Source organism: Polaromonas sp. OV174 (genome assembly GCF_900112285.1).
Lineage (GTDB): Bacteria > Pseudomonadota > Gammaproteobacteria > Burkholderiales > Burkholderiaceae_C > Polaromonas.
In genome coordinates this window covers 55,703-111,565 of the sequence record NZ_FOKZ01000016.1, presented here as the reverse complement: position 1 = coordinate 111,565, position 55,863 = coordinate 55,703, and the positions used below count along the sequence as shown (strand labels likewise).

General features: G+C 60.4%; 55 protein-coding genes (1 of these 55 running past the window's edge). 8 read left to right on the top strand and 47 right to left on the bottom strand.

Annotated features, from left to right (window positions below; genetic code table 11):
• Positions 1-186: 186 nt before the first annotated feature.
• The 8 genes from fahA to BM160_RS15025 form a co-directional block, all read right to left on the bottom strand.
• Positions 187-1,515, bottom strand: coding sequence for a fumarylacetoacetase (gene fahA, locus BM160_RS15065; RefSeq protein ID WP_092007005.1), 1,329 nt, complete (start codon positions 1,513-1,515; stop codon positions 187-189).
• The gene (gene hmgA, locus BM160_RS15060) at positions 1,515-2,816 is read right to left on the bottom strand and encodes a homogentisate 1,2-dioxygenase (RefSeq protein ID WP_092007004.1); all 1,302 of its coding nucleotides are present in this window, start codon (positions 2,814-2,816) and stop codon (positions 1,515-1,517) included. The genes fahA and hmgA overlap by 1 nt, the downstream gene beginning before the upstream one ends.
• Positions 2,817-2,838: 22 nt before the next feature.
• A complete protein-coding gene (locus tag BM160_RS15055; protein WP_092006991.1) occupies positions 2,839-3,297 on the bottom strand; it encodes a MarR family winged helix-turn-helix transcriptional regulator in 459 nt (152 codons plus the stop codon).
• A gap of 2 nt (positions 3,298-3,299) precedes the next feature.
• A complete protein-coding gene (locus tag BM160_RS15050; RefSeq protein ID WP_092006990.1) occupies positions 3,300-4,274 on the bottom strand; it encodes a Bug family tripartite tricarboxylate transporter substrate binding protein in 975 nt (324 codons plus the stop codon).
• A 55-nt stretch (positions 4,275-4,329) separates the two neighbouring features.
• Positions 4,330-4,509: a hypothetical protein gene (locus BM160_RS15045; protein WP_092007003.1), complete on the bottom strand. Its 180-nt coding sequence runs from the start codon at positions 4,507-4,509 to the stop codon at positions 4,330-4,332.
• A gap of 17 nt (positions 4,510-4,526) precedes the next feature.
• Positions 4,527-6,158 carry an FAD-dependent oxidoreductase gene (locus BM160_RS15040; RefSeq protein ID WP_092006989.1) on the bottom strand — a complete coding sequence of 544 codons (1,632 nt, stop codon included), beginning with the start codon at positions 6,156-6,158 and terminating at the stop codon, positions 4,527-4,529.
• 159 nt (positions 6,159-6,317) lie between these two features.
• Positions 6,318-6,779, bottom strand: a complete 462-nt coding sequence (locus BM160_RS15035) for a CHRD domain-containing protein (RefSeq protein ID WP_092006988.1) — start codon at positions 6,777-6,779, stop codon at positions 6,318-6,320.
• A 475-nt stretch (positions 6,780-7,254) separates the two neighbouring features.
• On the bottom strand, positions 7,255-7,923 hold the full coding sequence (locus BM160_RS15025; RefSeq protein WP_092006986.1) for a DsbA family oxidoreductase: 669 nt from the start codon (positions 7,921-7,923) through the stop codon (positions 7,255-7,257).
• Positions 7,924-8,185: 262 nt separating this feature from the next.
• On the opposite strand from BM160_RS15025, the gene BM160_RS15020 reads away from it, so the two are divergent.
• From BM160_RS15020 to BM160_RS15005, 4 genes are all read left to right on the top strand, one after another.
• Positions 8,186-10,132, top strand: a complete 1,947-nt coding sequence (locus tag BM160_RS15020) for a PhoX family protein (protein WP_092006985.1) — start codon at positions 8,186-8,188, stop codon at positions 10,130-10,132.
• A gap of 349 nt (positions 10,133-10,481) precedes the next feature.
• A complete protein-coding gene (fabG, locus tag BM160_RS15015) occupies positions 10,482-11,225 on the top strand; it encodes a 3-oxoacyl-ACP reductase FabG (RefSeq protein WP_092006984.1) in 744 nt (247 codons plus the stop codon).
• A gap of 153 nt (positions 11,226-11,378) precedes the next feature.
• Positions 11,379-11,954, top strand: coding sequence for a chromate transporter (locus BM160_RS15010; protein WP_092006983.1), 576 nt, complete (start codon positions 11,379-11,381; stop codon positions 11,952-11,954).
• Positions 11,951-12,535 carry a chromate transporter gene (locus BM160_RS15005; protein ID WP_092006982.1) on the top strand — a complete coding sequence of 195 codons (585 nt, stop codon included), beginning with the start codon at positions 11,951-11,953 and terminating at the stop codon, positions 12,533-12,535. The genes BM160_RS15010 and BM160_RS15005 overlap by 4 nt, the downstream gene beginning before the upstream one ends.
• Here BM160_RS15005 and BM160_RS15000 read toward each other — a convergent pair.
• From BM160_RS15000 to BM160_RS14985, 4 genes are all read right to left on the bottom strand, one after another.
• A complete protein-coding gene (locus tag BM160_RS15000) occupies positions 12,528-13,343 on the bottom strand; it encodes a TlpA family protein disulfide reductase (protein WP_092007002.1) in 816 nt (271 codons plus the stop codon). The two genes, BM160_RS15005 and BM160_RS15000, sit on opposite strands and share 8 nt — an antisense overlap.
• A gap of 150 nt (positions 13,344-13,493) precedes the next feature.
• Positions 13,494-14,243, bottom strand: coding sequence for a 23S rRNA (guanosine(2251)-2'-O)-methyltransferase RlmB (rlmB, locus tag BM160_RS14995; protein ID WP_092006981.1), 750 nt, complete (start codon positions 14,241-14,243; stop codon positions 13,494-13,496).
• 98 nt (positions 14,244-14,341) lie between these two features.
• On the bottom strand, positions 14,342-15,229 hold the full coding sequence (locus tag BM160_RS14990) for an EamA family transporter (RefSeq protein WP_092006980.1): 888 nt from the start codon (positions 15,227-15,229) through the stop codon (positions 14,342-14,344).
• Positions 15,230-15,385: 156 nt separating this feature from the next.
• The gene (locus tag BM160_RS14985; RefSeq protein ID WP_092006979.1) at positions 15,386-16,126 is read right to left on the bottom strand and encodes an ABC transporter ATP-binding protein; all 741 of its coding nucleotides are present in this window, start codon (positions 16,124-16,126) and stop codon (positions 15,386-15,388) included.
• Positions 16,127-16,214: 88 nt separating this feature from the next.
• Between BM160_RS14985 and BM160_RS14980 the strand changes: the two genes are divergently transcribed.
• Entirely contained in the window at positions 16,215-16,871 is a 657-nt protein-coding gene (locus BM160_RS14980; RefSeq protein WP_092007001.1) for an arylesterase, read from the top strand.
• Positions 16,868-17,926, top strand: coding sequence for a tRNA 2-selenouridine(34) synthase MnmH (mnmH, locus tag BM160_RS14975; protein WP_092006978.1), 1,059 nt, complete (start codon positions 16,868-16,870; stop codon positions 17,924-17,926). The genes BM160_RS14980 and mnmH overlap by 4 nt, the downstream gene beginning before the upstream one ends.
• A 135-nt stretch (positions 17,927-18,061) precedes the next feature.
• Here the strand turns inward: mnmH and BM160_RS22645 are convergent, their stop codons facing one another.
• The 22 genes from BM160_RS22645 to BM160_RS14870 all read right to left on the bottom strand — a co-directional run bounded on the left by BM160_RS22645 (position 18,062) and on the right by BM160_RS14870 (position 39,772).
• On the bottom strand, positions 18,062-18,235 hold the full coding sequence (locus BM160_RS22645; RefSeq protein ID WP_177219035.1) for a hypothetical protein: 174 nt from the start codon (positions 18,233-18,235) through the stop codon (positions 18,062-18,064).
• Positions 18,236-18,260: 25 nt separating this feature from the next.
• Entirely contained in the window at positions 18,261-19,460 is a 1,200-nt protein-coding gene (locus tag BM160_RS14970) for a PLP-dependent transferase (RefSeq protein ID WP_092006977.1), read from the bottom strand.
• 56 nt (positions 19,461-19,516) lie between these two features.
• Entirely contained in the window at positions 19,517-20,041 is a 525-nt protein-coding gene (locus tag BM160_RS14965) for a phosphoribosyltransferase (protein WP_092006976.1), read from the bottom strand.
• Positions 20,042-20,117: 76 nt separating this feature from the next.
• Positions 20,118-21,458 carry an adenylosuccinate synthase gene (locus BM160_RS14960; protein WP_092006975.1) on the bottom strand — a complete coding sequence of 447 codons (1,341 nt, stop codon included), beginning with the start codon at positions 21,456-21,458 and terminating at the stop codon, positions 20,118-20,120.
• 77 nt (positions 21,459-21,535) lie between these two features.
• Complete coding sequence (locus BM160_RS14955; RefSeq protein WP_092006974.1) at positions 21,536-22,723, bottom strand: ATP phosphoribosyltransferase regulatory subunit; 1,188 nt, start codon at positions 22,721-22,723, stop codon at positions 21,536-21,538.
• A 142-nt stretch (positions 22,724-22,865) separates the two neighbouring features.
• Positions 22,866-23,054: a DUF2065 domain-containing protein gene (locus tag BM160_RS14950; protein WP_092006973.1), complete on the bottom strand. Its 189-nt coding sequence runs from the start codon at positions 23,052-23,054 to the stop codon at positions 22,866-22,868.
• Positions 23,055-23,060: 6 nt separating this feature from the next.
• Positions 23,061-23,960 carry a protease modulator HflC gene (gene hflC, locus BM160_RS14945; RefSeq protein ID WP_092006972.1) on the bottom strand — a complete coding sequence of 300 codons (900 nt, stop codon included), beginning with the start codon at positions 23,958-23,960 and terminating at the stop codon, positions 23,061-23,063.
• 11 nt (positions 23,961-23,971) lie between these two features.
• Positions 23,972-25,381: an FtsH protease activity modulator HflK gene (gene hflK / locus BM160_RS14940; protein ID WP_092006971.1), complete on the bottom strand. Its 1,410-nt coding sequence runs from the start codon at positions 25,379-25,381 to the stop codon at positions 23,972-23,974.
• A gap of 68 nt (positions 25,382-25,449) precedes the next feature.
• Positions 25,450-26,598 carry a GTPase HflX gene (gene hflX, locus BM160_RS14935; RefSeq protein WP_092006970.1) on the bottom strand — a complete coding sequence of 383 codons (1,149 nt, stop codon included), beginning with the start codon at positions 26,596-26,598 and terminating at the stop codon, positions 25,450-25,452.
• A 17-nt stretch (positions 26,599-26,615) separates the two neighbouring features.
• On the bottom strand, positions 26,616-26,885 hold the full coding sequence (hfq, locus tag BM160_RS14930; protein WP_092006969.1) for an RNA chaperone Hfq: 270 nt from the start codon (positions 26,883-26,885) through the stop codon (positions 26,616-26,618).
• Positions 26,886-26,934: 49 nt separating this feature from the next.
• On the bottom strand, positions 26,935-28,278 hold the full coding sequence (gene der / locus BM160_RS14925) for a ribosome biogenesis GTPase Der (protein ID WP_092006968.1): 1,344 nt from the start codon (positions 28,276-28,278) through the stop codon (positions 26,935-26,937).
• Positions 28,279-28,303: 25 nt separating this feature from the next.
• Positions 28,304-29,449, bottom strand: a complete 1,146-nt coding sequence (bamB, locus tag BM160_RS14920) for an outer membrane protein assembly factor BamB (RefSeq protein ID WP_092006967.1) — start codon at positions 29,447-29,449, stop codon at positions 28,304-28,306.
• Positions 29,446-30,138 carry a YfgM family protein gene (locus BM160_RS14915; protein WP_092006966.1) on the bottom strand — a complete coding sequence of 231 codons (693 nt, stop codon included), beginning with the start codon at positions 30,136-30,138 and terminating at the stop codon, positions 29,446-29,448. Before BM160_RS14915 ends, bamB begins: the two co-directional genes overlap by 4 nt.
• Before the next feature lie 72 nt (positions 30,139-30,210).
• Positions 30,211-31,575 (bottom strand): histidine--tRNA ligase, encoded by a 1,365-nt coding sequence (gene hisS, locus BM160_RS14910; protein WP_177219034.1) that lies wholly within the window; start codon positions 31,573-31,575, stop codon positions 30,211-30,213.
• Positions 31,576-31,580: 5 nt separating this feature from the next.
• A complete protein-coding gene (gene ispG, locus BM160_RS14905) occupies positions 31,581-32,855 on the bottom strand; it encodes a flavodoxin-dependent (E)-4-hydroxy-3-methylbut-2-enyl-diphosphate synthase (protein WP_092006965.1) in 1,275 nt (424 codons plus the stop codon).
• Positions 32,855-33,880, bottom strand: coding sequence for a helix-turn-helix domain-containing protein (locus BM160_RS14900; protein WP_092006964.1), 1,026 nt, complete (start codon positions 33,878-33,880; stop codon positions 32,855-32,857). The genes ispG and BM160_RS14900 overlap by 1 nt, the downstream gene beginning before the upstream one ends.
• A complete protein-coding gene (pilW, locus tag BM160_RS14895; RefSeq protein ID WP_092006963.1) occupies positions 33,855-34,664 on the bottom strand; it encodes a type IV pilus biogenesis/stability protein PilW in 810 nt (269 codons plus the stop codon). The genes BM160_RS14900 and pilW overlap by 26 nt, the downstream gene beginning before the upstream one ends.
• Complete coding sequence (rlmN, locus tag BM160_RS14890; RefSeq protein WP_092006962.1) at positions 34,661-35,797, bottom strand: dual-specificity RNA methyltransferase RlmN; 1,137 nt, start codon at positions 35,795-35,797, stop codon at positions 34,661-34,663. The genes pilW and rlmN overlap by 4 nt, the downstream gene beginning before the upstream one ends.
• Positions 35,798-35,876: 79 nt before the next feature.
• Positions 35,877-36,302: a nucleoside-diphosphate kinase gene (ndk, locus tag BM160_RS14885; RefSeq protein WP_092006961.1), complete on the bottom strand. Its 426-nt coding sequence runs from the start codon at positions 36,300-36,302 to the stop codon at positions 35,877-35,879.
• 127 nt (positions 36,303-36,429) lie between these two features.
• The gene (locus tag BM160_RS14880; RefSeq protein ID WP_092006960.1) at positions 36,430-37,902 is read right to left on the bottom strand and encodes a pseudouridine synthase; all 1,473 of its coding nucleotides are present in this window, start codon (positions 37,900-37,902) and stop codon (positions 36,430-36,432) included.
• A 10-nt stretch (positions 37,903-37,912) separates the two neighbouring features.
• Positions 37,913-38,620: an SMC-Scp complex subunit ScpB gene (scpB, locus tag BM160_RS14875; RefSeq protein WP_255368920.1), complete on the bottom strand. Its 708-nt coding sequence runs from the start codon at positions 38,618-38,620 to the stop codon at positions 37,913-37,915.
• A 117-nt stretch (positions 38,621-38,737) separates the two neighbouring features.
• On the bottom strand, positions 38,738-39,772 hold the full coding sequence (locus BM160_RS14870) for an RluA family pseudouridine synthase (protein WP_092006999.1): 1,035 nt from the start codon (positions 39,770-39,772) through the stop codon (positions 38,738-38,740).
• Between the two features lie 17 nt (positions 39,773-39,789).
• Here BM160_RS14870 and BM160_RS14865 point away from each other — a divergent pair, with 17 nt between their 5' ends.
• Positions 39,790-40,614: an outer membrane protein assembly factor BamD gene (locus BM160_RS14865; RefSeq protein ID WP_092006959.1), complete on the top strand. Its 825-nt coding sequence runs from the start codon at positions 39,790-39,792 to the stop codon at positions 40,612-40,614.
• Here the strand turns inward: BM160_RS14865 and BM160_RS14860 are convergent.
• Positions 40,577-42,583 carry an ATP-dependent DNA helicase gene (locus tag BM160_RS14860; protein WP_092006958.1) on the bottom strand — a complete coding sequence of 669 codons (2,007 nt, stop codon included), beginning with the start codon at positions 42,581-42,583 and terminating at the stop codon, positions 40,577-40,579. The two genes, BM160_RS14865 and BM160_RS14860, sit on opposite strands and share 38 nt — an antisense overlap.
• Positions 42,583-42,786, bottom strand: coding sequence for a DUF465 domain-containing protein (locus BM160_RS14855; protein ID WP_092006998.1), 204 nt, complete (start codon positions 42,784-42,786; stop codon positions 42,583-42,585). Before BM160_RS14855 ends, BM160_RS14860 begins: the two co-directional genes overlap by 1 nt.
• A gap of 84 nt (positions 42,787-42,870) precedes the next feature.
• Here BM160_RS14855 and BM160_RS14850 point away from each other — a divergent pair, with 84 nt between their 5' ends.
• The gene (locus tag BM160_RS14850) at positions 42,871-43,632 is read left to right on the top strand and encodes a PP2C family protein-serine/threonine phosphatase (RefSeq protein WP_092006957.1); all 762 of its coding nucleotides are present in this window, start codon (positions 42,871-42,873) and stop codon (positions 43,630-43,632) included.
• A gap of 4 nt (positions 43,633-43,636) precedes the next feature.
• Here the strand turns inward: BM160_RS14850 and BM160_RS14845 are convergent, their stop codons facing one another.
• The 11 genes from BM160_RS14845 to BM160_RS14795 form a co-directional block, all read right to left on the bottom strand.
• Positions 43,637-44,284, bottom strand: a complete 648-nt coding sequence (locus BM160_RS14845; protein ID WP_092006956.1) for a hypothetical protein — start codon at positions 44,282-44,284, stop codon at positions 43,637-43,639.
• The gene (zapE, locus tag BM160_RS14840) at positions 44,281-45,378 is read right to left on the bottom strand and encodes a cell division protein ZapE (protein ID WP_092006955.1); all 1,098 of its coding nucleotides are present in this window, start codon (positions 45,376-45,378) and stop codon (positions 44,281-44,283) included. Before zapE ends, BM160_RS14845 begins: the two co-directional genes overlap by 4 nt.
• Before the next feature lie 79 nt (positions 45,379-45,457).
• Positions 45,458-46,885, bottom strand: a complete 1,428-nt coding sequence (gene lpdA, locus BM160_RS14835; RefSeq protein WP_092006954.1) for a dihydrolipoyl dehydrogenase — start codon at positions 46,883-46,885, stop codon at positions 45,458-45,460.
• Between the two features lie 68 nt (positions 46,886-46,953).
• A complete protein-coding gene (gene odhB / locus BM160_RS14830; RefSeq protein ID WP_092006953.1) occupies positions 46,954-48,219 on the bottom strand; it encodes a 2-oxoglutarate dehydrogenase complex dihydrolipoyllysine-residue succinyltransferase in 1,266 nt (421 codons plus the stop codon).
• A gap of 49 nt (positions 48,220-48,268) precedes the next feature.
• The gene (locus BM160_RS14825; protein WP_092006952.1) at positions 48,269-51,145 is read right to left on the bottom strand and encodes a 2-oxoglutarate dehydrogenase E1 component; all 2,877 of its coding nucleotides are present in this window, start codon (positions 51,143-51,145) and stop codon (positions 48,269-48,271) included.
• 232 nt (positions 51,146-51,377) lie between these two features.
• Positions 51,378-53,093, bottom strand: a complete 1,716-nt coding sequence (gene soxB / locus BM160_RS14820; RefSeq protein WP_092006951.1) for a thiosulfohydrolase SoxB — start codon at positions 53,091-53,093, stop codon at positions 51,378-51,380.
• A 107-nt stretch (positions 53,094-53,200) separates the two neighbouring features.
• The gene (gene soxX / locus BM160_RS14815; RefSeq protein WP_092006950.1) at positions 53,201-53,857 is read right to left on the bottom strand and encodes a sulfur oxidation c-type cytochrome SoxX; all 657 of its coding nucleotides are present in this window, start codon (positions 53,855-53,857) and stop codon (positions 53,201-53,203) included.
• Between the two features lie 21 nt (positions 53,858-53,878).
• Complete coding sequence (soxA, locus tag BM160_RS14810) at positions 53,879-54,676, bottom strand: sulfur oxidation c-type cytochrome SoxA (protein ID WP_092006949.1); 798 nt, start codon at positions 54,674-54,676, stop codon at positions 53,879-53,881.
• A 69-nt stretch (positions 54,677-54,745) separates the two neighbouring features.
• Positions 54,746-55,057, bottom strand: coding sequence for a thiosulfate oxidation carrier complex protein SoxZ (gene soxZ / locus BM160_RS14805; RefSeq protein ID WP_092006948.1), 312 nt, complete (start codon positions 55,055-55,057; stop codon positions 54,746-54,748).
• Between the two features lie 46 nt (positions 55,058-55,103).
• Positions 55,104-55,571 (bottom strand): thiosulfate oxidation carrier protein SoxY, encoded by a 468-nt coding sequence (gene soxY, locus BM160_RS14800; protein ID WP_092006947.1) that lies wholly within the window; start codon positions 55,569-55,571, stop codon positions 55,104-55,106.
• 137 nt (positions 55,572-55,708) lie between these two features.
• Positions 55,709-55,863 carry the end of a c-type cytochrome gene (locus tag BM160_RS14795; protein WP_092006946.1) on the bottom strand. 1,024 nt of this gene lie beyond the right edge of the window, so 155 of the gene's 1,179 nt are visible here — the last part of the coding sequence; the start codon falls outside the window, past its right edge — the gene reads right to left on this strand; it ends in the stop codon at positions 55,709-55,711.

Genomic DNA, 55,863 nt, shown 5'->3' with positions numbered 1-55,863 from the left:
TATCTGGTGATGGAAAAATGGGCTACCTGAGATAAACGTTGGAGCTTGCGTATTGGCGGACTCCGCTCCGAGGTATTTCAGCAGCCTGCTAGCCCAGGTGTAGCTTGCGCAGAAAGCTATTAATTAAATAGCAATCCGATATCCCCAAAGCGGCCGGCCTTTGGTCGCCAAAGGCCGGCCAAGGCTTTAGCCGCGCGCTGCCAGCACCTGGCCCCGGCAGTCGCCAAAGCCTATGCGCCTGAAACCGCTGCGCTCGCAGTGGCCGCGAATGATGATGGCGTCGCCGTCCTGCAAAAAGGTGCGGGTTTCGCCATTGGCCAGCGTCAGCGGAGTTTTGCCGCCCGATGTGAGCTCCAGCAGCGAGCCAGCTTGCTCGGGCTTGGGGCCGGACTGGGTGCCCGAACCCAGCAGGTCGCCCGGCTGCAGGTTGCAGCCGTTGACCGTGTGGTGCGTCAGCATTTGCGCGACCGTCCAGTAGGCATCGCGGTAGCTGGACTGCGACAGGCGCTGCGGCGCCAGACCGGCATCGCGCATGGCCTGCGTCTCGATCAGCACTTCCAGCTCCACATCCAGCCCGCCCTGCTGGCGGTTGCTGGCTGAATCCAGGTAAGGCAGCGGCTGCGGATCGGTCTCTGGGCGTTCAAAAGACGCACGAAATGGCGCTAGTGCTTCCATGGTGACAATCCAGGGCGAGATCGTGCTGGCGAAGTTTTTGGCCAGAAACGGGCCCAGCGGCTGGTATTCCCAGGCCTGCACATCGCGCGCCGACCAGTCGTTGAGCAGCACCAGGCCAAAGGCGTGGTCTTCGGCGCGGTCTATGGCGATGGGCTCGCCAAGCGCATTGCCGCGGCCCACAAAGACGCCCAGCTCCAGCTCGTAGTCCAGCCGGTGACTGGGGCGCAGCTGAGGCACTTCCTCGTTAGGGCCTTTGGTCTGGCCCAGCGGGCGGGGAAAGGTCTGGCCGCTCACGCCTATGGAAGACGCCCGGCCGTGGTAGCCGATGGGCACCCACTTGTAATTGGGCATCAGGGGCTGGTCGGGGCGGAACAGCTTGCCGACGCTGGTGGCATGGTGGATGCCGGTGTAGAAGTCGGTGTAGTCGCCGATGCGGCAAGGCACGGCGTATTCGGCTTGGGCCTGGGCTACCAGGCAGGCTTGCAGGCTGGCCTGCTGGCTGCTGCCCTCGCTCAGGCCCAGGAACAAGGCCTGGCGCAAGGCCACACGGGCGCTGCGCCCCTGGGCCATGAAGGCGTTGAGCTCGCCGCGCTCGCAGCCATCCAGCGTGGCGGCGACATCGGCGGGCAAGGCGCCGGCGGCGCGTGCCGCCAGCAGATCCACGATCTGGTCGCCTATCGCCACGCCGGGACGAAACGCCTCCTGGCTGCCGGCGCGGCGAAACACGCCCAGCGGCAGGTTCTGGAGAGGGAAATCGCTGTCGGGCGCGTTGGCTGACGCAAGCCAGGCCTTGGCTGAGGCGTCGTGGGTGAAATCGAGAGTTGTAGCGGTCGGGCTCATCATGGGTTTCCTTTGAAGTTGTCTTTCAGGCCTTGCCAGCAATTGGCATAGGCCGCATCCAGCGCCCCGCCCTGCATGGCGTAAGCAGTCGGTACAAAGGTATAGCGGCTTTCAAACATGAAGGCCAGCGTGTTGTCCAGCTTGTGCGGTGCCAGTTCGGCGCTGCTGGCTTTTTCAAAGGCTTCGGTGTCGGGGCCGTGCGGCACCATGCAGTTGTGCAGCGAGGCACCGCCGGGTTTGAAGCCTTCGGGCTTGGCGTCATACTGGCCGTAGACCAGGCCCATGAACTCGCTCATGAGGTTGCGGTGGTACCAGGGCGGACGGAAGGTGTTTTCGGCCACCATCCAGCGCGGCGGGAAGATCACGAAGTCGCAGTTGGCCGTGCCGGGGGTGTTCGAGGGCGAGGTCAGCACCGTGAAGATAGACGGGTCCGGATGGTCGTAGCTGATCGAGCCTATCGTCATGAAATGCGCGGTGTTGTACTTGTAAGGCACCAGGTTGCCATGCCAGGCGACCACGTTAAAAGGCGTATTGGCCTGGGTCGTGGTCCAGAAATGGCCGCCAAATTTCTTGACGATTTCATAGTCGCCCGCCGCCGCCTCAAAGGCCGCCGTGGGGGCCAGAAAATCGCGCGCATTGGCCAGGCCGTTGGAGCCAATCGGGCCCAACTCGGGCAGGCGGAAGGCGGCGCCATAGTTCTCGCAAACATAGCCGCGCGACGGGCCATCGGGCAAGGCCACGCTAAAAGCCATGCCGCGCGGAATCACGGCGATCTCGCCCGGAGCGACCTCCAAGATGCCCAGTTCGGTGGTCAGCAGCAGTCGGCCCTGTTGCGGCACCAGCAGCATTTCGCCATCCGCATTGACAAAGGCGCGCTGCGTCATGGAACGATTGGCCAGGTAAACATGAGCGGCGATGCCGGTCTGTGCGTGGGCGTCACCGTTGGCAGCCACCGTTCGCATGCCGTCGACAAAATCCAGCGCCTCGGCGGGCATCTGGAACGGACTCCAGCGCAAGGGATCTGGCGGCACCACGACGCCGCCGGCGGCACCCGTGGTCCACAGGGCTTGCGCATAGGGCTGGTAGCCATTCGTCACCACCGAGGGCTGGCGCCGGTACAGCCAGGTGCGGCGGTTCTCGGCGCGCGGCGCGGTGAAGGCGGTGCCCGACAGCAGCTCGGTATACAGGTCATGGGGGGCGCGCTGCGGACTGTTGCGCCCCTCGGGCAAGGCGCCGGCAATGGCTTCGCTGACAAATTCGTTACCAAAACCAGACTGGTAACGCAAACTGGCTGTACTCATCAAATTACTCCCGGGGTGAAATTCATTCGTCTTGAGCGGCAGCACCATCGCCGCCCGCTTTGCACTGTGCAATCACGCGGTCAAACAAGTGGCTGAGCTGCTCCCGCTCGGCGTTGCTCAGCACGCCAAAAATTTCGTGGTTGCGCCGCTCCACCACCTGCATGGCGCGGCGCCATGCCGTGTCGCCTGCGGCCGTGAGCGTAAGCACCACGCCGCGGCCGTCAGTCGGACTGGCGGCCTTGCGCACCAGGCCCTGATCCACCAGCGACTGGGCGGCCCGGCTGGCCTGGCCCTTGTCCAGGTTGGCCTTTTGCGCCAGGTCATTGACCGACAGCGGCGCAAAAGAGCCCACCGCGGTCAGGCAGCGGGCAACGCTCATGGACAGCCCGGCTCCAGCCACAAAGGCGCGCTGACTTTCAATGTCGCTCAGCTTGTGCAGCAGGTGCAGGCGATAGGTCAGGGTCCGGTCAAGCTCGAACATGCTCAGTCCAGCTTGATGCCGCTGGCGCGAATCACCTGGGCCCACTTTTCACGCTCGGCCTTGGAATAGGCGGCCATCTGTGCCGGCGTGCTGGGGATGGGCTCCAGACCCAGTACCTGGAAGCGCGCCTTCACGGCGGTGGAGTTGAGCGCGTCCACCAGCGTCTTGTTCAGCTTGGCAATGACATCGGCCGGCGTGCCGGTGGGCGCTACCAGGCCTTGCCAGGCATAGGCCTCGAAGCCTTTGAGGCCTTGCTCGTTCAGCGTGGGAATGGTTTCAAAATTTTTCACGCGCTGCGGGCTGGCAATGCCGATGGCACGCAGGCGTCCGGCATTGATGAAGCCCATGCCGCTGGCCGTATCGACAAACATGAAGGGCAACTGGCCGCCGGCCACATCCTGCACCGCAGGTGCGGCGCCCCGGTAAGGCACATGGACCAGGTTCAGGCCGGTTGTGCCGCGAAACAGCTCGGTGGCCAGGTGGTGCGGGCTGCCCGCGCCCGGCGTGGCATAGCTGACGCCACTCTTCTGGGTCTTGGCCCAGGCCATGAATTCGGCCAGGTTCTTCACCGGAATGGCCGGGTTGACCACCAGAATCATGGGGAAACGGGCCAGCAGACCGATGGGCGCGAAGTCTTTTTCGGCGCTGTAATTCAACTTGGCGTACAGCGCCGGGTTGGCCGCCAGCGTGGCGGTGTCGCCCGTCAGAAGCGTGTAGCCGTCGGCTTTGGCGTGGGCCACATAGTCGGCACCGATGTTGGTGGCGGCCCCCGGTTTGTTGTTGATGATGATGGGCTGGCCCAGGGCCTGACCCATGGTTTCGGTCAGCGAACGCGCCACCACGTCGGAGCCACCGCCGGCGGGGTAAGGCACGACCCATTCAATCGGCTTGACCGGGTAGTTTTGGGCCGAGGCCGCGGTGGCGGCGAAAGCCAGCAGTGCCAGGGAGCGGCGGATGGTGGTGGGAAGGGCTTTCATGGAGTCTCCGGTGATGGTTTTAAGTGTCAAAACAGCGAACTTGAAACAGGTCAAATCAGGTCAGGGCCAGCCGTTCGGCCTGGGAAATCAAGGCCAAAGCCTCGGCGGCATCGGCCTGTCGGGTTATCAGCGCCAGCGACAGCGTCGCCAGAAACAAGGGCGCCTTGGCTTCGCCGACGCGGGCCGTGGCTTGCGCCAGCGCGGTGTAGCTTTGGTCGAGTTGGTGTTCGGTCATGGTGATCTCCAGGGGCATCAAAGGGCTGCGGCAGTCAGTGGTTTGAGCGCGGCCTGCACCGCCGCTGCGCTGCCCTCACGCCAGCGTCCCATCACATAGCCGTCGGGTCGTATCAGGTACATGGTGCCCTTTTGCGCGTCATAGCGCTCATGGGCCTGGCCGAGTTCATCCACCAGCGTCGTCACATCGGGCTCACCCTGGCGGGCGATGACGATCACCTTGAGCGCGGCGGGGCCGGCCAGATCTGGCCTGGCCAGGGCCTGCAGCGCCGCTGGCAAGCCAGGCTGATCGGCGAAATAAAGCAGCACAAATCCGGCGCCAAAGTGGGACGTCAGATGGGAATGCGCTCCTGAGGCGCGCAGCCTGGCCTCGGGCGCAGGCATGCCGGCGCAGGCACCGGCCTGGAAGGCTTGCTCTTGCGCTTCCAGGTTTAGCGGCGAGTTCAGATACTCCACCGGTGTGGATTGACGCGGGTTGATCAACGAGCTGACGGCCGGGTTTTCGGTGGTCAGGCGCAGCGCAGCCTCGCGCAGCAGCCTGAAGCCGTAGTCGGGCGGCGCCATGAATTCGGTGCTCTTGGCGCCGTAGGCGATGTTTTCGCGCGTGGCCTGCACGCGTTCGCTGGAATAGCTGTCCAGCAGCGAATCGGCCGCCAAACCCTGATGCACCAGCGCCAGCTTCCAGGCCAGGTTGCCGGCGTCGTCCAGGCCTGAGTTGAGTCCGCGCACGCCAAAAATCGGCACCAGATGGCCAGCATCACCGGCAAACAGCACGCGGCCGTGACGGTAGCTGGGCAAGGTCAGGCACTTGGCGTTGTAGATGGAAATCCACAGCGGCTCCCAAGGCTCGTTTTCGCCAATCATGGAGAGGTGACTTTGCACGCGCGGCAGCACGTTTTCGGGTTTCACCGCCTCCACCGGGTCTTCGTCATCACGAATCTGGTAGTCGATACGCCAGACATCATCGGGCTGGCGATGCATCAATATGGTCGAGCCGGGGTTGGACGGCGGGTCAAACCAGGCCAGGCGCTCCACCTCGCGCTGGGTTTTCTGCACCACGTCCACGATCACGTACTTGCCTTCGTATTGCGTGCCTTCCAGCTGCAGGCCGAGTTGCTCGCGCACGGTGCTGCGGCCGCCGTCACAGGCGACGACCCAGTCGGCCTGCACGGTGTGCATGCCGTCTTCGGCCTGAATCTCCACCTCGGCGCCGTCGGCCCGAGGACGCACAGCCGTCACCTTGCTGGACCAGCGCACATCGACCAGCTCGCCCTGCGCCAGCGCCGCCTTGTGGGCGTACTCCTCGGCGTAGTACTGCTGGATGTTGACCATGGGCGCGTAGCGCTGGGTTGGTTCGCTGGGCATCTGGAAATGCAGCACTTCGCGATCGCGAAAATAGCTACGCCCACCGACCCAGGACAGGCCTTTGTCGACCAGCGCTTGGTCGGCGCCCACCCAGCCGAGGATTTCCTGCGAGCGGCGCGACATGCAGATGGCGCGGCTGCCGGCGCAATAGCCTTCGTCGGCTTCGATCACCAGGCTGGCAATGCCGTAGCGCGCCAGCAAGGCCGCCAGCGTCATGCCGACGGGGCCGCCGCCGGCGATCAGGACGGGCACCTTGTTGGGCCAAGGCTTAGAGGATGGGTTCATGGGGATGTACCTGCATTCAAGAGAATCATATTGTTGCGAACGCAACTATACGAGCACTTGGTTGCGCCCACAACCACTTAAGACTAAGTGGTTTCCCTAGGATTTACCAGCCATATCGCGGCGCTTGCCGTCTGGAAACCGATCAAGCGCCATGCGCCATCAATAGCGCGCCGTCATCTGGCCGCGCACCTCACCACCGGGATTGGCCGCCGTATGAATATTGGCGTACCAGCGCCCGGCAATCAGGTCAGCGGCTTGTGCCGGTGTCAGCGTGGCGCTGCCTTCCATAGGGCTTTTAATAGGGCCAGCCCAGGGCAGGACCACGCCGGCATTGCTGCCTATGGCGGCGGGGCCATGGAAGTGGGCTGCCGTGGCGGGGCCGCTCAGCCCGGTGAAATTGACCTTCCAGCGCAGCAGATTGGTGTCCTTGTTAAGCACGGCATCTACCGAGCCTGAGCCCATGCTGGCATTGGGCGGAACCTCATTGGCAGCGCGCAGCTGCGTGGTGAAGGCCACCAGATTGGATTGCGGTTTCATCATGCCGCAGCCCGTCATGGCGGCCACAGCTGCCAGCGCGATGGCGGCAAGGGAAATACGGGTTACTTGGCGACGAGTCGGCATGGTCAGCTCCTGTTGGTTTTTGAATGATTTTCGGCGCCAGCTCTGGCCGACGGCTGTAGGACAACACCGATAACCGCCACGGCTCGGCATTCACTGACAGGCGCAAGGTCTACTGGCCGGCAGACAGCAACGCCCTGCCCTCGTTATATTGTTGAGAATTGTTTTGCAGAAGCAATGACGGGTGGACGCCATCAGCTCAAGCGCCATGGCTGCCCAGCCAATATGTACACACCGATGAGTGGCCACAGGAGTGATGTCCTATGAAACCAATCTTGCCCATGGTCTTGGCTATGGTCTTGTTAAGTGGGTGCCCCGATTCCCAGGTGCCCAAGATACCGCCTCATGTGCCGCAGCCCAAGGCAGTGACGAATGCGCCCCACGCGAAACAATTTGAGCCAAGCGAATACTCGAGTGCTGCGCCCGCTGTGGAGCGGCTCATGCCCAGGCCGTCAATAACCCTGAAAGCAAAGTACTCCTAGGCGGCCGCGGCGATCTGGCGCAAGGCCTGCTCAAACACCTCGGCAGGCTGGCCGCCGGAAATCAGATGCTTGTCATTGATGATGACGGCCGGCACCGAGCGAATGCCCTGCGACTGGTAGAACTGCTCACGTTCGCGCACTTCGTCGGCATAGGCGTTGGAGGCCAGCACTTCGCGGGCACGCTCCACGTCCAGGCCAACCTCACCGGCCACGCGCAACAGCACCTCGTGCGAAGCCGGGCTCTGGCCATCGGTGAAATAGGCCTTGAACAAAGCCTCTTTCAGCGCTTTTTGTCGCTCGCCCCCTTCAAGCTCGGCCCAGTGCAGCAAACGATGGGCGTCAAAGGTGTTGTAAATGCGGCTGCGCCCGCCGCCTGGCTCATCGGCCATGCTGAACTTGAAGCCCACTTGCTCGCCACGGGCGCGAATATTTTCGCGGTTGGCCTGGGCCTGCTCTGCCGTGATGCCGTATTTTTCGGTGATGTGCTCGGTGATCTCCTGGCCTTCGGGCGCCATCTGGGGGTTGAGCTCAAAGGGCTGGAAATGCAGCTCGGCGCTGATGTCCCCGGCCACGCGCTCCAGCGCTTGCTCCAGCGATTTAAGGCCTATCGCACACCAGGGGCAGGAAACATCGGAAACAAAGTCGATCTTGATTGAGGTGGTCATGCAAAGCAGTCCTGAAATAGTCCGTACAAAAGTGATTTTGTACATGAAGCGACTCAGGTGGTGATGGCGTCCCGACTATTCAAGGCCTCCACTGACGGGTAGCAGCGCCTGGTTTGGCCCGGGTGACTTTCATGAAACCGTCACATTGGTTTTCTAACATCCAGCAGCACAGGCCGGCAGGCACATCACTGGCACGCCCAGCCGCAGCGCCGCTCAGCCTGTTTGCACACGATCACCGCATTCAACAAGGACTCCCAGAATAATGAGCACACCCACTCTCCCCACACGCCGCAGCGCCCTGAAGTTCCTGGCCTCTGCTCCCATGCTGCCGCTGGGCGCGCTGGCATCCGGCTCGCTGCTGTCGGCCTGTGCCACCAGCTCGGGCACGGCGGCTGCGGGCAACTATCTGTCGTCCAGCTTCACCTCCATGGCCGCGCCTTCGCTGGCCAATGCCGCCGCCATGGCCACCACCACCGTGGCCTCCAGCCTCAAGGTCCAACTCAAGGACCAGGGCACGCGCGACTACCAGCTGGCCTACGAAACCTTCTTCGTCACCGGTGACATGGTGCCCAACGGCAAAGGCGGCCAGACCCTGGCCGGCGGCTACTACAACATCCTGAACCAGCCCATCATGGACAACTCCGTGCCGGCCAAGGCGCGGCACTTCTTCTCGGACAGCCCGGATGGCACGTCGCTGCTCAAGCTGCCCAAGACCAGCGTCAAGGGTGTCAAGGGCAATGCGGTGTTTGCCGTGGTGCAGTTTGAATACGCCACGCGCGATAACGCCGGCAAAGATGCCTACGGCATGCTGCCCTCGCCCATCGCCGTGCTGACGCTTGACCAGGACAAGGCCACCGGCAAGCTCAGCCTGGTGTCGTACCACAACGTGGACACCTCTTCCGTCAATGGCCTGTGGATCACCTGCGGCTCCAGCCTGTCGCCATGGAATACCCACCTCTCCAGCGAAGAATACGAGCCCGACGCCCACTTTGCGGCCGAGGACAAGATGTTCCAGGCCTATAGCAAGAACCTGTTCGGCGCCGCCGGCGTTGCCAACCCTTATCACTATGGCCACATGCCGGAAGTCACCGTCAACCCTGACGGCAGCGGCAGCATCACCAAGCACTTCAATATGGGCCGCATCTCGCACGAGCTGGTGCAGGTCATGCCGGACAACCGCACCGTGCTGATGGGCGACGACGCCACCAACAGCGGCCTCTTTGTGTTTGTGGCCGACAAGGAAAAAGACCTGTCCGCCGGCACGCTGTACGTGGCCAAGCTGGGCAGCGGCTTCTCGGTAGACCCGGCAGCGGCAGGCGCTTCCATCAGCTGGATCAAGCTCGGTCACGCCAAGAGCGCGGAGATCGAAAAAATGGCCGACACGCTCAAGCCCTCGGACATCATGACGGTCAGCAAGACCGACCCCAATGACGCCAGCTTCACCAAAATCTTCTACAACGGCGCGGCCAACTGGATCAAGGTCAAGCCCGGCATGGAAAAGGCCGCAGCCTTCCTGGAAACCCATCGCTACGCCTACCTGATGGGCGGCAGCATGGGCTTTTCCAAAATGGAAGGCACGACCGTCAACATCAAGGACAAGATCGCCTACTCGGCGCTGCAGAACATCCAGGACTCCATGGTCAAGACCGGCAAGGGCTGGAATGCGGCCAGCGGCATCGCCCTGGACAAACCCCTGGTCGCCGGTGGCGTGATGGCCCACAAACTGGCGGGCGGGCAAAAAGACCTGGGCGGCAGCGCCATCAACAGCGAATGGATGCCGGTGCACACCAAGGCCCTGCTGATCGGCGAGGACATCGCCCCCGACGCGCTGGGCAACAAGGCCAACCCGAACAAGGTGGCCAATCCCGACAATCTGAAGTTCTCGGAAAAAATGCGCACGCTCTTCATCGGTGAAGACAGCGGCTCGCATGTCAACAACTTCCTCTGGGCCTACAACGTCGATACCCGCCAGCTGTCGCGCCTGATGTCCATGCCGGCGGGCGGCGAAGCCACAGGCCTGCATGTGGCGGACGACCTCAATGGCTGGACCTACATCATGAGCAACTTCCAGCATGCCGGCGACTGGAACGCCCTGCACAGCAAAGTGCAGGCCACGCTGGACCCACTGGTGCGCGCCAATTACAAGGACCGCTTCGGCGCCGCCGTCGGCTACCTGACGGCCAGCCCAAGCAGCATCAAGCTGGCGTAAAGATCAAGCCGGCCATGCCGGCTGACAGCGGCATCTTGCGCTGAAGCAGACAAACAAGCGGGCCCATGGCCCGCTTTCTGCTTTTTAAGTAGAAAAGGGTTGTAACCCTTTAGTGGTCAGCGTATGAAGCTATTAAATTAATAGCATTTAACACCCAGGCGCTGCACGCAAGCCTTTACAAGCAGTCGCGGCCCCGGGCCATTTACACAAAGCAGCTGCTTTGCAAAATGCATATACTGCAGCAGCTTTTTCCATCCAAGCATGACCGTGGCCCTTCTCCGGGATGGCTCCAGGCTACCCGCCCGTCTGCTGATGTGCGCCCTCTTAAACCCAAGGACATTTACTTCCCATGCCAAGACTTCAGAACAAGGTCAGCCTGATCACCGGCGCCGCGCAAGGCATAGGCCTGGCCACCGCGCGCAAATTCGCCCAGGAAGGCGCCATCGTCATCGTTTGCGATGTGAAGCCGGACGCGGTCAATGCGGCGGTCGAGCAGTGCCAGGCGCTGGGCGCCCAGGCCGTCGGCTACCTGATGGACGTGACGCAGCGCGCCATGGTCGATGCCGTGGTGGACAAGGTCAAGGAGCGCTTTGGCCGCATCGACGTGCTGGTCAACAACGCCGGCATCACGCAGGATGCGCGGCTGCAAAAGATGACGCTGGAGCAATTCGACCGCGTCATCGACGTCAACCTGCGCGGCGTCTTTCATTGCGCGCAGGCGGTGAGCGACATCATGGTGGCGCAAGGCCAGGGCGTGATTCTCAATGCCAGCTCGGTGGTCGGCATTTACGGCAATTTCGGCCAGACCAATTACGCCGCCAGCAAATTCGGCGTGATCGGCTTCACCAAGACCTGGAGCCGCGAGCTCGGCCCCAAGGGCGTGCGCGTCAATGCCGTGGCGCCCGGCTTTATTGCCACGCCCATACTGAGCACCGTCCCCGACCAGGTCATGAAGGAAATGGAGGCCCGCGTGCCGCTCAAGCGCCTGGGCCAGCCGGAAGAAATCGCCAATGTCTACGCCTTTTTGGCGAGCGACGAGGCCAGCTATGTGAACGGCGCGGTGATCGAGGTGTCGGGCGGCATGTCGGTCTGAGCCGTTGCCGCCCCGTTTCATGATATTTAAGCAATTTAGGCCGTTTGTGCATACTGGTTGGGCGGCAGCAGCTACTATTTGTATAGCAAACTTCTGGCAGGAATTTCTCTTGTTCAAGCTTTTGCCCGTCAGCCCAAACGAGATAATTGCCGCATGAATTCCCTGCCCACGCCAGACCATCCACAACCCCAGTCGCTCAGCGATCTGTTTATTTCATTCACCCTGTTGGCCCTGCAGGGCTTCGGTGGCGTGCTGGCGGTGGTGCAGCGCGAACTGGTGGAAAAGAAACGCTGGATGACGCGCGAGGAATTCATTGACGACTGGGCCGTGGCGCAAATCATGCCCGGCCCCAATGTGATCAATCTCTCCATGATGGTAGGCTCGCGCTACTTTGGCCTGAAGGGCGCGCTGGCGGCACTGGCTGGCATGCTGACCGTGCCGCTGATGCTGGTACTGCTGCTGGCGCTGGTGTATGCCGAGTTCGCCGGCCACCCCGGCGTGGCCGGCGCGCTGCGCGGCATGAGCGCCGTCGCCGCCGGGCTGATTGCGGCGACTGGCCTGAAGCTGTTTGGCGCCTTGCTGAAAAACGCGCTGGGTTTGCGTCTTTGCGTGGCCTTTGGCGCGCTGTGTTTTGTGGCCATCGCGCTGCTGCGCTGGCCGCTGTTTTACGTGCTCTTCGGCCTGGGCAGCCTGGCTTGCGTGCTGGCCTTCCGAAAGCTCGCACCATGAACGAGCCGCTGCAACTGGCTTTTGGCCTACAGCAGTGGTTTGAGCTGTTCACGCATTACCTGACGCTGTCGCTGCTGTCGATAGGCGGGGCCATCACCACAGCGCCCGACATGCACCGCTTTCTGGTCGAGCAGCAGCACTGGCTGACCGAAGCGCAGTTCAATGCCTCGATTGCCATCGCCCAGGCCGCGCCCGGCCCCAATGTGCTGTTTGTCGCCCTGCTCGGCTGGAATATCGGACTGAATGCGGGCGGCATGTTAAGCGGCCTACTTGGTGTTGCCGTGACCATGCTGGGCATTTTGCTGCCCAGCACGCTAGTGACTTACGCCACCTCCCAATGGGGTCACCGCAACCGCGGCCTGCGGGCGGTGCGTGCCTTCAAGCAGGGCATGGCGCCCATCGTTGTGGCGCTCTTGATCTCCACCGGCTGGATTCTGGCCGCGGCCAACGGCAGTTCGCTGAAAGACTGGCCTGTCTGCTTGCTGACGGCGGTCACCGCCCTCATCGTCTGGCGCACAAAGATTCACCTGCTCTGGCTGCTGGGCGCTGGCGCCTTGCTGGGCTGGATGGGCTTTATCTAGCCCCCAGCTGTTGCAGCTTGCTGGCCAGCGATGCCGCCGACAGCTCACCCAGATGGGTGTCCACCAACCGGCCCGAGGCATCGTAAAACAAGGTGGTCGGCAAGGCCCTCGAACCTATGCTTTTCCCCAGCGCACCAGCCGGATCGAGCACCACATTGGCCAGCACCAGCTGACTGGTGGCCAGATAGCGCAATGCCGGCCCGGCTTCTTCCCCCTGGTTGGCAAAGACAAAGCGCACGCCCGGCGTTTGTTGCTGCGCAGCGGCCAGCACCGGCATTTCGCGGCGGCATGGCGGACACCAGCTGGCCCACAAATTCAGTACCAGCGGCCGGCCCTGTGCCAGGCCGGCCAGATCGACGCTTTGACCCGACAAGGCGGTTAAGGCCACCTGGGGCAACATCGCCTGCTCCGGCTGATTCAGGCGCAGCGCAGCATTCGTGCTGCCCCATACCAGAGCGCCGGCCAGCAAGCCCAGCAGCAAGGGCTTGCGCAAGGCGGGCCGGCGCCGACCCTGCCAGAGGGCGACCAGAGCGGCGGCCAGCACGCCGGCCCAGGCGCTAAAGCCGCCATCGCGAATGTCCAGCACGCCCCATGGATCGCTGCGATAGACCTCAAACCAGAGAGCCACGAAAGTCAGGCGTGCCACCAGAGCGCCTATGAGCAGCATGTCAGACAAGGTGGAACCTATGCCGCCCGCGCCCTGGCGCCGGCCCAACAGATGACCCACCGCCAGCGCGCACAAGAGCGCCGCCAGCAGTGTGAGCTGGCCCACCGACACCGGAAATGGGCCGACATTGACAGTAAGCATCTTCAATCCTTCAGCCGCGCAGGCCAGCGCCCGGCCAGGCGGCATTCAAACCGGCAAGCTCAGGTATCCACAGAGAAACACAGGGAGTCATGGCGACGCAGGGCTGATGCCAGGCCAGTGCTGCCGGCACCACCCGCGTCAAGAATGCGCCTAGCGGCGCTGGCGCAAGGCCTCGTACAGGCAGACGCCGCTGGCCACAGAGACGTTCAGGCTTTCCACCGCGCCCAGCATGGGAATGCTGACCAGCTCGTCGCAGGTCTTGCGCGTGAGCTGACGCATGCCATCGCCCTCTGCGCCCAGCACCAGGGCCACCGGGCCTTTCAAGTCCACGTCGTAAATCGTCTTTTCGGCGTCATCACTGGTGCCTATGCACCAGATGTTGCGCTCTTTCAGCTCGTTCAAGGTGCGGGCCAGATTGGTCACCATGAAGTAAGGCATGGTCTCGGCAGCGCCGCTGGCGACCTTGGCCACGATGGCGCTGATGCCGGCCGCGTGATCCTTGGGCGCAATCACGGCATGGGCGCCGGCGCCGTCGGCCACGCGCAGGCAGGCGCCCAGGTTGTGCGGATCGGTCACGCCGTCCAGCACCAAGAGCAGCGGCTGGGCCACGCCCGAGGCTTCCAGGTTTTCAAGCAGCTCGTCAAGCGAGGTGACCTGGGCCACTGCGTCCACGCGCGCCACCACGCCCTGGTGGCCGTGGCTGCCGCACATCTTAGCCAGGCGCAGGCCATCAGACTCGATCAGCCTGACACCGGCTTCGCGGGCCCGGTCGGTGAACTGGCGCATGCGGGCGTCGCGGCGTGAGGCATCAAAAAACACTTCCAACACCGACTTGGGTGCGGTTTTCAGGCGCACGCCCACGGCATGGAAGCCAAAAAGAACTTTGGGAGAAGAAGACATGCAGGGATTATCGCTGCTGACCCACAAGGCGAGATTCGGCCTACACTGACGGGGGCTACAACCGGCCCAGAACCTTCCGCATGGCCGTGAACGGCACGCTACATCACGACGTCTGATGCCGCGCTTTTCGGAGCCACGCTGCGCGCTGTCACAGAACTGCCGACGGCGGCCATCATGATGCAGCCAAGCGCCAGCCACTGCAAACCTGTGAGGTGTTCGTCGAGCAGGAACAAACCCAGCAAGGCCGCGACCGCAGGCTCCATGCTGGTCATGATGCCGAAGGCTTGCTGCGGCAACCGCTTCAAGGCCATCATCTCCAGCGAAATCGGAATCGCGCTTGAGATGGCGGCAACGCCAAGCCCGAACAGCAGAATATGCGGGTCCAGCAAGGCACTGCCTGCATGCCAGATGCCAAACGGCACCACGGTGATGGCCGCGACCGTTAAGCCCAGCGCCACCGAATGCCCGGCGTGCAAGTGACCCACGCGCTTGCCAAAAACGATGTAGGCGCCCCAGCATACGGCCGCAGCCATGGCGTACATCACCCCTTCAGGGTCGAGGCTGACCACACCATGACCTAGTGGCAACAGCAATCCCAGACCCAGGACGGCCAATATCAGCCAGACAAAATCAACCGGCTTGCGTGAAGAAAACATAGCCACGGCCAGCGGACCCGAAAACTCGATGGCCACCGCCACGCCAAACGGGATGGTGCGCAGCGACATGTAAAACAGCAAATTCATAAGGCCCAGCGTGGCACCGTAGCGCACGATGGAGATCGCATCGGCACGCGAAAGCGGCCAGCGCCAGGGACGCCACAGCGCCAGCAACAGCAAAGCGGAAAACCCTACGCGTAGCGCAGTGGTGCCGAGTGAGCCCACCAGAGGGAAAAGTTGTTTGGCAAAAGAGGTGCCAATGCCCAAAGCCGTCACCGAGCAAAGCACGGCCAGCAGTGGCAAAACATTCGAAAATCGACGCAAAATCATCCCTTGAACGTAAGCCGCGCGAGGTGGTGGAGCATGCGTGAGTGACATGAAAAGGGGCTAGTCATGCATGCGTAAGTCGTCTCGCTGGCGGATTATTTTGCTATGCATTTTATAGCGACATGGCCCCATGAAATGTGATCTAAATTTATTGAATCATCACCGTACGGCGTCAGGCACAAGCCGCCCTGCCTCTATGGTGATGCGCCGTTCGCAGCGTGCGGCAATCGCCGCATCGTGCGTCACCAGCACCAGCGTTGTGCCCAGCTCCTGGTTGAGCTCAAACATCAGCTGCATCACGGTTTCGCCGGTGGCGAAGTCTAGGCTGCCGGTGGGTTCGTCGGCCAGCAGCATGGCCGGCTCGACCACAAAGGCGCGCGCCAGCGCCACGCGCTGCTGCTCGCCGCCCGACAGCACCTTGGGATAATGGCCCAGGCGCTCGCCTAGACCGACTCGCTTGAGCATGTCGCTGGCCAGCGCACGGGCATTTCGCTTGTTGGCCAGTTCCAGCGGCAGCATGACGTTTTCCAGTGCCGTCAGATTGCCCATCAACTGAAAGCTCTGAAAGACGAAACCCACCTTCTGCGCTCGCAGGGCGGCGCGGTCGTCTTCGCTGATGGCGAACATATCTTGGCCGGCCAGCCGCACCGTGCCCTGGGTTGGCGTGTCCAGCCCGGCGATGATGGACAGCAGCGTGCTTTTGCCGGAACCGGAAGCGCCGACAATGGCGGCGGTTTCGCGCGCATTCAGGGCAAAGTCAATATCGCGCAAAATGGTCAAGGTGCCGGTGGAATCGCTCACCGACTTGAAAACATGCTCAACGGAAATAATTGGAGAGTTGGACGGCTTGGGCGGCGTTGAGGAAACGTCGCCACGGACGGAAACTGCGGGTTCAAACATGTCAGCCTTATCAGAAAACTTGAAATTCGCCTTATCGGCTTTTGCTGACTGTAGCAAGCTTGGCCTGGCGCGGCGAAAGTCCGTGCCAATGCACAGGATTTGGCCCTTGGGCGCGCTGCTGTTCGCGCTCTGGCTGGGCGCCGGAGTCCCGGCACAGGCCCAGAACAGCGCCAGTGCCGCCAAACCGCCCAACACCATCTTGGTGGTGGGCGACTCGCTGAGCGCCGAATACGGCCTCAAGCGCGGCACCGGCTGGGTGCCCCTGCTGGAGAAAAAGCTGCTCAGCGAAAAGAAGACCGCCACCGTCATCAACGCCAGCATCAGCGGCGACACCACCTCGGGTGGGCGCTCGCGCCTGCCGGCCCTGTTGGCGCAGCATCAGCCGGCCACGGTGGTGATAGAGCTGGGCGGCAACGACGCGCTGCGCGGCCTGCCGCTGGACATGACCGAGAAAAACCTGACGGCCATGACCCAGGCCGCCAAGAAAGCCGGCGCCAAGGTGCTGCTGGTTGGCATGCAGGTGCCGCCCAACTATGGCGCGGCCTATGGCAATGGCTTTGCCGGCCTCTTTCCCAAAATCGCCAAGGCCGAAAAAGTGGCGCTGGTGCCCTTTCTCCTCAAAGGCATTGCCGATGTCGACGACTCGGTATCCCGCTTCCAGGCCGACCGCATTCACCCCAACGAACAGTCACAGGCCGGCATGCTGGCCAATGTGTGGCCAGAACTGAAGAAACTTATCCCGTGAGCCTAGACCGTATCTCCGCTGAGCAAGCGCTCAGCACACTCGGCAGTTTTTCCGCCGTGATCGATGCCAGAAGCGAAGGCGAATACGCCGAAGACCACCTGCCCGGTGCCATCAACTGGCCCAGCCTGCATGACGAGGAACGCAAAATCGTTGGTACCCAGTACAAGCAGATCAGCGCCTTCGAGGCCAAAAAGCTGGGCGCGTCGCTGGTCGCCAAAAACATTGCCGAGCATATCCAGCGCGAGGTGCTGGACAAGCCCAAGGAGTGGCAGCCGCTGGTCTACTGCTGGCGCGGCGGCAAGCGCAGCGGCTCGCTGGCCTTGATCCTGGACCAGATCGGCTTCAAGGTGACGCTGGTGGACGGCGGCTACAAGGCCTTCAGGGCCGCCCTGGTGGCCGACATACCGCAACTGGCGGCGCGCCACCAGTATCGGGTGGTGTGCGGCCCTACCGGCTCGGGCAAGACCCGTTTGCTGCAGGCCCTGGCCGCGCACGGCGCGCAAGTGCTGGACCTGGAAGCGCTGGCGCATCACCGCAGTTCGGTGCTGGGCATGATTCCCGGCTTGGCCCAGCCCAGCCAGAAGGCCTTTGACAGCCGCATCTGGGCCGCCCTGCGCGGCTTCGACCCTTTGCTGCCGGTCTATATCGAAAGCGAAAGCAAGAAAGTCGGCAATGTGGCGGTGCCCGAAGGTCTGATCACGGCGATGCGCGCCAGCCCTTGCCTGAATCTGGAACTGCCCGAAGACGAGCGCGTGGCGCTGCTGCTGGAGGACTATGACTTTTTTGTTCAGAACACCGAGTTTTTCTGCGATCGCCTGGCGGCCCTGACCGAGGCCCGCGGCAAAGCCACCGTGCAGGACTGGCAGGCGCGGGCGCGCAGCGGCGAGCTGGCTTCCGTGGTGCGCGAATTGCTGGTGCTGCATTACGACCCGGTCTACCTGCAATCCATGCATCGCAACTTCACACAATATGACTCGGCGCAGCAGCTTTCGCCACGCGACCACAGCGTGGCCGCCATGAGCGAGCTGGCGCAGTCGCTGCTGGCCAAGGCCTGAAATGCAAAAACCGCCATGACTGCTGACAGTGATGGCGGTTTCTTGGCAAATTCGCTATTAAATAAATAGCGTTATGCGATCATACTTAAAGGGCTAGAGGCCTTTTTTGACGATTATTTGAAGAGTCCTATGGTCTCAGGGAGCCGGATCGGAAGCTGGCAGACCGGTTTCAGACTCATCGGGCGCATCAGACGTTTCGCTCTCGTCATCGGGCTTGCCTTCGGCCTTGCGCTTGAGCTTGTCTTCTTTTTTTCGTTTCTTCGCTAGCTCCTTTTGGCGCTTTTCATAGGAGTAATTGGGAGTTGCCACGGCATGCTTTCATGAATAATTAACCCTAACTGTAATGCATTGCCGCCAGGGCCTGGGCAATGTCCGCCTGCAGGTCAGCCACCGCCTCCAAACCCACCGCAAAGCGCACCAGCCCGCCCTGATGGGGCCAGGGCAGACTACGCACCGCCTGGATGTTGTAGGGCACGCACAAGCTCATAGGGCCGGCCCAGCTATAGCCGATCTTGAAGAGCTTAAGGCTGTCGCAAAAATGGTTGATCTGCTGCTGCGTGAGCTCGGGCTTGAACACCGCGCTGAACAGACAGGCCGCGCCCTTGCAATCCCGTTTCCAGGCGGCATGGCCGGGCGAGTCGGGCAAGGCCGGGTGCAGTACCGCGGCAATTTGCGGCTGGGACTGCAGCCAGGTGGCCAGCGCGCGTGCCGCGGCATCCTGGGCGGCATAACGCAGCGCCATGCTGCCCAGGCCGCGCAGCACCAGCTCGCTATCGTTGCCGCTGACACTCAGGCCCAGTCGCATGTGGCACAGCTGAATCGTGTCGTGCAGCGTCACATCGCGTGTCACTACCGAGCCCATCAGCACGTCGCCGCCGCCACTGGGGTATTTGGTGAGGGCCTGCACGGCAACGTCGGCACCCAGCTCGAAGGCGTTAAAGGCCAGGCCGGCGCCCCAGGTGTTGTCCAGTGCCGTGACTACGCGCAGCGGATGGGCTTGCGCCGCGTTCGCGTTGTGGGCCTTGACGACGGCCACCAGCGCGGGAATGTCGGGAAACTCCAGCGTCACCGAGCCTGGCGCTTCCAGCCAGACCAAACGCGTCTTGCGGTTGAGTTTGGCGGCCAGATCCGAGGGCTTCATGGCGTCGTAAAACTGCAGGCTGATGCCCCAGTCCGCCAGCTCCCCTTCGGCAAAGGTTTTGCCGGGGCCATAGGCGTTGTCGGGAATCAGCAGCTCATCGCCGGTTTTCAGGAAGGCCATGTCGACCAGCGACACTGCCGACAGGCCGCTGGGCGCCAGCAGGCAGTGCTGGCCGCCTTCCAGGGTGGCAATGCGCGCTTCCAGCGTGAAGGTGGTGGGCGTGCCGTGCAGACCGTAGGTATAGGCTTCCCGGCGCTTCCAGTCGCGGTCATGCATGGCCGCAACGTTGGGAAAGATGACTGTGGAGGCTTTGTGAACCCCTGGTGCGGTGGCTTCAAAGCCCTCGGGCGGGGTGTAGGGATGGTGAATCAGCTGGGTAGATAAATCGCTCATGCCGCCATGTTAACGGCATGAGCAACCAGGCGCTGGCGCTGTCGTTCAGCGCTGTCTTAAAACTTCCACTTGTCCATCAGCTGCACTGGCGTGAGCGTGTCGTAGCTCTCAAAGGGCTGATGTATCCAGGGATTCGTGGGCAGCAATTCCACCGAGTAATCGGGCTGGAAGCTGGACGCACCCTTGGTCCAGATGACGGCGCTGCGCAGCTCGGAGATCGGCTGGTAGTTGTTGCGCAACTGGTGAATCACCGCATTCAGGGTCACGCCGGAATCGGCCAGATCGTCCACCAGCAAGACCTTGCCGGCAATCTCGCCCTTGGGCGTGGTGATGTAGCGCGCGATGTCCAGCTTGCCCTGCAAAGTCCCGGCTTCAGCGCGGTAAGAGCTGGTCGACATGATGGCCAGCGGCTTGTCAAAAATGCGCGAAAGAATGTCACCCGGGCGCATGCCGCCGCGTGCCAGGCACAAGATGGTGTCGAACTCCCAACCTGACTGGTGAATCTTGATCGCCAGTTTTTCAATCAGATTGTGGTATTCGTCATCGCTGACGTAGAGATGCTTGCCGTCTTCGGTCAACATAAAATTACTCCTTATTCAATAGCTAGCCGCGCCCGTATTCATTGGGCTGACGGCCTGTTTGACTAAATTTTTGACCTCAGGCGGCGTAAGGGTTACGCAGCAAGATGGTGTGGTCCCGATCCGGGCTGGTGGAAATCATGTGCACCGGCACACCGGTGATTTCTTCAATCCGCTTCAGGTAATACTGGGCTGCAGCTGGCAGCTTGTCGTATTGCGTCACACCCACCGTGCTCTGGCTCCAGCCAGGCATGGTTTCGTAAATCGGCTGGCAGCGCTCGATGTCGTCCGCGCCCATGGGCAGGATGTCGGTGATATGGCCGTCCAGTTCGTAGCCGGTGCACAGCTTCAACTCCTCCAGGCCATCGAGCACGTCGAGTTTGGTGATGCACAGGCCGGACAGGCCGTTGACCTGGGCCGAGCGCTTGAGCAGGGCCGCGTCAAACCAGCCGCAGCGACGGCTGCGACCTGTGGTCACGCCTTTTTCAGCACCCACGGTGCTCATGTGATAACCCGGCGTACCTTCTTTTTCCCAGTCGAGTTCGGTCGGGAATGGTCCACCGCCTACACGTGTGCAGTAAGCCTTGGTGATGCCCAGGATGTAGTGCAGCATGCCCGGACCGACGCCGGCGCCGGCGGCGGCATTGCCGGCCACGCAGTTGCTGGAGGTGACATAGGGGTAGGTGCCGTGGTCCACGTCCAGCAAGGTACCCTGCGCGCCTTCAAACAGCAGGTTGGCGCCTTCAGCGTGGGCATCGTTGAGCTCGCGCGAGACGTCAGCCATCATGGGCTTGAGCAGCTCGGCGTGTTTCATGGCCTCGTTGTAAACGGTGTCGAAGTCGATTGCCGGCGCATTCAGGTAGCCGGTCAGCACAAAGTTGTGCAGATCCAGCAGCTCGCGCAGCTTGGTGGCGAAACGCTCGGGGTATTTCAGGTCTTGCACCCGCAGCGCGCGGCGGGCGATCTTGTCTTCGTAAGCCGGGCCGATACCGCGGCCGGTGGTGCCGATCTTGGCGATGCCGCCTTTTTCGCGGAAAGCCTCACGTGCAATGTCAATCGCCGCATGGAAGGGCAGGATCAGCGGGCAGGCTTCGCTAACGCGCAGGCGCGAACGCACTTCGACGCCGGCCTTTTCCAGGCCTTCGATTTCCTCAAACAGCTTGGCCGCCGACAGCACCACGCCGTTGCCGATGTAGCACTTGACGCCGGCGCGCATGATGCCGCTGGGAATCAGGTGCAGCGCGGTCTTGACGCCGTTGATGACCAGCGTATGGCCGGCGTTATGGCCGCCCTGGAAGCGCACCACGCCCTGCGACATTTCAGTCAGCCAGTCGACCAACTTGCCCTTGCCTTCGTCGCCCCACTGGGTGCCCACGACGACGACATTGCGGCCCGTGGCTGCGCTTTGTTTGTTTGACATCTTCAATTTCTCGTTAAGGTTCGATGGGATAAAGCCGGCCGGTGTTTGACCCGTGATCTGGCTTTTCGTACCGCTTGTCACGCGGCTTTATTCAAGGGCTGGACCGTCCATTGTCCGGCCGTCCAGGCCAGTTCGCGGTCGCAGTCAAATTCATTGACTTCATGTTCATGGCCTGGCATCACGCAAGCCACGGTTTCGCCGCCAGCACGCAGGCCGGCAATGGCCACGCGCAGGCCCGCGTCTTCGCCCCAAGGCGCGCGAATGGCGGCCTTGAGTGGGCGCGGCGGCAGCACGCTGACCAGCTCCTTCAAATCCAGGCTGAAGCCGGCGGCCGGACGGTTGCGTCCAAAGACCGCGCCAACCTCGTCATAACGGCCACCGCGCGCCAGCTCGGCGCCTTGCCCGTAAATAGCGAAACGGGTGCCGCTGTAGTAAGCGTAACCGCGCAGATCAGCTAGATCGAAACTGACCTTGACCTCACCGCCCTGCGCCGTATGGGCCGCCAGCCACTTCAAATTTTGTAGCGCGTTCTGCACGCCAGGCATGGGCGGCAAGGCTTTTTCGGCCTCATCCAGGACTTTTTCGTCACCGTAGAGTTGCAGCAAGGCTTTCAGTCCCTCGCGCGCGGCGGCGGAAATACCTTGACCCAAGCTGGCCATCAGGCTGTCGAGCTCGCTCGCATCCTTTGCCGCCAGCGCGGCATGAATGCGCACCAGCGTGGGCCCGCTGACGGCCACCCCGGTCAGCAGGCTATTGACAATGCGGATGTCGGCCATGTCGACCGCCAAGTCGCTCACACCCGCCGCCCGCAGACCCTGCAGCGCCAGCAGTTGTGCTTCGAGATCGGCTTCCAGCCCGGCATGGCCGTAAATTTCGGCGCCAAACTGCAGCGGCTCGCGGGTAGCAAGCGGACGGTCGGCGCGGGTATGCACCACCGGACCACAGTAGCAAAGACGCGCCACGCCATTGCGGTTCAGCAAATGGGCATCGATTCGGGCCACTTGTGGCGTGGTGTCGGCGCGCAAGCCAAGGGTGCGGCCAGAGAGCTGATCCACCAGCTTGAAGGTTTGCAAATCAAGCGCCTCGCCGGTGCCAGTCAGCAGCGACTCCAGATGCTCCAGCAGCGGCGGCATGACCAGTTCATAGCCATAGCTGCGGGCGGTATCCAGAAACAAACGGCGCAACTCTTCGATGTGACGCGCCTCGGAGGGCAAGACATCGGCAATTTGATCGGGCAATTGCCAAGATGACGACCAGGCGGGCATTGTAATTTTCGTGGGCTGTTAAAAACGAGATTTTACCGGGCTTGGGGCCGCTTTTGCAGCCGCGCCCAGCGAGAGGCCTTAGGCGGGCTTAAATACCACGCCCAAAGTGGCCCTTGACAAGGGCCTTTTCGCTGCCAGTGCGTCAGGCCAGCAATACCAGCAGGACCAAGCCGATCACAATGCTGCAGAGCCCGAAAAAACGGATCTGCCCATTGCCCAGGGCAAGAAGCTGCTCAAACATGCGGCGCCAGCCCGAGGGCGAAATGAGTGGCAACAGCCCTTCAATCACCAGCATCAGCGCCAGCGCTTGCCAAAGGGTGTTGCCGTCCACAGGCGCTTATTTTTTGACTGGCGCAGCGGTGCTGCCAGAACCACGCATCGCCTTGAAGAAGTCGGATGAAGGGTCGAGTACCATCACGTCGCTTTTCTTGCTGAAGCTGGCTTTGTAAGCGTCCAGGCTGCGATAGAACTGGGCAAACTGGGGATCGCGTCCAAACGACTCGGCAAAGGTGCGGGCGGCCTCGGCATCGCCCTCGCCCTTGACCTTCTGAGCCTCACGGTAGGCATTGGCGATGGTGACTTCGCGCTGCCTGTCGGCATCGGCGCGAATTTTCTCGCCTTCGGCGGCACCGGTAGAGCGCAACTCGTTGGCCACACGCTGACGCTCTGCCACCATGCGCTTGTAAACCGAATCGGTAATGGCTTCCACATAGTCGACGCGCGTGATGCGAACGTCAACCACATCCACGCCCCACGGCTTGGCGCCCTGCACCACCTGCAGCACCTCGCGCTTGACATCGGCCATCAGGTCTTCGCGCTTGAGCGACAGCAAGTCCTTGACGGTGCGCTTGTTGATCTCTTCCTGGAAGGCGTTGCGAACCACCCGGTTGAGCTGATTGGCACCGGCCCTCTCGTCCAGCCCAACAACGCGAATGTATTCGGTGGGTTGCGTGATGCGCCAACGCACATACCAGTCGATCACGACGCGCTGCTTCTCCGCCGTCAACATGGGCTCGGCGTCCGCACTATCCAACACCAGCAGGCGCTTGTCGAGGTAGGAAACGTTCTGAAACGGCGGCGGCAGTTTCATGTGCAAGCCCGGCTCGGTGATCACATTCTTGATCTGACCAAGGGCGTACACCACGCCAAACTGGCGCTGATCCACCACGAACAGCGTGGAACTGAGCAGCGCCAAGGCCACCAACAAGGAAGAAACGATAAATCCGACTCTATTCACTTTTTTCTTCCTTAGCGGGTTTCACGGTCACGAGTGCGGGAGCTTTCGCGCGCACGGGCATCCAGCGGCAAGCTGCTGGCAGGCGAAGAGGACTGCGTCGCGGGAGGCGTGGAGCCAGCACCGGAAGCACCATCAACTGCGGCAGCGCCAGGTACGCTCATCTGCATGATTTTGTCCAGTGGCAGATACAGCAGGTTGGAACCCTGGCGCGACTCCACCATCACCTTGGTGACATTGCTGTAAACCTGCTGCATGGTGTCCGTGTACATGCGGTCACGCGTGACCTGCGGGGCCTTTTGGTATTCAGCCAGCACCGAGCGGAAGCGCTGCGAATCACCCTGGGCCTGAGCCACGATGCGAGCCTTGTAGGCCTCCGACTCTTCCTTCAAGCGCGAGGCAGAACCCACGGCCCGGGGAATCACGTCGTTGGCGTAAGCCTGGGCTTCGTTCTTGGAGCGTTCGCGTTCCTGTCCGGCCTTGAGCACATCATCAAACGCCGCCTGCACTTGCTCGGGCGGACGAACACCGCTTTGCTGGAGATTGATGCCCACGACTTCAACGCCAACCTTATAGCGATCCAAAATGGTTTGCATCAAAGCCCGCACACGTGGCCCGATCTGGTCGCGCTCCTCAGCCAGGGCTGAATCCATCTTCATTTTGCCAACCACTTCGCGCACCGCTGTTTCAGCAGCCTGAACCACAGCACTGGCGGGATCTTTGCTTTCAAACAGATAGGCGCGGGCATCGCTCAGGCGGTACTGAACGGCAAACTTGATTTCAACGATGTTTTCGTCTTCCGTCAGCATGGCCGAATCACGCAACCCGGTGGCTTTGATGATGACATCGCGGCCCACATCAACCGACCGGATCTGGGTCACCACGACAATTTCGTGGCGCTGAATGGGGTAAGGCAAGCGCCAGTTAAAACCCGCGCCCACCGTCGACTGGTATTTCCCAAATTGGGTAATGACAGCCTGTTGACCCTCTTGCACAATGAAAAAGCCGGTGCCCAGCCAGATCAGCACGGCCACGCCGGCAATCAGGCCCACGCCAATACCGGCATTCTTCATGTCGGGCTGAAAGCTGCCATTGCCACCGCCGCCACCAAAACCCTGGTTGCGACCTTGATCGGCATTATTTTTTCCGCCGCCGAACAATCCGCCCAGCTTGCGATTGAAATCGCGCCAGAGCTCATCAAGATCTGGCGGGCCTTGATTGGGGCCCTGGCCCTGCGGACGATTACCGCCCGGCTTGGGGGCTTGCCTGTCGTCTCGTGGGGACTCTGGCTTGGCCTCATCAGGGGATGACTTGTCTTCGTCCCGGCCCCAACGCGGGTCATTGAGGTTGAACATGCCTTGGGCGCGTTGCTTGAGTCGACCCGGAAAGGTCGTCAGCGTCTGCAGCACGGGATTCAGATTCATGGGATGAAACTCACTTTTTTTGTTACAGCAACATTGTGCCTAATGAATTTGCCAAATCGGGCAAGAGCTTAGGCGGATTGGGGGATTTCGTCTGGCGGAACACTGGCGGCCTGACGGGCCAGCAACTCGCGCAGCAAAGGCAGGCCCTCCCCTGTTTGTGCGCTGACAAATACTCTTTCTACACTGCGGCCCGCACCCTCAAAGGCGTCTCTGAGTTCGAACATGTCTTGAAGCTGCGGGGGCAAGCCTCCCTTTTCAATAGCATCAAGCTTATTGAAAACGAGTATCTGCGGCACATCAGCTGCACCAATTTCGGACAACACGCGCTGTACCTGCTCAATCTGCTCAAGGTAGTCGGGATTGGCACCATCCACCACGTGCAGCAGCAGGTCTGCGTCGACAGCCTCCTGCAAGGTGGCGGCAAATGCATCAATCAGCCCGTGCGGCAAGTCCCGAATAAAGCCGACGGTATCGGACAACGATACCGATCGATCTACCTCACCAAGATAAAGCTGGCGCGTGGTGGTATCCAGTGTCGCAAAAAGCTGGTCGGCAACATAAGCGTCGGCCTTGACCAGAGCATTAAAGAGCGTGGACTTGCCGGCGTTGGTATAGCCGACCAGTGAAATCGTAAAGGAGTTGCGCCGCTCTCTTTGCTTGCGCTGCGTTTTTCGCTGCTTCTTGACCTTGATCAGACGCTCTTTGGTGCGCTTGATGGCGTCGCCAATCATGCGCTTGTCGAGTTCAATCTGTTTCTCGCCAGGGCCGCCGCGCAAACCAGCACCACCGGTTTGACGCTCAAGGTGAGACCAGCGCCGCACCAGCCGCGTAGATACGTACTGCAGCCGCGCCAGCTCAACCTGCAGCTTGCCTTCATGACTGCGGGCACGCTGGGCAAAAATTTCCAGAATCAGCAGAGTTCTGTCATTGACCGGCATTTCCAGATGCCGCTCCAGATTGCGCTGCTGGGCCGGGCTGAGCGACTGGTCAAACAAAATCTCGGTGGCTCCGCTGTCCAGTGCGAGCATCTTGATCTCGTCGGCTTTACCCGAACCAATAAAGAGTGCCGCATCAGGTGCCTTGCGCTTGCAGATAACGCGCCCGACCGGCTGTAAGCCCGCCGTTTGCGCGAGCAAACCGAGTTCCTGCAAATCACCGTCAAAATTGGGAAGGCCCAGGTCGACCCCTACAAGAAGGGCGAGAGCTTGTGTTTTCACCGTGGCGTTGTATGAACTCAGCTGGTGGGAGCTTCTTCAGCGTCGCCAGTTGAAAAGCTCACCGCGCGGCCAGGAACAATGGTGGAAATCGCATGCTTGTAGACCATTTGGGTCACCGTATTGCGAAGCAGCACCACGTATTGATCGAAGGATTCGATCTGACCCTGCAACTTAATCCCGTTGACGAGATAAATCGAAACAGGCACATGCTCGCGACGCAAGGTGTTGAGAAATGGATCCTGCAATAGCTGGCTTTTGTTGTTGCTCACGATATTTTCCGTGTTCAAAGTTAATAGACCTTGACCTTACCACAGCGCTGTCCGCGCGTAGCTCGCTTTAGGTTGAGTCCTTGCCTGAGAAGGGGTTGTGCGAGGTTTTCAGCTGAATTCGCATAGGCGTGCCGACCAGATCGAATTCCTTGCGAAAGCGCCCTTCCAGATAGCGCTTGTAGGCCTCGGTGACATGCTCCAGGGAATTGCCGTGGATGACGATGATGGGCGGATTCATGCCACCCTGGTGCGCATAACGCAGCTTGGGGCGGAACACGCCGGAACGCTGCGGTTGCTGAAATTGCACGGCTTCGAGCAAGAGGCGCGTCAGCACCGGGGTGGACATCTTGCGATTGGCCGAGGCGTGAGCCTGAGCGATCGACTTCCAGACCGGCCCCAAACCCTGGCGCTTGATGGCAGAGATATGGTGGATGGCCGCGAACTTCAGAAAACCCAGACGAGTTTCAATCGAGCGCTCAAGCAGCTCGCGCTGATAGGAGTCGACAGCATCCCATTTATTCACGGCCAGCACCACAGCGCGGCCGCTTTCAAGAATGTAGCCGGCGATATGCGCATCCTGATCGGTCACGCCCTGCGTGGCGTCAAGCAGCAGCAAAACGACATTGGCATTCTCAATGGCTTGCAAGGTTTTCACCACGGAGAACTTTTCAATCGCCTCGAAAACCTTGCCTTTGCGGCGCAGTCCTGCCGTATCTATCAGCTCGAATTTTTGCCCGCCCTTTTCAAACGGCACGGAAATCGCGTCACGGGTAGTCCCGGGCATGTCAAACGCCACCAGGCGCTCCTCGCCCAGCCAAGTATTGATCAAGGTCGACTTGCCGACGTTGGGGCGGCCCGCCACCGCCAGCTTGATGATGGTCGGATCTTGCGGTTCGACCTCTTCATCGGGATCGGGCAGATTGAGTGGCGCCAAGGCCATGTCCACCAGCGTGCGCATGCCCTGGCCGTGGGCGGCCGCAACCGGCAGCACTTCGCCCAGGCCGAGCTCGAAAAACTCCGAGAACTGAACACCCTCGGTCATGCCCTCGGCCTTGTTGGCCGTCAGCACGGTGGGCTTGCCCAGCTTGCGCAAATATTTGGCGATGTCGTGGTCTTGCGCGCTGATGCCAGCCCTGGCATCGACGACAAAAATCACCACATCCGCTTCAGCCACGGCTTGCCGGGTCTGCTTGGCCATTTCCTTGTAAATGCCAGCCGTGGCATCGGGCTCGAAACCACCGGTATCGATGACGATGTACTCGTGCTGGCCCAGGCTGCCGTTGCCGTAATGGCGGTCACGCGTGAGACCGGCGAAATCGGCCACGATCGCATCCCGCGTCTTGGTCAGCCGGTTAAAAATGGTCGACTTGCCCACATTCGGGCGGCCGACTAACGCAATGACAGGTTTCATGAATCAGTTTCTGACAGGGCTGCGTTTATTCGGGCTTGAAGCCGTAAACGCCGCCATTATGGGTGAGCGCAACAAGAGTATTGCCGGCAAGCACGGGGGCTGCGGCAATCGCGGAACCGTCGGTGGACAGACGGTTGAGCAGGGAGCCGTCCTCGCGCGACAGGAGGTGAACAAAACCGGTGGCGTCGCCAATCACGACGGACTGACCGGCAACCAGCGGCGCGCTCAGGCTGCGATAACGCAGCTTGTCGCTTGACCAGGCGCGTTCGCCGTCGCTACGCCGCCAGGCGACAACCGTGCCATCGGCTTCGGTGCCAAACAGCAGGCGATCGTCGCCGCTAATACCTTGCACGCCTTGGGCTGGCTTGGACCAGAGCAGGCTGCCACGCGCAGCATCGACACAGCCAACGCTGGCCTGGAAAGCTCGCACGCAAACGTTGTTGCCGACCCGGCTAACGCGGCCAACCAGATCCACCAGACGCTCTACATCGTTGATGCCTCGCGGCGAGGCAATCGGCGCCTCCCATTGAATGCTGCCATTCGATGGGTTGAGGCCAGCAAGGCGACCGGCCAAGCCCACGACTAAGGTATCGCCGACTGCCAGCATCACGCCGGACTGGCGCAACACCAGGGGTTCGCTGGGGCGCTGCTGCGTCCACAGCTTGCGACCGGTCTGGCCATCAAAGGCATTGACCGAGCGATCTGCGGCCAACACAAAGACCCGGGCACCGGCCACAAACGGCGCGGTGAAGGCCTGGGCCTTGAGCTTTTGGCGCCAGAGTTCACGGCCATCCTGCATCGCCACGACTTCATTGGCCTTGGTCACCACGGCCAGCACCTTGCCATCGCCGCCGACACCGGCGGCAATAGGCGTCTTGAGATCCAGGCGCCAGAGGTCGCGACCGGTTTGAGCATCCAGCAAGGCCACGGTGCCGTCGCCGCTGGCAACGGCCACGCTGTTGCCGGACACGTTCACGTCCAGCGGAAAGTTCACCTGGCCAATGCGGCTGCTCCAGCTTTGACGCGCCGACACCAGGGCGGCCAGGGGTTGCAGTTCGGCCGGCTGGGGTTTGTTCGAGCCGCCAAAGCAGCCCGCCAGCATTGCTACCAAAAAAATAGCTAGTGGCACACGAGCAGCATACGCTAGAGGCCTAAAAGGCTTAAGAATCATTTATTGACTCCAGCGTTGGCGGCGTCAGCCGTCTTGACAGGCACAGGACTGGGGTCAACGCCCAGTGCGTTGAGCTTGACCTCCACCAGCCGGCGGTACTCGGCGCGCTCGTCCAGGCCTTTGTAGGCCTTTTCGTACTCGGCCTTGGCTTCGGCCTTTTTGCCCTGGGCCATCAGAACGTCACCGCGGCGATCCTCGGCCAAGGCCACAAAGTCTTTCGGGAAAGGCCCAGCCAACTGTTGCAGGGCTTCGTCATAGGCTTTCTTTTCCAGCAGCAGCCCGGCCAGGCGTAATTTGGCGATGGCCTGATAGCCTTCGTCGGAAGACTTGTCGGCGACCCAGTTCAAGGCGGCACGGGAGGCATCCACGTTGCCCTTGTCGTAATAAGCCTTGGCGGCCAGCAGACCCGCTTGCTGCGCATAAGTGGTGCTGCCGAAACGATCCTTCATGTCGGCCAGCGAGCGGTCTATCCTGGCCGTATCGCCAGACTGCACAGCGCGCTCTATCTCGTCATACATGACCGAGGCCTGTGACGCCTGGTTACGCTGCCAGTAGTGGTAGCCGTTCCAAGCCGCAAAAGCCCCTAAAACGACGATCAGCGCCCAAGTAATCGCATTACCGTACTGCTTCCAGAAATGCTTGAGCTCGTCAAGTTGTTCCTGTTCTTCCAAATCGAGGTGTTTTGCCATAAGTATCTGCTGGTGCTACCCCGTCACGGGGAGGATTGAGTTGGTGTGATTGTAGAGGCCTGAAACAGACTGTTAAATCGGGGCTTGCTCGCGCAGTAGATGGGCCCACGCGGCCGCCTCGTTCAGCGCTCGCAGCGTCTGGGCGGTCTCGGTTTTTTCGCCGCGCAGGGGCTTCACCGCCACACAGCCCTGGGCCAGCTCGGTGGCACCAAAAATCAGCGCAAATCTGGCACCACTGCCATCAGCCCGCTTGAACTGCGACTTCATGCTACCCATGCTGTCGGCGCTGGCGCCGGCATGCATCTGGACGCTGACGCCGGCGGCGCGCAAGGCCTGCAGCGTTTGCAGCACCACGGGCAGCGCCGAAACCTCAGGAATCACCGCGTAGGCATCAGGCACCGGCAGCGCGATCTCCGTGCCCTGCTCCTTGATCAGTTCCAGCACCCGCTCCACGCCCAGGGCCCAGCCCACGGCCGGTGCGGCCTTGCCACCCATCTGTTCGATCAGGTAGTCATAGCGGCCACCGGCGCAGATGGTGCCCTGCGCGCCCAGCCGGTCGGTCACAAACTCGAACACCGTGAGGTTGTAGTAGTCCAGCCCGCGCACCAGGCGGTGGTTGAGCGTCCAGGGAATGCCATTGGCGTCGAGTATGGCCTTCAGGCCATCAAAGTGAGCCAGCGACTGCGGGCCCAGAAAGTCGATCAATCGGGGCGCGCTTTCAACCACAGCCTTCATGGCTGGATTCTTGGTATCCAGAATACGCAAAGGATTGCTGTGGAGGCGCCGCTTGGCCTCTTCATCAAGCGCCTCTGCATGCTGCTCGAAATGGGCGATCAGCTGGGCGCGGTGCTGGGCACGCTCCTCGGGCTGGCCCAGGCTGTTGATTTCCAGACGCCAATCGCTCAAGCCCAGCTCTTTCCAGAGCGCTGCGGCGAGCAAAATCAGCTCGGCGTCCACTTCCGGACCGGCAAAGCCCAGGGCTTCTGCACCAATCTGGTGAAACTGACGGTAGCGGCCACGCTGCGGCCGTTCGCGGCGGAACATGGGGCCCATGTAATACAGGCGCTTGCCGCCTTCGTAAAGCAGGTTGTGCTCGGTCACCGCGCGCACCACGCTGGCGGTGTTTTCCGGCCGCATGGTCAGGTGGTCGTGGTCGCCATATTTATCCGAGCGGTCTTCGAAGGAATACATTTCCTTTTCAACGATGTCGGTCACCTCGCCAATACCGCGCACAAACAGCTGCGTGTGCTCCAGAATCGGCGTGCGGATGTTACGGTAGGCATAGCGCCCCATCAGGAAGCGCACCTTGTCTTCCAGCCACTCCCAACGCGCCGAATCCGGCGGCAGGATGTCGTTCATGCCTTTAACGGCAGTGAGTTTTTCTATTTTTTGCAAAGGCGATTTCTCCGCCCGGCCGGCAGTCATTTTTTCAAGCATGGGTTTCAGGCGTTTTCGGCGACGGCTACCGTACCGAAACGCTTTTCAATGTAGTTTTCAACGATGACCTGGAACTCCTGCGCAATGTGCTCGCCACGCAGCGTCAGTTTTTTCTCGCCATCAATAAATACCGGCGCGGCCGGCGCTTCGCCAGAGCCGGGCAGGCTGATGCCGATATCGGCATGCTTGCTTTCGCCCGGGCCATTGACGATGCATCCCATCACGGCGACCTTCAGGCCTTCGACGCCTGGGTAACGCTCGCGCCAGACTGGCATCTGGGCACGCAGAAAGTCATCGATCTGCTTGGCCAGCTCCTGGAAGGTAGTGCTGGTCGTACGACCGCAACCGGGGCAGGCCGTGACGCTGGGCACGAAATTGCGCAGTCCCAGCGCCTGGATGATTTCGGAGGCGATCACCACCTCCTGGGTACGTGCCTCGCCGGGCTGGGGCGTCAGGGAGACGCGGATGGTGTCGCCTATGCCCTCCTGCAGCAAGATCGACAGAGCCGCGCTTGACGCCACTGTGCCCTTGGTACCCATGCCGGCCTCGGTCAGGCCCAAATGCAGGGCGTAATCGCTGCGCTTGGCCAGCTCACGGTAGACCGAGATCAAATCCTGAACGCCGCTAACCTTGCAGGACAGAATGATCTGGTTGCGGCGCATGCCCATGGCCTCGGCACGCCTGGCCGACTCGACCGCCGAGGTAATCAGCGCCTCATACATGACCTGTTTGGCATCCCAGGGTGTGGCACGTGCGCTGTTCTCGTCCATCAGGCTGGCCAGCAATTCCTGGTCCAGGCTGCCCCAGTTCACGCCAATACGCACGACCTTGTCCCAGCGCATCGCCGCTTCAATCATCTGGCCAAACTGCTTATCGCGCTTGTCGCCCTTGCCCACATTGCCGGGGTTGATACGGTATTTGGACAGCGCCTCGGCGCAGGCCGGATAGTCCGTCAGCAAGCGATGGCCGTTGTAATGAAAGTCGCCTATCAGCGGCACATCGATACCCATGCGGTCGAGTTGCTCACGCACGTGTGGCACGGCTGCTGCCGCTTCGGGTGTATTGACCGTGATGCGGACCATCTCGGAACCGGCCAAAGCCAATTCCTTGACTTGAATGGCCGTGCCTATGACATCCACGGTATCGGTGTTGGTCATTGACTGGACGCGAACCGGCGCATCCCCACCAACAGTGAGCACACGAGAACCCCAAACGACCTGCGTCTGGGTGGAGCGCCGGGCTTTCGGAAAAGCCGATTCAATGGGGAGGCAGGGCTGCACTATTTCACCTCAAATCGGGCAACGTTATTTTTTGCAAATGCGGCCAGATCAAAGGCCACTCCGCGCACCTGGACCTGCGTGGCATCGGCCCGCCCAACCACGGCGGTCAACGGTAAAGCACCAGAAACGCTCACTTGCTCACCAGCGCCAAGGGTACGATTCAGTACCACAAGCCCTTTAGCATCCGTCACCTTGACCCAGGATTCACCCTTGGCGTGAAAAGCAACAATGCCATCGGGGGTAACGCGCTCAGACGGATTGACGGCAGTCGCTGCGCCATTCACTGGCACAACCGACGCTACCAAGGGTGCAACGGGCAGCGCCAACGATACCGGTGTTTGCACGATAGCAGAGGCCGGGGAAGTGGCTGGCACGGTCACAACATCACCTCCCGCAACTGCTGTCGAACTGTCCTGCGCTTGCTCTGCTTGGATCGGCAAAACGCCAGCCTCCGCCATGGGTGGTGATGGGGACAAGTCAGTCTGGGCAGTCACGACTTCGGCAGCTGCTTCACCCGATAACGTTCCCGGCTTGATGCGCGGCAAAAGAATCAACACCAGCGCGGCCAGCAAAAGAACCAAGCCGGCGAGCACAACGGGTCGGGAGAACTGCGCCCACGCAGACAAGCCCTGAGCATCGCCGCGCGAGCGAAATGGCGCATTGATGCCTCTGTTTTGAGTAACCAATTTGGAAGACTCGACCGAAGGCAGTCGATCCAGCACTGGCGCCGGATCAAGTTTGAGTATGCGGCACACACTGGAGGCCAGTGCACGCGCAAAAACAGCATCAGGCAAAAGGTCAAACTGACCCTGCTCAAGCGCTTCGAGTTTCTTGACGGGAACCTTGAGCGCTGCGGCCAACGCCGCAATGTGCAGGCCCTCAGCCTCGCGCGCCTGGCGAAGCAAGTCACCAGCCGTCGGTCCCGGAGTTACATCGTGGTCAACATTGACTCCGGCAGCTGGATCTGCACCAAAGTGCCCTGCCTGCATGAAGTTTCCCTCACTCATTAAACAAACCTTTTTCATAGGCCGCAGCTTCTGCAGACTGGGCAAAACGTTTTTTCAGCTGTTCGGCCAACTGCTGCACAGCCTCCCGATTATTCAGCTTGTTCTCAGTCTTGATACCCAGCCAAAGGGTTTCAGCATTGGCCAATTCACTATTATTCAAGCGGCGGACATAAAACTGCGCGCGCGTCAAATCACCGCGGGCATAGAGCAGATTTGCCAGGTTGTAAGCCGTGACCGGATTGCCCGCATCAAGCTCATAGGAATGCATCAGGCTTTGCTCCGCCTCGGCACGCTGACCGGCACGAACCTGACACACGCCTTGTGTCATCAAGGTTTTAGCCTTGCCCGTGTAAGTGGGGTTGGCAGCAGCCTGCGCAAACAAACGGAACGAGTCGCTATAGCGAGCCTGCTGGCACAGCAGCCAGCCATAGTTGTGCGCCACGTTGGCATCCGCAGAATTCAAGGCCAGCGCACGGCGAAAACTGTCTTCGGCCAGCGGAAGGTCATTGAGCCGCATGTAAATCAGGCCGCGCAGGTTGTACGCTTCCCCATAAGTGGGATCTGTAGCCAGCGACTGCTTGATTTCATCAAGCGCAACCTTGGTCTGCCCTTGTTCAAGATAGCCGCTCGCGAGCTCCATTCGCAGCCGCGCACGACGGCGCTGGTCGGACTCATCGGACTCGGTGACGAGGTCACTTCGGATGCCGGGTTCACCCGAAACACCCGGGCGTTGAGCACACCCCGCGAGTAATACAGCAGCCCAGCAGGCCGACAGCCAGACCACCCTAGAAGCAATACTCATACTTTGACCACCACCTTGATGCCACCCAACATACCTTGCCGTTGTGCAGCCATGCGCTGATCCACGCCGGTTCTATCCTGCACGTCGCCCGCCAACTGCCCGCAGGCCGCGTCAATGTCGTCACCACGGGTTTTCCGCACGGTTGTCACGATGCCCGCATCCATCAGGATTTTGGCGAACACCATCACTTGCGACATATCGGAGCGCGTCAAACCCGAAGCGGGAAATGGATTGAAAGGAATCAGATTGAATTTGCAGGACAAGCCGTTGATGGCATGGGTTTTCATCAATGCCACCAGCTGAGCCGCATGCTCAGGCTGGTCATTGACGCCGTCAAGCATGCAATATTCAAAGGTAATAAAGTCGCGCGGCGCTGCCGTCTGGTACCGCGCACAGGCTTGCAGCAGCTCGGCGATAGGATATTTCTTGTTCAACGGAACCAGGTTGTCGCGCAGCGTGTCTTGCGGTGCGTGCAGCGAAACAGCAAGCGCTACCGGGCAATCCTTGGCCAGACGGTCAATCATCGGTACAACACCCGAGGTTGACACCGTCACCCGACGACGGGACAAGCCATAACCATGATCATCAAGCATGACCTTTAGCGCCGGCACCAGTTGAGAATAATTCTGCAGGGGCTCGCCCATGCCCATCATGACGACGTTGGAGATGACACGTTCGTCGCGCCCCAGATGCTGGCGTAGAAAATGTTCGGCAAACCACAGCTGGGAAATAATTTCCCCTGTAGTCAGGTTGCGGCTGAAACCCTGATGCCCGGTCGAACAAAACCGGCAACCCACGGCGCATCCGGCCTGGGAAGAAATACACAAGGTTCCACGATCCGCTTCAGGAATAAATACGGTCTCGATGACATCGCCAGCGCCCACATCAAACAGCCATTTGATGGTGCCGTCAGTCGACTCATGACGCGATACGACGGTTGGCCCCTGCACATGGGCGGAGCCAGCAAGCTTTTCGCGCAAAGACTTTGCCAGATCAGTCATCTGTTCAAAATCTGCAGCCCCTTTTTGATGAATCCAGCGAAACAGTTGGGTGGCGCGGAAGCGCTTTTCGCCTAGCTGTTCGCAAAAGGCGGTCAAACCCTCCAGATCGTAATCAAGAAGATTGTTCGTCATTGAGGCGTGCGATGCTTAAAGTCGCCCCACGCAAGCGACGACCCGGAAACTGGGCAGCAAAGCATGGGGGCGAACATAATTAACGTCCGTAAACGTTCAGGCCAGCAAAGAAGAAAGCGATTTCTTCTTTGGCGGTTTCAGCGGCGTCGGAGCCATGCACGGCATTGGCATCGATGCTGTCAGCGAAATCGGCGCGAATGGTGCCGGCATCAGCCTTCTTTGGATCGGTTGCGCCCATCAGGTCACGGTTTTTCAGCACGGCGCCTTCGCCTTCCAGCGCCTGGATCATCACCGGACCGGAAATCATGAAGGAAACCAGATCCTTGAAGAAAGGACGCTCTTTGTGCACAGCGTAAAAAGCCTCTGCCTCGCCTTGCGACAAATGAACCATCTTGGCGGCAACAACCTTCAGGCCGGCGGCTTCAAAACGTGCATAGATTTGACCAATCACGTTTTTCGCAACTGCGTCGGGCTTGATGATAGAGAGGGTGCGTTCGATTGCCATGAATATTCCTTAAAGCTTAAATTTTTTGGATTTTTAAATTATTCAAAAATTGAATAAAGCCGATGATTTTAACCTGTGAGACCTCAATCTCAGAGCAACCCCGCGAATTGCAGTACTACTGAGAAGATTAGCGGTTGCCACCGCGATTCCCACCGCCACGGTTGCCGCCACTACGACCTCCACCCGCGCTGCCACCGCTACGGCGTGGACCGCCACTGTTGCCACCAAAACCACCCGTGCTACCACCGCCACCACCGCGGCGCTGACCCTGGTCCTGTCGCTGCCGTGTGAAGGTATCGGCGCCAATGTAGCCAAATGAGGTTTTCATGGGGTCGGGCTGCGCCGCACCGCTCGACTTGTCGCTACGGGGACCACGATCAGGGCGCCGCTTTTGCCCTTGCGCTCCACCCGCGCCAGGTGGGCCAAAACGCCCACCCGCATTGCCGCCCTGGCTACGACCTCTTGCACCGGGGTTTCCAGCAGCACCACGGGGTCGGTCATTTCTACGGGGAGCACGCTGCTGTTGCGCCTCTTCGCCGGTTGCTTGTTCCGGATTCGCAGACTCGCCCCGTGAATCAACACGGGATTCAGAGCGGCTGACCGCATTGGTCAAGGCCCAAATATCCTGCTCATCCAGCTCGACAAACGCGCCTCGCTTGAGTCCACGTGGCAACACCACCGCGCCATAGCGGATGCGAATAAGACGGCTTACGGCATGCCCCACAGCTTCGAACATGCGCCTGACCTCGCGATTGCGCCCCTCGGAAATAGTAACCCGGTACCAGCAGTTGACGCCCTCGCCGCCCCCCGCCTCGATGGAGCCAAATTGCGCCACGCCATCGTCAAGAGTCACGCCCTCAAGCAGACGCTTTTTTTCCTCATTGCTCAGCGCGCCCAATACCCGCACCGCGTACTCTCGCTCCAGCCCGAAGCGCGGGTGCATCAACCTGTTGGCCAACTCACCAGAGTTGGTCAACAGCAGCAAACCTTCGGTATTCAAGTCAAGACGACCGACAGACTGCCATTTGCCCTGAAAGATCTTGGGTAAACGCCTGAACACGGTAGGTCGATTTTGCGGGTCATCGTGCGTCACGACCTCCCCGGCTGGCTTATGATAAGCAATCACGCGCGGTGGTGGCGGATCAATGCGCACCCTAATTGGCTTGCCATTGATCTTGATGCTGTCGCCAAACTGGATGCGCTGCCCGATGTGGGCTGGCTCGGCATTGACCGAAATACGACCCTCAAGAATCAGCTGCTCCATTTCCAGTCGGGAACCCAGCCCGGCCTGTGCCAGCACCTTGTGCAGCTTGGGGGTTTCAGGCTGCGGCGTCAGCACGCGCTTGGGCAACTCCAGCGCAACGTCGTCTTCATCGGCATCAAACTGCCCCGTAACCACATCTTCAAAGCGGATGGTGTTTGGCGCCGGCGCTGGAGCGCGTCGCTTGACTTCTGCGTGTGGCTGGGCGGCGCGCTCCACCCCGGAATTTACTCCTAAATCAGGAGCGCTCTGCACAGGCTGCTCTTGCGCCGAAGCCTTATTTGGCTCATTTTCTGGCAAAGCGGCGGCATCAAAAACAGGGGGGTCTTGTGGGTTCATACTTTTACATTCATGTGGATGGCTGGCTAACGCCCGAATCATGAGGCGCCGATTCAGGATCGGGGCCGGCCTTTGATTCCAAGTTTTCCTGAGTTTCCGGCTTTACTTTCGACTTGGCAAACTCATCATCGGAGACCTCCTCCGAGGCCGCAAGCATCGAATCGCCAATGGCCAAATCTATTTGGTCCAGCATGGCTGCATCGCCTTGCGCGTTGCCCATCACGGGCAATTGATCAAGGGACTCAACCCCCAGATCATCAAGGAACTGCCGGGTTGTTGCATAGAGTGCGGGCCGACCTACGGTTTCCCGGTGACCAATGACCTCAACCCAACCGCGATCTTCAAGCTGTTTCAGCAGCAAGCTATTGATGGTAACGCCGCGAATGTCTTCCATGTCGCCCCGCGTCACGGGTTGGCGATAAGCAATGATGGCAAGGGTTTCCAGGGTAGCCCGGCTATAACGGGGTGGTTTTTCGGGATGAAGCCGATCCAGGTATTCGCGCATCTGCGGCCGGCTTTGAAAGCGCCAACCCGTTGCCACATGCACTAGCTCCACGCCACGACCAGCCCAATCGTCTTGCAAGGCTTCGAGCACCAACTTAAGACTGTCGGCGCTGAGTACCCCGTTAAACAAGACACTCATTTCACGCAAAGGCAGCGGCTGCTGCGCGCAAATAAGTGCTGTTTCGAGGACGCGCTTGGCATCCGTCGTATTCATGATAGGTCGTTCCGAAAAAAGGCGAGAAAAAAGCGGAGGGGAAGCACTGATTTTTCAGCGCATTGCATCCATGCGCAATCTCCCGATCAGGAGCGCCATGCTGCGGGTAGCGAAAAACTACTCGATTTGATTGTATCTCAGGCCGAAACCCACAATGGCAGCCTGCAAATCATCGGGGGGCAAGGACTTGAACTCCATCATGGCCCCGGTGACTGGATGCTCAAACGCCAGCCGGCAAGCGTGCAGCGCCTGGCGCTCCAGACCACCGGCCCGCCCGCCGCCATACAACTCATCAGACACCAAGGGATGACCCAGGGAGGCCATATGGACCCGAATTTGATGAGTCCGACCAGTGTGCAGCTTGCACTTCACCAGGCAATGTCGTTCGGCGCTCTGCAGCAGCGACACCACCGTCGATGCCACTTTGCCGGAATTCTTCTCAAGATCAACCACCGCCATACGCAGCCGGTTGCGGGGATCCCGGCCAATCGCCGCTTCGACCTGACGGGTCCTCGCTCCCTGCCATGCGCCATGTGCCAGCGCGATGTACTCCCGGCTAACGCTCCGCGCAGCAATCATGGCTACCAATTGATCCATGGTTTGCCGCTGCCGCGCCACCACCATCAAACCGCTGGTGTCTTTGTCCAGGCGATGGACAATGCCGGCGCGTGGCAAAAAAGATGCTTGCGGATCACGGGCCAGCAAGCCGTTGAGCAAGGTGCCGCTCCAGTTGCCAGGCGCAGGATGCACGACCAGCCCTGCCGGCTTGTTGATCACGAGGAGAAATGGATCTTCGAACACGATATCCAGCGCCATGACCTCGGGCTTGAAGGCCTGGCTTTGTGGCGTAGGGCGCAACTCAATGCCTAGATCGTCCCCGGCTTTGACCTTGGTCGATGTTTTACTGACCACCCGTCCATTGAGCGTCACCACCCCAGCCTCGATCAATTGCTGTAGATAACTGCGCGAGAACTCGGGCACAGCGCCCGCCAAAGCCCGATCCAGGCGAACGCCATGACTCTCGACGGGAACCGTGACCCGCCTCAATTCCATCTCTGTACTACTAGCGCCCTCCTCCAGGAGGTCTTCCAGTTGAGCGTTGACTGGTGCAGCGCCCGATATAATCAATTTGCTTTGTTCTGAATCAGTCATCAAGAAGGTCGATTGCAATGTTTTCCACCAAATTATCGGTTGTTCCCAATGCATCGCCGCTTGTTGCAGCCGTTTGCGCATTGTCTTTTGTCATTGCTGGCTGCTCAAGCACGCCCGCGCCCGACAAAACGGCCGGCTGGAGCCCCAACAAGATTTATGCAGAAGCCAAGGATGAGGCGAGTTCTGGCGCCTACGACAAGGCAATTCCGCTGTATGAAAAATTGGAAGGTCGCGCCGCCGGTACTCCCCTGGCGCAGCAGGCTCAGCTTGACAAGGCCTACGTTCAGTATAAAGGCGGAGAGCAAGCCCAAGCCCTTGCCACCCTGAACCGATTTATCAAACTTCACCCCGCCAGCCCGGCCATGGACTACGCCCTTTACCTCAAAGGACTGGTGAACTTTAACGATGACCTTGGACTTTTCGGATTCATCTCGCGCCAGGACTTGTCCGAGCGTGACCAACATGCGGCCAAGGAGTCGTTTGAGTCCTTCAAGGAGCTGGCCACCCGCTTCCCCGATTCGCGCTACACGCCGGACTCACGCTTGCGCATGGCTTATATCGTCAACTCCCTGGCGCAATCCGAGGTTCATGTTGCCAGGTACTACTACTCCCGTGGTGCCTACATTGCGGCTATCAACCGCGCCCAGACGGCGATTGCCGACTATCGCGACGTTCCGGCAGTCGAGGAGGCCACTTACATCCTCTACAAGTCCTACGATGCCCTGGGAATGACCGAGCTACGCGACGACACCCGTCGCATCATGGAAAAAACCTATCCACAAAGCCACTACATGAGCAAAGGCTTCAAGTCGGTAGATAACCCATGGTACAAGTTCTGGTAAGGCGTTCCAGCCGCTCCATGAGCGCTTGCTCCGACTCCAGCCTTTGCAGGGGCGGCAATGCCCGCAGCAAGCGTCGGCCATAGCCCATGGACGTCAGACGGCTGTCGCACACCACCAGCACGCCCTGATCGGTTTCCCGGCGTATCAGCCGCCCAGCCCCCTGCTTGAGCGCCATCGCAGCCTCGGGTAGAAAATAGTCTTTGAACGCACTTCGCCCCTGGGACTCCAACTGCTTGGAGCGGGCTTCTGCCAGAGGATCGTTGGGTGGTGGAAACGGCAGTTTGTCGATGACAAGCAGCTGAAGTGCCTCGCCGGGCACATCAATGCCCTCCCAGAACGATGCAGACGCAACCAGCACGCATCCTTTTCCGCCCCGGGCACGTCCCTCCCGAAAGCGCTCAATCAACACCCGCTTGGGCATCGCACCCTGAAGCAAGACCTCCATGTCATCGGAGTGTTCAAAGGTCGCCTGCAGTGCCTCACCAATGACACGCAAGGATCGCAAGGTGGTGGTCAGTACCATGGTGCGCCCCCCCAGATGTTGTGCCCAGACCGCCGTGCACTGCGCAACCTTCTCAGCATGCGCGGGCTCGCCAGGCTTGGGGAAGTCTTGCGGAACGTACAAAGCCGCCTGACGCTCATAGTCGAAAGGGCTGCCAACCCGCAGCACCTGAGCATCATCTAGCCCGCAAGACTGGGTAAACCAAGAGAGCTTGTCATCGTCGCCCAGCGTGGCCGAGGTAAATATCCATGATTTCACCGCTTCGCCAGAAGCGCCAAGCATCTTGCTTTTCACCGTCTGAGAAATATCCAGCGGTGACTCGACCAGTCGCAACTGCGTTCCTACATCCACCCAACGCACGCGGTCTGGCTCACAGGCACCGACAAAGCTTTGGGCACGCGCCGCCAGTTCTGTGGCGCGCTCTCCAAGACGGACAAAATCAGGGGCTATCTCGCTGACGCTATCAAGCGCGGCACAGGCCCGCACACAGGAAGCATGGACCGCATTCAGCGCCAACTCCCAAGCCTCAGCATGCAAACCCTCGGGTGACTCTCCAGTCCAGCGCAATCGGGTACCCGGGTACTGCTTGCCAGCGCACAGGCGCAGTTCACGGGCCGCTTGTTCGGTGCTTGCAACCAGTTCTTGCCAGTCCACCAGGCCACGGGCCAGTTGCAAGCCAGCAGCCAGCATTTCACGGGAAAAGTCCAGCAACTGGCCGGTACTCAGATTCCTGCCGAGAAACTGCACGCCGGTTTCATTCAACTGGTGGGCCTCGTCGAAAATGGCAATCCGCACAGAAGGCAAAAGCTCGGCCACGCCCGATTCACGAACCGCCAAGTCGGCAAAAAACAGATGATGGTTGATCACCACCACATCCGCCGCCATGGCCTCCCTGCGGGCCAGATTGACATGACAGGCACGAAAGCGCGGGCATGGCGCGCCCAGGCAGTTATCCCGTGTCGAGGTCACCAGAGGAATGACCGGCGAACGCTCATCCAGCCCGGGCAGCTCCGCCAGATCCCCCGTTCGGGTCGCTTGGGACCACTGCTCAACTTTCGCCAGCGCCCGCACTGAAACACCATCGAGAAAGTGCCCCTCCTGGCGAGCCGTCTCCATGCGATGCAAGCATAAATAGCTGGCCCGCCCCTTGAGCAATGCGGTGCGCACCGGCAAGCCAAAGGCGGCCACCAGGCGGGGCAAATCACGGCCGAACAGCTGATCCTGCAAAGCCTTTGTCGCGGTAGAGAGCAACACGCGTTCACCGCTTAAAAGCGCTGGTACCAGATAAGAAAATGTTTTGCCGACACCCGTACTGGCCTCTACCACCAAAGGGTAGCCACCTTCAATGGCGCACGCGACGGCCAGCGCCATCTCGGCCTGCCCCTTACGCACCACAAAGTGGTCGGTCGCCTGCGCCAAAACACCTCCCGCGGCAAACGCGGCCTCAACTTCCGATACCAAATTCATCAGGCGGGCTCTGCAGGATTCAGTGAGGATTCGAGATGCAAGATACGGTCTCTGAGCTGAAGACGGCGCTTCTTCAGCCGCCGGAGTAGCAGCTCGTCAATCGCAGGCGCAGCCGCGGCCGTGTCGGCAAGAGCATTCAAATCGGCATGCTCGATTTTGAGCTCTATCAGTTGACGCTCCAGGGAGTGAAGATTTAGATCCAAGGTTTTTATCCGTGCTCGCAGCTTCATCTGATAATACGTCGATTGCCGTCACAAATCGAGCCTACGCAGCTTGACGATTACACAATGTCCAAAGGTTATCGAATCACCGCGTCCACAGGTATCCACAAAGGCGACCGGGACTATCAACAAGATCAGGTCAAACTGCTAAGCCATGCCCGCATCCCTGGTTGCGTGCTCGGCATCGTGGCCGATGGCATGGGCGGGCGAAGCGGCGGGCGTAAAGCCTCTGATCAAGTCATGCTGACGGCCAAGCAATTGTTTGATCGCTATGCCCCCGAGACCGATGATGCATCTTCGATGCTCAAGCAAATCGTGGAAGAAGCCCATATCGTCATCAAGCTGACAGCGATCTCGGCCGAGCAGGAACCTCACAGCACGCTGGCAGCCTTCCTGATCAACCCCGGAGGTGATTGCCACTGGGTACATACCGGAGATTCCCGTATTTACCATTACCAGGGCAGCAAGCTGCTGCATCGCACCACGGATCACTCCTACGTGCAAACCTTGGTGGACAAGGGTGAAATTTCTGAGGAAGAAGCCAATATTCACCCCCAGTCGAATATTCTCATGGGCTGCCTGGGCGCCGACGAAGCGCCGCCTATCGCCCAGCACTTCATTCCTCAATTGCGGCCAAACGACATGCTGCTAGCCTGCAGCGATGGTGTATGGCACTACTTCAGCGCCAGCGAAATGGGCTCGGCACTGTCCATGTTGTCACCGCGCGAAGCCACCGAATTCCTGATTCAGAAAGCCAGATCACGCGCGCGCGGCGGTGGTGACAACCTGTCGCTGATCATCGTCAAACTGGAATCCCTGCAGAGCTAATCCGCTACTCGGGCAAAGGCAACGACTTGGCCGGTGGATCGACTCGCTTCAACCGATCGCTTTCATGCTGAGCCCGGCGTTGCAGGGCTTCTTTCTGGCGGTCATTGAATTTTTGGGCTGCTGCTGCGGTTTCTGCCTGCTTGGCCGCTCGCCCATCGGCTTTGTCTTGATTCGACTTGAGCTTATTTGCACTGGCCTCGCTGTTGGCCTTTGCGTTGGATTGGGCAGTAGCGCCCTGCTGCTGTTTATTCTTTTCCCTGTCCAACCGCGACTGGTGGTCTTGCATGGCCTTGGTGCGCCGTTCCGCAGCCTCCTGCTGCTTTTCAGGCGATGATTTTTCCTCGATTTTTTGCAGTTGATCCGCCCCCTTTAAGGCACGTTCCTCGTCATTGAGTGCAATTTCCTGACGCCGCAAATCGGCCATTGCCGCGCGTCGCCGGGCATTGACTTCACCCAGGCAGCGATTAACCAGAAATTTCTTATAACAAGCGACGTCTTCGGCCAGGAATCCAGCCTCCAGCCTGCTTCGATCCGCACCGATTCTTGCCCGTTCCGTCGCAATGCGGGCAGACGCGTCCTCAGCCGACGTCGTTTGCGCGCTCGCAAAACTTGCCAGCATGACGAGGTAAAAGGTAATCGCCAGGATTTTCATGTCAACGTTGTGTCCACGGTTCTGTGCTCCAGCGCCAGAAACTCCATTGACTGCATTTCATTGAGGCGCGACACGGTGCGGGGAAATTCATGCACCAAAGGGCCCTCCGTGTACAACGCATCGGGAAGCACGGCGGCCGACATGATCAGCTTGACGCGCCGGTCATAAAGCACATCCACCAGCCAGGTAAAGCGCCTGGCCTCGGACGCCATCCGGACCGGCATATGAGGTACGTCGCTCAAGAGCACGGTATGAAACTGGCTGGCAATTTCCAGGTAGTCGTTCTGGGACCGCGGCCCGCAGCACAAGGCCTTGAAATCAAACCATACCACGCCGCCAGCCCTGCGTCTGGCATGGATCTGGCGGGACTCAATCTGCAGCACCGGGTTTTCGTCCTGAGACGCCGCCAAGCGATTGAAAGTCTCCCGCATCTCGGCATCCGCCTGGGCACCCAGCGGCGTGTGATACAGCTTGGCCTGCTCCAGGGTGCGCCTGCGATAGTCGGTTCCGTTATCCACGCTGAGAACTTCCAGCCTGTCCTTCAGCAGCTCAATGGCGGGAAGAATCCGGTCGCGGTGCAAGCCGTTGGGATACAGCTCATCCGGATGAAAATTGGAGGTCGTCACAAAACCCACGCCATTGGCAAACAGCGCGGCCAGCAAGCGATGAAGAATCATCGCATCGGTGATATCCGCCACATGAAATTCATCAAAGCAGATCAGCCGGTAGCGTTTGGCGATCCGCTTGCCCAGCTCATCCAGCGGATTGGCCATGCCTTGCAAGTCCTGCAGCTCCCGGTGCACCTCACGCATGAACTCGTGAAAATGCAGGCGGACTTTTCGCTGCAAGGGGACGACGTTAAAAAAGCAGTCCATCAAGAAGCTTTTACCCCGCCCCACTCCGCCGTGCATGTAAACGCCACGGGGAATGTCGGGCCGGTTAATCAACTTCTTGAAGGCGTTCGAACGCTGAGCCTTAAAGGCTGCCCACTCGGTGGCGCAACGCTCCAGGGCTTCGACCGCACGTAGCTGCGCCGGGTCACTGTGGTAACCCCGCGCAGCAAGTTCGGCCTCGTAGGCTTGTTTGACGCTCACGGGCAGTACTTCCGATAGTTATGAATTGATAGCACCTCACGCCCGCCAGATGCGGGCTAGAGGCCTTTTTGGCTCAAAATCAGAAGTTCAGCGTGCGCTTGTCTACCGCCAGCGCTGCCTCTTTCGTGGCCTCGCTGAGCGATGGGTGAGCATGGCAAATACGGGCGATGTCTTCGCTGCTGGCGCGGAACTCCATGGCCACCACGCACTCGGCGATCAGCTCGCTGGCAAAGGGGCCGACGATGTGCACACCCAGGATTTCATCCGTGGCGGCATCGGCCAGCATCTTCACCATGCCGGTGGTGTCGCCCAGCGCGCGCGCGCGGCCGTTTGCCATGAAGGGGAAGCTGCCGGCCCGGTAGGCGCGTCCGGCCGCCTTCAGCTGCTCTTCGGTTTGGCCAACCCAAGCAATTTCGGGGTTGGTGTAAATCACCCAGGGAATGGTGTTGAAGTTGACATGGCCATGCTGGCCGGCGATACGCTCAGCCACCGCCACGCCCTCTTCTTCCGCCTTGTGCGCCAGCATGGGGCCGCGCACCACGTCACCGACCGCCCAGACATTGGGCAAATTGGTTTTGCATTCATCGTCAACCACGATGGCGCCGCGCTCGTCGAGCTTGAGGCCCACGGCATCTGGTGCCAGGCCAATGGTGTTGGCAACACGGCCGATCGAGATGATCAGCTTGTCAACGTCCAGCGTCTGCGCTTCGCCCTTGGCATTCACATAGGCCACGGACACACCGGATTTGGCGGTCTTGATCTCGCCGACCTGGACGCCGAGCTCGATCTTCAAGCCCTGCTTGGTGAAAGCCTTGTGGGCTTCCTTGGCGATTTGCTGGTCAACCGCGCCCAGGAAGGTCGGCAGACCTTCCAGCACGGTGACTTCAGCACCCAGACGGCGCCAGACCGAACCCATTTCCAGGCCGATCACGCCGGAGCCGATCAGGCCCAGCTTCTTGGGCACGGCGCCAATGCGCAAAGCACCGTCGTTGGACAGGATGTTTTCCTCGTCAAAAGGCGCGCCAGGCAGCGCACGGGCATTGGAGCCGGTGGCCACAATGATGTGCTTGCCGGAAATCACTTCTTCGGCAGCGCCGGCAACCTTGATCTCGTAGGCGCCGTCCTTAGCGGCAGCAAACGAGCCGCGGCCGTGGAAAAAGGTGACTTTGTTCTTTTTGAACAGGTAGACGATGCCATCGTTGTTCTGCTTGACGACGGTATCCTTGCGGCCAACCATCTTTGCCAAGTCCAGGCTCAAGCCCTTCACTTCAATGCCGTGATCGGCGAAATGATGGCTGGCGTGGTCGTAATGCTCGGAGGACTGGAGCAAGGCCTTGGAAGGAATGCAGCCGACGTTGGTGCAGGTGCCGCCCAGCGCGGGGCCGCCCTTGGCGTTTTTCCACTCGTCGATACAGGCGACGTTGAAACCCAGTTGAGCGGCACGGATGGCGGCAATGTAGCCGCCGGGGCCGCCACCAATGACGATGACGTCAAATTGTTTGGACATGTTTTGTTTCCAATAAAGGGGAAAGCAGGCTGGCCGTCAATCGCGGCTTCAGCCTGCCTTAAAAGGTCTTAGATATCGAACAGCAGGCGGGATGGATCTTCCAGCGCCTCTTTCATGGCCACCAGGCCTAGCACGGCTTCGCGGCCGTCGATGATGCGGTGGTCATAGCTCATGGCCAGGTAGTTCATCGGACGGATCACGATCTGGCCGTTTTCAACCACGGCACGATCCTTGGTGGCGTGCACGCCCAGAATGGCCGACTGCGGTGGGTTGATGATGGGCGTGGACAGCATGGAGCCGAACGTGCCGCCATTGGAGATGGAGAAGGTACCACCCGTCATCTCTTCGATGCCCAGCTTGCCGTCCTTGGCTTTTTGGCCGTATTCAGCAATTTTCTTCTCGATGTCGGCAAAGCTCATCTGGTCGGCATTGCGCAGAATCGGCACCACCAGGCCGCGCGGCGAGCCCACGGCGATGCCGATGTCGAAGTAGCCGTGGTAGACGATGTCATTGCCATCGACCGAGGCGTTGAGCACGGGGAATTTCTTCAGCGCATGGACGGCGGCCTTGACGAAAAAGCTCATGAAGCCAATCTTCACGCCATGCTCTTTGGTGAAGGCATCCTGGAACTTCTTGCGCATGTCCATCACCGGCGCCATGTTGACTTCGTTGAAAGTCGTCAGGATGGCGTTGGTCGATTGCGACTGCAGCAAACGCTCGGCCACGCGAGCGCGCAGACGGCTCATGGGCACGCGCTGCTCTGGGCGCTCACCCAGGTCGGGGGCCTTCACATGGGCTGCCACTTGAGGCAAGGATTTGACCGGAGCGCCCGTAGGAATTGGACTGGCAGCTACTGATTTGGTAGCACCTGCGGCTGTGGCGACAAGCACATCACCCTTGGTGACGCGGCCATCCTTGCCGGTGCCGGGAACGGAGCCTGCCGCCAGGCTGTTGTCTGCCATCAGCTTGGCAGCCGCTGGCATGGGCACGCCGGCCATGGAGTTGCCGCCTGCCGCAGCCACTGCGGGAGCCGAGGTCGTGGCCACAGCCGGTGCAGCAGCTGCAGGAGCAGAGGCCGCAGCGCCAGCCTTGCCTTCGGTATCAATTCTTGCGATCACTTGATCCGACACCACGGTGCCGCCATCGGCGACCACAAACTCGGTCAGCACGCCGGCTGCGGGTGCCGGCACTTCCAGCACGACCTTGTCGGTTTCGATTTCGATCAGGATTTCGTCGATGGCAATTGCCTCGCCGATCTTCTTTTTCCACTGCAGCATGGTGGCCTCAGCCACGGACTCGGACAATTGGGGAACTTTGACTTCAACGATAGCCATTTTGATTCTTTCGTGTGTGTTCTTGATGTTTTAAGGAGTTGCCGCGACCTTATTTGGTCAACACAAAACCCTTGAGCTTGGCAAACGCGCCATCCACCAGCGCTTTTTGCTGTTCCTGATGCAGGTGCGAGTAGCCAACAGCCGGCGAAGCCGATGCGGCGCGTCCCGAGTAGCCAAGCTTCTGGCCGTCGAGCATGTTCTCGTGGATGTAATGCTGCACAAAGAACCAGGCGCCCTGATTCTGCGGCTCGTCCTGGCACCACACGATGTCAGTGGCGTTCGGGTACTTCTTCAGCTCGGTGGCGAATGCCTTGTGCGGGAAGGGATAGAGCTGCTCGACGCGCAGGATCGCGGTATCGTCAATGCCCTTTTCTTCACGCTTTTTGACCAGGTCGTAATAAACCTTGCCCGAGCAGGCGATCACGCGCTTGACCTTGTCGGCTTTCAATTCCTTGTTTTCGGGAATCACGGTCTGGAAGGCGCCCTTGGTGAACTCGGACAGCGGCGAGGTCGCATCCTTGTTACGCAACAGCGACTTTGGCGTCATGATGATCAGCGGCTTGCGCAGATTGCGCACCATCTGGCGACGCAAAATGTGGAAGATCTGGCTGGCCGTGGTGGGCTGAACCACTTGCATATTGGTGTCGGCCGACAGCTGCATGAAGCGCTCCAGACGCGCCGAGCTGTGCTCGGGGCCCTGGCCTTCGTAGCCGTGCGGCAGCATCAGCGTGATGCCGTTGACGCGGCCCCACTTGACTTCGCCAGAAGCAATGAACTGGTCGATCACGACCTGCGCGCCATTGGCGAAGTCGCCAAACTGGGCTTCCCAGATCACCAGCGTGTTGGGATCGTTGGAGGCATAGCCATACTCAAACGCCAGCACGGCTTCTTCGGACAGGATGGAGTCGATGACCACAAACGGTGCCTGGTTCTCGGCCACGTTTTGCAGCGGCACATAGGTGCCGGTATCCCACTTCTCGCGGCTCTGGTCGTGAATCACCGAATGGCGGTGGGTAAAGGTGCCGCGTCCGCAGTCCTCGCCGGACAAGCGCACCGGGTAGCCGCTGGCCACCAGCGAGGCAAAAGCCATGTGCTCGCCCATGCCCCAGTCCACCGGAATGTCACCGCGACCCATGGCTGCACGGTCGTCGTAAACCTTTTTAACCAGGTTGTGCGGCGTGACGGTAGCGGGAATCGTCGTGATCTTTTCAGCCAGGCGCTTCCACTCGGCCATGGGGATGGCGGTATCGCCGGCATCGGTCCACTTCTTGCCCAGGTAAGGCGCCCAGTCCACGGCGTACTTGCTCTTGAAGTTGGTCAGTACCGGATCGAAGGTGCTCTTGCCGGCGTCCAGCGCGGCGCGCATGGCCTTGACCATGTCGTCACCGAGCGTCTCGCCCATGCCCTGCGCCGTCAGCTTGTCGGCATAGAGGCGGCGGGTGCCCGGGTGGGCCGCGATTTTCTTGTACATCAGCGGCTGGGTCAGAGCAGGCGTGTCCTGCTCGTTGTGGCCCAGCTTGCGGAAGCAGATGATGTCGACGACGACATCCTTCTGGAAGGCCATGCGGAATTCCAGTGCCAGCTGGGTCGCCAACACCACGGCTTCCGGATCATCGCCGTTGACGTGCAGCACAGGGGCTTCAATCATCTTGACCACGTCAGAGCAATACAGCGTGGAACGGCTGTCGCGCGGATCGCTGGTGGTAAAGCCGATCTGGTTGTTGATGACCAGGTGGACGGTACCGCCCGTGAAATAGCCACGGGCTTCGGCCAGCGCCAGCGTTTCCATGACCACGCCCTGGCCGGCAAAAGCGGCGTCGCCGTGCACCAGCACGGGCAGCACTTGCAGGCCTTTCGGGTCGGCGCGGCGATCCATGCGTGAGCGCACCGAACCTTCGACCACCGGGTTGACGATTTCCAGGTGCGAAGGATTGAAGGCCAGCGACAGATGGACCGGACCGCCAGGGGTCGTTACATCGGAGCTGAAACCCTGGTGGTATTTGACGTCGCCGCTGGGCAGATCTTCCGGGGCGGTATGGTCAAACTCGGCAAACAGATCAGCCGGCACCTTGCCCAGGGAGTTGACCAGCACGTTCAGGCGACCGCGGTGGGCCATGCCGATGACGATTTCCTGCACCCCGGCAATACCGCTTTGCTGGATCAGTTCGTCCATGCTGGCGATAAAGCTCTCGCCACCTTCCAGCGAGAAGCGCTTTTGCCCCACGTATTTGGTGTGCAAAAAGCGCTCCAGGCCTTCGGCCGCCGTCAGGCGATCCAGGATGTGAAGCTTCTTTTCCTTGCTCAAGTTGGGCTTGCTGCGAATCGCCTCCAACTTTTGCTGCCACCAGCGCTTCTGGTTCTGGTCGGTGGCGTACATGTATTCGGCGCCTATGGTGCCGCAATAGGTTTCACGCAGTGCGTTCATGAGCTCACGCAAGCTCATGGTGTCCTTGCCGAAGAAGGTGTTGCTGGTGTTGAACACCGTTTCCTGGTCGGCATCGGTGAAACCGTAGAAAGCCGGATCCAACTCGGGAATGTTGTCGCGTTCGGCGCGCTTCAGGGGGTCCAGATCGGCCCAGCGAACACCGACGTTGCGGTAAGCTGCTATCAGCTGCTGGACCGCCGTGCGTTTGCGACCGAGCTCGGAGTCGGCGCTGGCGACCACGACTTTGGTCTGGCCTTGCTTGGCGCGCTCGGCAAAGGCGTTGACGACCGGCAGATGCGGCACGTCTTTGGCATTGCTGCCGTCGCCGGCGGGCACATGTTGAAGGGCGTCGAAATACTCGCGCCAGGTGTCAGGCACGCTGCCTGGGTTGGCGAGGTAGTTTTCGTACATCTCTTCGACATAGGGCGCATTGCCGCCGAAGAGATAGGTGTTGCCTTGATAGGCAGAATAAACAGACGAAGCTGTTGGGTTAGAACTCATATCCGCTGACCTCCGTTTCCCTTGGGGAAACATAAGCTGGTTAAAGCTGGTTAATTAACCTTCCGCAACACGGCTGGACCGATTAGCGGATGCGACTGTGGCAGGAAGGGCCTTCAGAATCAGCCCAGATTGTGCCACCGAACAACCAGCTCCGTCAGACTGCAGACAAACCAAGCTGCAGAGAAAGTCAGATTTACATGAGTTACAAGTAGCTATCGCGCCTAAATCAGGGTCAAGCCAGGCCCGGATTCCCCGCCACACCGATCAACTCTGGTGTATTGGGCTTGACGGGCTTGATGACTTTTTTGGCCTTGAGATAGCTTTCCACCACATCCCAAACCGGGGGACCGGCATTTTTGCTGGCCTCTTGCACCGGCGCCCAGCCGGCCACCTTGTAGGTCTTGTCGGCCTCTATCAATTTACCGCCCAAGCGCATGTTCTGGATGCGGGAACCCATCTTGGCACCTGGCTCGCAGGTGTAAGTCAGGCCACCGACCCGGACCATGTCACCGCCCTGCTGATAGTAGGGATCGGGGTTAAAGAGGTTGTCGCCCACGTCTTCGAGAATGGTCTTGAGCGTGTCGCCACGCATCTCGGTCAGCGTGGTCCAGGGATAGGTGATGGCGGTCTGGTCCATCACATGCTCGCGGGTAATGGCCTGGCCGGGCAACAGCGAGGTGCCCCAGCGAAAGCCGGGTGAAAGCGAAATTTCCGCGCCACGCACTTCCATCAGGGCGTCCAGGATGACCTGGTCGAAGCTGCCATTGAAATTGCCGCGACGGTACAGCGTGCCCTCGGTCATTGCTAGCTTTTCCGACAGCTTGGCTTCGTAAGGCGCGCGTGCCGCGGTGATCAGTGCGCTCATGGCCTGATCGGCCGGCAGCAAGTTGGAGAACACCGGCAACAGGCGGTAATTAAAGCCCAGAACCTTTTTATCCTTGACGTTCAGATCGAGCACGCCCAGGAACTTGCCATTGCTGCCGGCGTTGGTCACTATGGTCTGGCCGCCGGCGTTCTTGACGATGACAGGCACCGGCACGCCGTCATGGGTGTGGCCGCCCAAAATGGCGTCAATGCCGGTCACGCGCGAGGCCAGCTTCAGGTCCACGTCCATGCCGTTATGGCTCAGCAATACCACGGCCTGCGCGCCCTTGGCACGGGCCTCATTGACGACTTCCTGCATTTCGCTTTCGCGGATGCCGAAGCTCCAGTTAGGCGTTTGCCAGGAGGGGTTGGCAATCGGCGTATAGGGAAAGGCCTGACCGACGATGGCCACCGCCACGCCATTCATTTCCTTGATGACATAGGGCTTGAACACCGGGTCGCCAAAGTCGTTGGTCTTGACGTTTTGGGCCACGAAGTCGATCTTGCCGGCGAAATCTTTCTCGACAATGGTCTTGATACGCTCTTCGCCATAGGTGAAGTCCCAGTGGCCGGTCATCACATCCACGCCCAGCAGCTTGCAGGCGTCGACCATGTCTTGGCCCTGAGTCCAGAGCGCGGTGGCACTGCCCTGCCAGGTGTCGCCACCGTCGAGCAGCAAAGCACCGGGGCGCCCGGCCTTGATCTGCTTGACCAGCGTGGCCAGGTGCGCAAAACCACCGACCTTGCCATACTGCTGTGCGGCGCGCTCGAAGTCAAGGTAAGTCAAGGCGTGCGCCTCGGGCGTGCCGGCCTTCAGGTTGGCGGCTCTCAGCAAATTCATGCCCACCAGATGCGGAACTTGGCCGCGCATGGTGCCCACGCCAAGATTGACGGAAGGCTCGCGAAAATGGATGGGCAAGAGCTGGGCGTGGCAGTCGGTCATGTGCAGCAAATGCACATTGCCGGTGCGCGGCAGGTTATACAGGCTGTCGGCCTGGGCCGCGCCGGCCTCGCGCTGAAGTGGGAAACCGGCGGCCAGGGCGGCGGCCATGACACTTGCAAACTCGCGACGGGACAGATTCATGGCGTTAGATATCCTGCCCGTTTCATCGGGCATGCGTTAAATTTACTATCAACTTAATAGCTGGCTGCGCCCGTGTTTATTGGGCTAACAGCCAAAAAGACCAGTAATTACTGGTTGACGGGCGATTTCGGATCCAGCAACAGCGCCATCACGTCCCGAATCTGCTGCTCGGTCAGGATGGCGGCATGGCCGAATCGCGGCATGCCGGAGCAGGCGTTATAAGCCTTGGCGTTCCAGAGCTTGCCCCAGGTGTATTCAACAATGGGCTTGCTCGCCTCGGCCGCCGGATCACTGACGCCGCGCAGCTTGCCGTAGTTGTACAGGCTGGGGCCAATGGAGCCAAAGGACAACTCGGCCTTGCTGATCTGATGGCAGTTGTAGCAGCTGCCGCCATTGGCTGCACCGGGCTTGTCGCTCCAGGTCATGCCACGGCCGTCTTGGGCGATTTTTTCGCCTTCGCTCCAGCTGCCAAGAAACTTGCCGTCCGAAGGCAGCTTGACGGTCTTCAGGTTGGCCGCTTCAATGCTTTTGGCCAGCTTTTCCTCCAGCGGCGCGCCGGCGGCGTCCGAGCAGGCCTGGTTGGAAGCATCCAGCGTTAGGCGGTCCAGCTTGGCAATGCCCTGCTCGCGAAACGAAGACTTCAAAACCTGCTGCGTGGCCGCATCCACCTGCTGGCTGCTGGGCGCCACGGCGCAACTGGCCAGCAAGGCGGCTACAGCCACGCCGGTGGCCAACAGGGCTGCTTTTTTATGTGCTTTATTCATCTCAATCCTTGGCTGCCGGGTTTAGCGTTTGAGCGCGGGTGCTATGGACTCGCCGCCCTTGCTGTTCACGCCCATGAAGACGCCCAGGGCGATGGTCGCATCAGATGCGTAGCCCGGGAAGGGGAAGCGCTGCTGCCGGTAGCAGTCGTTCAGGCGGCGCTGCATGCTCCACAGATCGCCGCTGGACACGCGGTAGGCCGGCCAGGCACCAAAGCCGGTGCTGGCACCGGGCTGCTTGGTCAGGTTGGGCAGGTCTTGCAGGCGAACGCGCTTGTTGTCTTCGCCGTGGCAGGAAGCGCAAGAGAAATCGTAAGGGCCGCCGCGCAGGTTAAACACCTTCTTGCCGACTTCATACATCAGCTTTTCCTGGCTGTGGGCCTGTGGCAGATTGAAGCTCATGCCACGCGACTCGCCGGAAATGTAGGCCACCAGCGATTCGATGTTCTTTTGCTCGCCCGCACCAAATGGGGTTTTCGCAATCTCGGCGGCGTTAAAGCCCTGCAATTGCTCCATGCAGGTCAACAGGCGCGATTCCAGGTCTTGCACGCGCTGGGTATCGGCAAAATAACGCGGCAACTCGACAAACGTCCCCTTGACCACGCCTGGGCCTTTGCCCAGATCGCATTTTTCCAGCGATGCTTTTTTAGGGCCGCGCGCCTGCTTCCACAGGCCCTCGCCCTTGGCTTCATAAAGTTCGGCAGGATTGCCATCGGCCAGCATGGCCCGGTACTCGGCAATGCCTTCGGCGGTGCTTTTTTGCGCTGCCGCTGAAAGAGGCAAGGCGGCCAACGCCGCCAACCCCAACAAGCTCCATTTCATCGCTGTCTCCTCAGTCATTGTTGTGTTACTCAGAGGGCGGCGGCCGGGGCCGCACGCCACTCACCGGATTCAGGAAATAACAGCTTCGTCGCTGCGTTTGTCGCCGCGATTATCGACCCAGCTCACCACGATTTTGTCGCCGGCCTTGCCACCCTTGAAGCTGAACTGCACGAAGGGGTTTTTCGACACGGCCGTGCCCCAGTGGGCGTTCATGACGGTGGCGCCATTGCAGGTGGCGTTGATATTCTGGATAAACCAGGCCGGAACAAGCTTGCCGGCGGCGTCTTTGCGCTGGCCGCTTTCCATTTCGTGACTCACCAGCACGCGCACGGTGGTTTTATCGCCTTGGGCTTGAGCCCGGATTCGCATTGGATCTGACATTTTTTCTCCTAACTTCGACTATGGGGTGTGGACCTGATGCGTGGGCTTAACCGCCGCAACCGCCCAAGGTGACCTTCACTTCCTTGACGGCATAGAAGAATTTGTCACCGACCTTGGCCAGGGCATACACATTGGACGACTGGCCCATCTTGATGTTGGTTGCCACGTTGGCATCGGTACCGGCTGGCACGTCAAACAGGGCAGCCAGTGCGTTCGGGTTTTTCTCGACCACCAGGGCGATCAGCGAGGTATTGGCCAGGCTGCTCTGGGCGCCCAGGCGCACCACATTGCCGTTCTCGGCGATTTCCGGAGCCTGCAGCACCAGATCTTTGCTTTCAACCGGTGCGCTGGTGGCGCCCAGGGCCTTGGCCACATCGGCCAGCGACTTGGCATCAAACGCTGCCTTGTTCCAGCCCGGCGCGGTTTGCGCGTGGGCAGGCGTCAAACCCGAGGCAGCTGCCAGTGCCAGCGCGGTGGCGCTAGAACTGCTGGCCAAAAATTCACGACGTTCCATGTGGGAGCTCCTTCTATATAACTTGAATGTCTTAAAACTTGAAGACGATTGGACACAAAAATACACGAGTCCGGGAGGGGATTTCTCCTAATCCGCAGTCACGCGAGCACGCTATTTTCAGCGTGCGTGGATACGGATTACTTGCTTGCCCCTTGCGCCAGCCATTCGGCCAATTGCGCCGACTCTGCCGGACTCAAGGCCTGGGCTGGCATGGGGATAGCTCCCCAGACGCCTTGTCCACCAGCCTTGATTTTGCCCGAGAGATAGGCCACCGCATCGGTCTGGCTCTTAT

What these genes read in the sequence shown, in the direction of transcription:
- BM160_RS14845 (WP_092006956.1), bottom strand. Translation starts at nt 44,284, where the DNA reads ATGAAAATCCTGGCGATTACCTTTTACCTCGTCATGCTGGCAAGTTTT.
- BM160_RS15055 (WP_092006991.1), bottom strand. Translation starts at nt 3,297, where the DNA reads ATGTTCGAGCTTGACCGGACCCTGACCTATCGCCTGCACCTGCTGCAC.
- soxB (WP_092006951.1), bottom strand. Translation starts at nt 53,093, where the DNA reads ATGAATCTGTCCCGTCGCGAGTTTGCAAGTGTCATGGCCGCCGCCCTG.
- hflK (WP_092006971.1), bottom strand. Translation starts at nt 25,381, where the DNA reads ATGAATCTGAATCCCGTGCTGCAGACGCTGACGACCTTTCCGGGTCGA.
- hisS (WP_177219034.1), bottom strand. Translation starts at nt 31,575, where the DNA reads ATGCTTGAAAAAATGACTGCCGGCCGGGCGGAGAAATCGCCTTTGCAA.
- hmgA (WP_092007004.1), bottom strand. Translation starts at nt 2,816, where the DNA reads ATGAGTACAGCCAGTTTGCGTTACCAGTCTGGTTTTGGTAACGAATTT.
- BM160_RS14990 (WP_092006980.1), bottom strand. Translation starts at nt 15,229, where the DNA reads ATGATTTTGCGTCGATTTTCGAATGTTTTGCCACTGCTGGCCGTGCTT.
- rlmN (WP_092006962.1), bottom strand. Translation starts at nt 35,797, where the DNA reads ATGACGAACAATCTTCTTGATTACGATCTGGAGGGTTTGACCGCCTTT.
- BM160_RS14860 (WP_092006958.1), bottom strand. Translation starts at nt 42,583, where the DNA reads ATGAATTTGGTATCGGAAGTTGAGGCCGCGTTTGCCGCGGGAGGTGTT.
- BM160_RS15025 (WP_092006986.1), bottom strand. Translation starts at nt 7,923, where the DNA reads ATGACCACCTCAATCAAGATCGACTTTGTTTCCGATGTTTCCTGCCCC.
- soxZ (WP_092006948.1), bottom strand. Translation starts at nt 55,057, where the DNA reads ATGTCAGATCCAATGCGAATCCGGGCTCAAGCCCAAGGCGATAAAACC.
- BM160_RS14970 (WP_092006977.1), bottom strand. Translation starts at nt 19,460, where the DNA reads ATGAGCGATTTATCTACCCAGCTGATTCACCATCCCTACACCCCGCCC.
- soxA (WP_092006949.1), bottom strand. Translation starts at nt 54,676, where the DNA reads ATGAAATGGAGCTTGTTGGGGTTGGCGGCGTTGGCCGCCTTGCCTCTT.
- fabG (WP_092006984.1), top strand. Translation starts at nt 10,482, where the DNA reads ATGCCAAGACTTCAGAACAAGGTCAGCCTGATCACCGGCGCCGCGCAA.
- BM160_RS15010 (WP_092006983.1), top strand. Translation starts at nt 11,379, where the DNA reads ATGAATTCCCTGCCCACGCCAGACCATCCACAACCCCAGTCGCTCAGC.
- BM160_RS15005 (WP_092006982.1), top strand. Translation starts at nt 11,951, where the DNA reads ATGAACGAGCCGCTGCAACTGGCTTTTGGCCTACAGCAGTGGTTTGAG.
- pilW (WP_092006963.1), bottom strand. Translation starts at nt 34,664, where the DNA reads ATGAGTATTGCTTCTAGGGTGGTCTGGCTGTCGGCCTGCTGGGCTGCT.
- BM160_RS14850 (WP_092006957.1), top strand. Translation starts at nt 42,871, where the DNA reads ATGTCCAAAGGTTATCGAATCACCGCGTCCACAGGTATCCACAAAGGC.
- BM160_RS14960 (WP_092006975.1), bottom strand. Translation starts at nt 21,458, where the DNA reads ATGTCAAACAAACAAAGCGCAGCCACGGGCCGCAATGTCGTCGTCGTG.
- BM160_RS15000 (WP_092007002.1), bottom strand. Translation starts at nt 13,343, where the DNA reads ATGCTTACTGTCAATGTCGGCCCATTTCCGGTGTCGGTGGGCCAGCTC.
- BM160_RS14955 (WP_092006974.1), bottom strand. Translation starts at nt 22,723, where the DNA reads ATGCCCGCCTGGTCGTCATCTTGGCAATTGCCCGATCAAATTGCCGAT.
- BM160_RS14985 (WP_092006979.1), bottom strand. Translation starts at nt 16,126, where the DNA reads ATGTTTGAACCCGCAGTTTCCGTCCGTGGCGACGTTTCCTCAACGCCG.
- BM160_RS15035 (WP_092006988.1), bottom strand. Translation starts at nt 6,779, where the DNA reads ATGCCGACTCGTCGCCAAGTAACCCGTATTTCCCTTGCCGCCATCGCG.
- BM160_RS14980 (WP_092007001.1), top strand. Translation starts at nt 16,215, where the DNA reads ATGCACAGGATTTGGCCCTTGGGCGCGCTGCTGTTCGCGCTCTGGCTG.
- bamB (WP_092006967.1), bottom strand. Translation starts at nt 29,449, where the DNA reads ATGATTCTTAAGCCTTTTAGGCCTCTAGCGTATGCTGCTCGTGTGCCA.
- soxY (WP_092006947.1), bottom strand. Translation starts at nt 55,571, where the DNA reads ATGGAACGTCGTGAATTTTTGGCCAGCAGTTCTAGCGCCACCGCGCTG.
- BM160_RS14900 (WP_092006964.1), bottom strand. Translation starts at nt 33,880, where the DNA reads ATGAAAAAGGTTTGTTTAATGAGTGAGGGAAACTTCATGCAGGCAGGG.
- lpdA (WP_092006954.1), bottom strand. Translation starts at nt 46,885, where the DNA reads ATGTCCAAACAATTTGACGTCATCGTCATTGGTGGCGGCCCCGGCGGC.
- BM160_RS15020 (WP_092006985.1), top strand. Translation starts at nt 8,186, where the DNA reads ATGAGCACACCCACTCTCCCCACACGCCGCAGCGCCCTGAAGTTCCTG.
- BM160_RS14870 (WP_092006999.1), bottom strand. Translation starts at nt 39,772, where the DNA reads ATGACTGATTCAGAACAAAGCAAATTGATTATATCGGGCGCTGCACCA.
- der (WP_092006968.1), bottom strand. Translation starts at nt 28,278, where the DNA reads ATGAAACCTGTCATTGCGTTAGTCGGCCGCCCGAATGTGGGCAAGTCG.
- scpB (WP_255368920.1), bottom strand. Translation starts at nt 38,620, where the DNA reads ATGAATACGACGGATGCCAAGCGCGTCCTCGAAACAGCACTTATTTGC.
- BM160_RS15045 (WP_092007003.1), bottom strand. Translation starts at nt 4,509, where the DNA reads ATGACCGAACACCAACTCGACCAAAGCTACACCGCGCTGGCGCAAGCC.
- rlmB (WP_092006981.1), bottom strand. Translation starts at nt 14,243, where the DNA reads ATGTCTTCTTCTCCCAAAGTTCTTTTTGGCTTCCATGCCGTGGGCGTG.
- odhB (WP_092006953.1), bottom strand. Translation starts at nt 48,219, where the DNA reads ATGGCTATCGTTGAAGTCAAAGTTCCCCAATTGTCCGAGTCCGTGGCT.
- BM160_RS14865 (WP_092006959.1), top strand. Translation starts at nt 39,790, where the DNA reads ATGTTTTCCACCAAATTATCGGTTGTTCCCAATGCATCGCCGCTTGTT.
- fahA (WP_092007005.1), bottom strand. Translation starts at nt 1,515, where the DNA reads ATGAGCCCGACCGCTACAACTCTCGATTTCACCCACGACGCCTCAGCC.
- BM160_RS15050 (WP_092006990.1), bottom strand. Translation starts at nt 4,274, where the DNA reads ATGAAAGCCCTTCCCACCACCATCCGCCGCTCCCTGGCACTGCTGGCT.
- BM160_RS15040 (WP_092006989.1), bottom strand. Translation starts at nt 6,158, where the DNA reads ATGAACCCATCCTCTAAGCCTTGGCCCAACAAGGTGCCCGTCCTGATC.
- BM160_RS14965 (WP_092006976.1), bottom strand. Translation starts at nt 20,041, where the DNA reads ATGTTGACCGAAGACGGCAAGCATCTCTACGTCAGCGATGACGAATAC.
- BM160_RS14825 (WP_092006952.1), bottom strand. Translation starts at nt 51,145, where the DNA reads ATGAGTTCTAACCCAACAGCTTCGTCTGTTTATTCTGCCTATCAAGGC.
- soxX (WP_092006950.1), bottom strand. Translation starts at nt 53,857, where the DNA reads ATGAATAAAGCACATAAAAAAGCAGCCCTGTTGGCCACCGGCGTGGCT.
- BM160_RS14880 (WP_092006960.1), bottom strand. Translation starts at nt 37,902, where the DNA reads ATGAACCCACAAGACCCCCCTGTTTTTGATGCCGCCGCTTTGCCAGAA.
- ndk (WP_092006961.1), bottom strand. Translation starts at nt 36,302, where the DNA reads ATGGCAATCGAACGCACCCTCTCTATCATCAAGCCCGACGCAGTTGCG.
- BM160_RS14915 (WP_092006966.1), bottom strand. Translation starts at nt 30,138, where the DNA reads ATGGCAAAACACCTCGATTTGGAAGAACAGGAACAACTTGACGAGCTC.